At 58.9% G+C, this 57,671-nt stretch carries 46 protein-coding genes and 3 tRNA genes; 12 read left to right on the forward strand and 37 right to left on the reverse strand.

Annotation, left to right across the window (positions count from 1 at the left end):
- Nucleotides 1-243, forward strand: a 243-nt coding sequence (locus JQF37_RS04555) for a transposase domain-containing protein (RefSeq protein ID WP_204149545.1), incomplete at its 5' end; no start/stop codon positions are given.
- 171 nt (nucleotides 244-414) lie between these two features.
- Here the strand turns inward: JQF37_RS04555 and JQF37_RS04560 are convergent.
- Together JQF37_RS04560 and JQF37_RS04565 are read right to left on the reverse strand one after the other, a co-directional pair.
- Entirely contained in the window at nucleotides 415-1,836 is a 1,422-nt protein-coding gene (locus JQF37_RS04560) for an Ig-like domain-containing protein (protein WP_130203930.1), read from the reverse strand.
- 256 nt (nucleotides 1,837-2,092) lie between these two features.
- Nucleotides 2,093-3,676 carry a peptide chain release factor 3 gene (locus JQF37_RS04565; RefSeq protein WP_103404011.1) on the reverse strand — a complete coding sequence of 528 codons (1,584 nt, stop codon included), beginning with the start codon at nucleotides 3,674-3,676 and terminating at the stop codon, nucleotides 2,093-2,095.
- A 472-nt stretch (nucleotides 3,677-4,148) separates the two neighbouring features.
- On the opposite strand from JQF37_RS04565, the gene JQF37_RS04570 reads away from it, so the two are divergent.
- Genes JQF37_RS04570 through JQF37_RS04585 form a run of 4 tightly spaced genes read left to right on the forward strand, consistent with a single transcriptional unit; the run spans nucleotide 4,149 to nucleotide 7,600 of the window.
- Nucleotides 4,149-4,865: an ABC transporter permease gene (locus JQF37_RS04570; RefSeq protein ID WP_130203928.1), complete on the forward strand. Its 717-nt coding sequence runs from the start codon at nucleotides 4,149-4,151 to the stop codon at nucleotides 4,863-4,865.
- Between the two features lie 20 nt (nucleotides 4,866-4,885).
- Nucleotides 4,886-5,779, forward strand: coding sequence for a glycine betaine ABC transporter substrate-binding protein (locus JQF37_RS04575; protein ID WP_130203927.1), 894 nt, complete (start codon nucleotides 4,886-4,888; stop codon nucleotides 5,777-5,779).
- A gap of 13 nt (nucleotides 5,780-5,792) precedes the next feature.
- Nucleotides 5,793-6,446, forward strand: a complete 654-nt coding sequence (locus JQF37_RS04580; RefSeq protein WP_130203926.1) for an ABC transporter permease — start codon at nucleotides 5,793-5,795, stop codon at nucleotides 6,444-6,446.
- Nucleotides 6,443-7,600, forward strand: coding sequence for an ABC transporter ATP-binding protein (locus JQF37_RS04585; protein ID WP_130203925.1), 1,158 nt, complete (start codon nucleotides 6,443-6,445; stop codon nucleotides 7,598-7,600). Before JQF37_RS04580 ends, JQF37_RS04585 begins: the two co-directional genes overlap by 4 nt.
- An 88-nt stretch (nucleotides 7,601-7,688) precedes the next feature.
- Here JQF37_RS04585 and JQF37_RS04590 read toward each other — a convergent pair whose 3' ends face one another.
- Nucleotides 7,689-8,252 carry a hypothetical protein gene (locus JQF37_RS04590; RefSeq protein WP_130203924.1) on the reverse strand — a complete coding sequence of 188 codons (564 nt, stop codon included), beginning with the start codon at nucleotides 8,250-8,252 and terminating at the stop codon, nucleotides 7,689-7,691.
- Between JQF37_RS04590 and JQF37_RS04595 the strand changes: the two genes are divergently transcribed.
- Nucleotides 8,251-9,414 (forward strand): type III PLP-dependent enzyme, encoded by a 1,164-nt coding sequence (locus JQF37_RS04595; RefSeq protein WP_103404015.1) that lies wholly within the window; start codon nucleotides 8,251-8,253, stop codon nucleotides 9,412-9,414. The genes JQF37_RS04590 and JQF37_RS04595 overlap by 2 nt on opposite strands.
- A 176-nt stretch (nucleotides 9,415-9,590) precedes the next feature.
- On the opposite strand, the gene JQF37_RS04600 is transcribed toward JQF37_RS04595, so the two are convergent.
- Nucleotides 9,591-10,295 (reverse strand): tetratricopeptide repeat protein, encoded by a 705-nt coding sequence (locus JQF37_RS04600; RefSeq protein ID WP_130204037.1) that lies wholly within the window; start codon nucleotides 10,293-10,295, stop codon nucleotides 9,591-9,593.
- A 57-nt stretch (nucleotides 10,296-10,352) separates the two neighbouring features.
- Nucleotides 10,353-11,033, reverse strand: coding sequence for a Fe2+-dependent dioxygenase (locus JQF37_RS04605; protein ID WP_047537568.1), 681 nt, complete (start codon nucleotides 11,031-11,033; stop codon nucleotides 10,353-10,355).
- A gap of 207 nt (nucleotides 11,034-11,240) precedes the next feature.
- Here JQF37_RS04605 and JQF37_RS04610 point away from each other — a divergent pair, with 207 nt between their 5' ends.
- Nucleotides 11,241-13,559 (forward strand): TonB-dependent siderophore receptor, encoded by a 2,319-nt coding sequence (locus JQF37_RS04610; RefSeq protein WP_130203923.1) that lies wholly within the window; start codon nucleotides 11,241-11,243, stop codon nucleotides 13,557-13,559.
- 259 nt (nucleotides 13,560-13,818) lie between these two features.
- Entirely contained in the window at nucleotides 13,819-16,347 is a 2,529-nt protein-coding gene (locus tag JQF37_RS04615) for a sulfite reductase flavoprotein subunit alpha (RefSeq protein ID WP_130203922.1), read from the forward strand.
- A gap of 135 nt (nucleotides 16,348-16,482) precedes the next feature.
- On the opposite strand, the gene JQF37_RS04620 is transcribed toward JQF37_RS04615, so the two are convergent.
- The 4 genes from JQF37_RS04620 to ptsP all read right to left on the reverse strand — a co-directional run bounded on the left by JQF37_RS04620 (nucleotide 16,483) and on the right by ptsP (nucleotide 23,768).
- Complete coding sequence (locus JQF37_RS04620) at nucleotides 16,483-18,024, reverse strand: alkaline phosphatase D family protein (protein WP_130203921.1); 1,542 nt, start codon at nucleotides 18,022-18,024, stop codon at nucleotides 16,483-16,485.
- A gap of 190 nt (nucleotides 18,025-18,214) precedes the next feature.
- Complete coding sequence (locus tag JQF37_RS04625; RefSeq protein ID WP_130203920.1) at nucleotides 18,215-19,954, reverse strand: PTS fructose-like transporter subunit IIB; 1,740 nt, start codon at nucleotides 19,952-19,954, stop codon at nucleotides 18,215-18,217.
- 11 nt (nucleotides 19,955-19,965) lie between these two features.
- Nucleotides 19,966-20,907 (reverse strand): 1-phosphofructokinase, encoded by a 942-nt coding sequence (pfkB, locus tag JQF37_RS04630; protein WP_130203919.1) that lies wholly within the window; start codon nucleotides 20,905-20,907, stop codon nucleotides 19,966-19,968.
- Nucleotides 20,907-23,768, reverse strand: coding sequence for a phosphoenolpyruvate--protein phosphotransferase (gene ptsP, locus JQF37_RS04635; protein WP_130203918.1), 2,862 nt, complete (start codon nucleotides 23,766-23,768; stop codon nucleotides 20,907-20,909). Before ptsP ends, pfkB begins: the two co-directional genes overlap by 1 nt.
- A 292-nt stretch (nucleotides 23,769-24,060) precedes the next feature.
- Here ptsP and cra point away from each other — a divergent pair, with 292 nt between their 5' ends.
- Nucleotides 24,061-25,056, forward strand: coding sequence for a catabolite repressor/activator (gene cra, locus JQF37_RS04640; RefSeq protein ID WP_130203917.1), 996 nt, complete (start codon nucleotides 24,061-24,063; stop codon nucleotides 25,054-25,056).
- A gap of 3 nt (nucleotides 25,057-25,059) precedes the next feature.
- Nucleotides 25,060-25,836, forward strand: a complete 777-nt coding sequence (locus JQF37_RS04645; RefSeq protein ID WP_130203916.1) for a TatD family hydrolase — start codon at nucleotides 25,060-25,062, stop codon at nucleotides 25,834-25,836.
- On the opposite strand, the gene JQF37_RS04650 is transcribed toward JQF37_RS04645, so the two are convergent.
- From JQF37_RS04650 to JQF37_RS04670, 5 genes are all read right to left on the reverse strand, one after another.
- Nucleotides 25,837-26,226: a hypothetical protein gene (locus tag JQF37_RS04650; protein WP_130203915.1), complete on the reverse strand. Its 390-nt coding sequence runs from the start codon at nucleotides 26,224-26,226 to the stop codon at nucleotides 25,837-25,839. It lies immediately after the preceding gene.
- Nucleotides 26,227-26,470: 244 nt separating this feature from the next.
- Nucleotides 26,471-28,501, reverse strand: coding sequence for a methyl-accepting chemotaxis protein (locus JQF37_RS04655; RefSeq protein ID WP_130203914.1), 2,031 nt, complete (start codon nucleotides 28,499-28,501; stop codon nucleotides 26,471-26,473).
- Between the two features lie 183 nt (nucleotides 28,502-28,684).
- Nucleotides 28,685-29,521 (reverse strand): regulatory signaling modulator protein AmpE, encoded by an 837-nt coding sequence (gene ampE / locus JQF37_RS04660; RefSeq protein WP_130203913.1) that lies wholly within the window; start codon nucleotides 29,519-29,521, stop codon nucleotides 28,685-28,687.
- Between the two features lie 2 nt (nucleotides 29,522-29,523).
- Nucleotides 29,524-30,093, reverse strand: a complete 570-nt coding sequence (ampD, locus tag JQF37_RS04665; RefSeq protein WP_090467112.1) for a 1,6-anhydro-N-acetylmuramyl-L-alanine amidase AmpD — start codon at nucleotides 30,091-30,093, stop codon at nucleotides 29,524-29,526.
- Between the two features lie 64 nt (nucleotides 30,094-30,157).
- Complete coding sequence (locus tag JQF37_RS04670; RefSeq protein ID WP_130203912.1) at nucleotides 30,158-32,335, reverse strand: DUF1631 domain-containing protein; 2,178 nt, start codon at nucleotides 32,333-32,335, stop codon at nucleotides 30,158-30,160.
- A gap of 247 nt (nucleotides 32,336-32,582) precedes the next feature.
- On the opposite strand from JQF37_RS04670, the gene nadC reads away from it, so the two are divergent.
- Complete coding sequence (gene nadC / locus JQF37_RS04675; RefSeq protein ID WP_130203911.1) at nucleotides 32,583-33,431, forward strand: carboxylating nicotinate-nucleotide diphosphorylase; 849 nt, start codon at nucleotides 32,583-32,585, stop codon at nucleotides 33,429-33,431.
- Nucleotides 33,432-33,493: 62 nt separating this feature from the next.
- On the opposite strand, the gene JQF37_RS04680 is transcribed toward nadC, so the two are convergent.
- From JQF37_RS04680 to rlmE, 17 genes are all read right to left on the reverse strand, one after another.
- Nucleotides 33,494-33,799 (reverse strand): DUF6388 family protein, encoded by a 306-nt coding sequence (locus JQF37_RS04680; RefSeq protein ID WP_130203910.1) that lies wholly within the window; start codon nucleotides 33,797-33,799, stop codon nucleotides 33,494-33,496.
- A gap of 314 nt (nucleotides 33,800-34,113) precedes the next feature.
- Nucleotides 34,114-34,189, reverse strand: a tRNA-Thr gene (locus tag JQF37_RS04685).
- Between the two features lie 139 nt (nucleotides 34,190-34,328).
- Nucleotides 34,329-36,434, reverse strand: a complete 2,106-nt coding sequence (gene pnp / locus JQF37_RS04690; protein WP_130203909.1) for a polyribonucleotide nucleotidyltransferase — start codon at nucleotides 36,432-36,434, stop codon at nucleotides 34,329-34,331.
- A 212-nt stretch (nucleotides 36,435-36,646) separates the two neighbouring features.
- The gene (rpsO, locus tag JQF37_RS04695; protein WP_046820615.1) at nucleotides 36,647-36,916 is read right to left on the reverse strand and encodes a 30S ribosomal protein S15; all 270 of its coding nucleotides are present in this window, start codon (nucleotides 36,914-36,916) and stop codon (nucleotides 36,647-36,649) included.
- 117 nt (nucleotides 36,917-37,033) lie between these two features.
- A complete protein-coding gene (gene truB, locus JQF37_RS04700; protein WP_047537524.1) occupies nucleotides 37,034-37,951 on the reverse strand; it encodes a tRNA pseudouridine(55) synthase TruB in 918 nt (305 codons plus the stop codon).
- A 3-nt stretch (nucleotides 37,952-37,954) separates the two neighbouring features.
- Nucleotides 37,955-38,356, reverse strand: coding sequence for a 30S ribosome-binding factor RbfA (gene rbfA / locus JQF37_RS04705; protein WP_007973108.1), 402 nt, complete (start codon nucleotides 38,354-38,356; stop codon nucleotides 37,955-37,957).
- A gap of 159 nt (nucleotides 38,357-38,515) precedes the next feature.
- Nucleotides 38,516-41,041, reverse strand: coding sequence for a translation initiation factor IF-2 (infB, locus tag JQF37_RS04710; RefSeq protein ID WP_130203908.1), 2,526 nt, complete (start codon nucleotides 41,039-41,041; stop codon nucleotides 38,516-38,518).
- A gap of 27 nt (nucleotides 41,042-41,068) precedes the next feature.
- Complete coding sequence (nusA, locus tag JQF37_RS04715; protein ID WP_047537517.1) at nucleotides 41,069-42,550, reverse strand: transcription termination factor NusA; 1,482 nt, start codon at nucleotides 42,548-42,550, stop codon at nucleotides 41,069-41,071.
- A gap of 47 nt (nucleotides 42,551-42,597) precedes the next feature.
- Nucleotides 42,598-43,056, reverse strand: a complete 459-nt coding sequence (gene rimP / locus JQF37_RS04720; RefSeq protein ID WP_149972091.1) for a ribosome maturation factor RimP — start codon at nucleotides 43,054-43,056, stop codon at nucleotides 42,598-42,600.
- A 139-nt stretch (nucleotides 43,057-43,195) separates the two neighbouring features.
- Nucleotides 43,196-43,272, reverse strand: a tRNA-Met gene (locus JQF37_RS04725).
- A gap of 97 nt (nucleotides 43,273-43,369) precedes the next feature.
- Nucleotides 43,370-43,455, reverse strand: a tRNA-Leu gene (locus JQF37_RS04730).
- Between the two features lie 22 nt (nucleotides 43,456-43,477).
- The gene (gene secG, locus JQF37_RS04735) at nucleotides 43,478-43,861 is read right to left on the reverse strand and encodes a preprotein translocase subunit SecG (protein ID WP_017336473.1); all 384 of its coding nucleotides are present in this window, start codon (nucleotides 43,859-43,861) and stop codon (nucleotides 43,478-43,480) included.
- Nucleotides 43,862-43,865: 4 nt separating this feature from the next.
- A complete protein-coding gene (gene tpiA, locus JQF37_RS04740) occupies nucleotides 43,866-44,621 on the reverse strand; it encodes a triose-phosphate isomerase (protein WP_130203907.1) in 756 nt (251 codons plus the stop codon).
- A 66-nt stretch (nucleotides 44,622-44,687) separates the two neighbouring features.
- Nucleotides 44,688-46,025, reverse strand: coding sequence for a phosphoglucosamine mutase (glmM, locus tag JQF37_RS04745; protein WP_130203906.1), 1,338 nt, complete (start codon nucleotides 46,023-46,025; stop codon nucleotides 44,688-44,690).
- 16 nt (nucleotides 46,026-46,041) lie between these two features.
- Nucleotides 46,042-46,893, reverse strand: a complete 852-nt coding sequence (folP, locus tag JQF37_RS04750) for a dihydropteroate synthase (RefSeq protein ID WP_130203905.1) — start codon at nucleotides 46,891-46,893, stop codon at nucleotides 46,042-46,044.
- A gap of 8 nt (nucleotides 46,894-46,901) precedes the next feature.
- Entirely contained in the window at nucleotides 46,902-48,812 is a 1,911-nt protein-coding gene (gene ftsH, locus JQF37_RS04755; RefSeq protein WP_090315927.1) for an ATP-dependent zinc metalloprotease FtsH, read from the reverse strand.
- A gap of 201 nt (nucleotides 48,813-49,013) precedes the next feature.
- Nucleotides 49,014-49,643 carry a 23S rRNA (uridine(2552)-2'-O)-methyltransferase RlmE gene (rlmE, locus tag JQF37_RS04760; protein WP_033058124.1) on the reverse strand — a complete coding sequence of 210 codons (630 nt, stop codon included), beginning with the start codon at nucleotides 49,641-49,643 and terminating at the stop codon, nucleotides 49,014-49,016.
- A gap of 101 nt (nucleotides 49,644-49,744) precedes the next feature.
- Here rlmE and JQF37_RS04765 point away from each other — a divergent pair, with 101 nt between their 5' ends.
- Complete coding sequence (locus tag JQF37_RS04765; protein ID WP_007942889.1) at nucleotides 49,745-50,053, forward strand: YhbY family RNA-binding protein; 309 nt, start codon at nucleotides 49,745-49,747, stop codon at nucleotides 50,051-50,053.
- Nucleotides 50,054-50,062: 9 nt separating this feature from the next.
- On the opposite strand, the gene JQF37_RS04770 is transcribed toward JQF37_RS04765, so the two are convergent.
- The 6 genes from JQF37_RS04770 to dnaJ form a co-directional block, all read right to left on the reverse strand.
- Nucleotides 50,063-50,467 (reverse strand): MFS transporter, encoded by a 405-nt coding sequence (locus tag JQF37_RS04770; protein WP_130203904.1) that lies wholly within the window; start codon nucleotides 50,465-50,467, stop codon nucleotides 50,063-50,065.
- Nucleotides 50,468-50,501: 34 nt separating this feature from the next.
- Nucleotides 50,502-50,978, reverse strand: coding sequence for a transcription elongation factor GreA (gene greA / locus JQF37_RS04775; protein WP_130204036.1), 477 nt, complete (start codon nucleotides 50,976-50,978; stop codon nucleotides 50,502-50,504).
- A 2-nt stretch (nucleotides 50,979-50,980) separates the two neighbouring features.
- A complete protein-coding gene (gene carB / locus JQF37_RS04780) occupies nucleotides 50,981-54,202 on the reverse strand; it encodes a carbamoyl-phosphate synthase large subunit (protein ID WP_130203903.1) in 3,222 nt (1,073 codons plus the stop codon).
- A 118-nt stretch (nucleotides 54,203-54,320) separates the two neighbouring features.
- Complete coding sequence (carA, locus tag JQF37_RS04785) at nucleotides 54,321-55,457, reverse strand: glutamine-hydrolyzing carbamoyl-phosphate synthase small subunit (protein ID WP_103404035.1); 1,137 nt, start codon at nucleotides 55,455-55,457, stop codon at nucleotides 54,321-54,323.
- Between the two features lie 259 nt (nucleotides 55,458-55,716).
- Nucleotides 55,717-56,523: a 4-hydroxy-tetrahydrodipicolinate reductase gene (gene dapB / locus JQF37_RS04790; RefSeq protein ID WP_204149546.1), complete on the reverse strand. Its 807-nt coding sequence runs from the start codon at nucleotides 56,521-56,523 to the stop codon at nucleotides 55,717-55,719.
- Nucleotides 56,524-56,532: 9 nt separating this feature from the next.
- On the reverse strand, nucleotides 56,533-57,657 hold the full coding sequence (gene dnaJ, locus JQF37_RS04795; RefSeq protein WP_090315903.1) for a molecular chaperone DnaJ: 1,125 nt from the start codon (nucleotides 57,655-57,657) through the stop codon (nucleotides 56,533-56,535).
- Nucleotides 57,658-57,671: the final 14 nt, after the last annotated feature.

Genomic DNA, 57,671 nt, shown 5'->3' on the forward strand with positions numbered 1-57,671 from the left:
AATGCGGCAGAGCGTGCGATCAGGCCCTTCGTTGTCGGGCGCAAGAACTGGCTGTTCAGCGACACGCCCAAAGGCGCGACAGCCAGCGCTCAACTTTACAGTTTGGTCGAGACGGCTAAAGCCAACGGCCAAGAGCCCTATGCGTGGCTGCGCCATGCACTTGAGCGCCTGCCACAAGCCTCGAGGGTAGAAGACTTTGAGGCCTTGCTGCCTTGGAACTGCTCGCTCGCATCGCCTTGCTAAGCGCGCCGCCTATTTTTGAATAGGTGGGGTTCATGGAGCGCTTACGCTGCACTCAACCAGGCACGTAACGGGTGAACGTCTGTTTTTTTGTGAAATCAACTTCCCACGTCATCTAACGAATCACGCTGGCTTCTTTCACGCAATTCACCACTCAGACGCAAAGGTTTAAATTTACACATCAATTCTAATATTGACGACCTTCGCCCAATCGGAAGTACCACTTACTAAAGACTGATTAGCTGTAAGAGAAAACTCTCCCTTCGGAAAAGCTACTGTAGGAGAAATACTCCAATTACCGTCCAAGCCAACAATTGCAGTGCCAAAGACAGTATCCCCGACATTTTCCTGATAGAGCTTGACAGTCGCACCGGCATAACCCGATCCGTGAATCATCGGTTTGTCTGTGCTCACTATTGCGCCATCCTCAGGACTGGTAATCACGGGCACTCTTAAAGCTATCACGGTAATCCTTACGTTGTCAGACCAGTACTCCGCATTGGAGATAATTTGACTCACTACCAACTGAAAAGTCCCTACATATAAATCAACGACAGGTATGATTTGCCAATTACCGTTCGCGTCAACGACTGCAGTGCCGAAAAGCACGGTTCCTATGTTTGCCTGATACAGATTGATGGTAGCGCCAGGAATACCTCGGCCAGCGACCAGTGGCCTTCTACTTGTAACAGTCCCTACTGCTGGTGCTGTAATTTCCGGCTTAGTGGCTGCCACGGTAATCCTTACGTTGTCAGACCAGTACTCCGTATTGTTGATAGTTTGATTCACTACCAACTGAAAAGACCCTTCAAAAAAATCAATGACAGGTGTGGTTTGCCAATCACCGTTCGCGTCAACGACTGCAGTGCCGAAAATCCGGTCCCCAAAGTTTGCCTGATATAGATTGATTGTAGCGTCAGGAATACCTCGGCCAGCGACCAGTGGCCTTCTACTTGTAACAGCCCCTTCTGCTGGTTCTGTAATTACCGGTTTAGGGTCTGCCACGATAATTTTTACATTTTCAGACCAGTACTCCGTATCGGAGATAGTTTGATTCACTACCAATTCAAAAGGCCCGTCAGAAAAATCAATGACAGGTGTGGTTTGCCAATCACCGTTCGCGTCAACGACTGCAGTGCCGAAAAGCACGGTTCCTTTTTTTGCCTGATACAGTTTGATTGTAGCGCCAGAAACACCTCGGCCAGCGACCCTTGGCCTTTTACTTGTAAAAGCCCCTTCTGCTGGTTCTGTAATTACCGGCTTAGGGTCTGCCATTAACAAATTTTTCAAACTTGCCCACTGACCCCAGATCGAAGAAAGTAAATAGTGGACGTGAACGTCAAATCTTGTGCCGGGCTTAATTGCATCCTTTCCTACGTTATGAGTAAAATATTGCTCTGCGCTTATTTCACGAAAATATAACTCCTTATCACCCTCCATGATTTTCAACTGCCATCTAGAGGGATTAAACAAATCGATGCCAGCCTGGACCGTAAACCCTGGTAAAACAGTTCCAGGCCTGGGATGATAAATCTCGGGCTTTATCCAATTTGGTTTTTGCTCTTCAGCGTTTTTTATATCAGTTTCGTCTGCCATGATTCAGCCATCCTGTTCCAGTTTTGGGACTTCATACCGACAACCTGAACAGTTTTAATACTGAACCACCCAAATGAAAACCTGTTAAAAATGACAGTTCCGACAAATGGTATCGCCAATAATCGTGTTATTTGACTTCGTACACGGCAGCCCAACTGCAAAAGGTTCGATATCAGAGCGTCCATAAGGCGTGCTACAGAACAACAAAAAACCCCGCAGCTCTCGCAACGGGGTTTCGGGTGTTTCAACTCAGCGCTTAGTGATGTTCGCGCGTCGCGCGGAATTTCACGTCCGGCCAGCGCTCTTCCATCAGTGCCAGGTTGACCCTTGTAGGTGCGAGGTAGGTCAGGTGACCGCCGCCGTCCAGTGCCAGGTTTTCCACGGCCTTGTTGGAGAATTCCTCGAGCTTCTTCTTGTCACTGCACTCGACCCAACGCGCCGAGTAGACGGTGATCGGCTCGTAGGAACACTCGACCTTGTATTCCTCCTTCAAGCGACTGGCGACCACGTCGAACTGCAGCACACCGACGGCGCCGAGGATGATGTCGTTGCTGCGTTCCGGGAAGAACACCTGGGTCGCGCCTTCTTCGGCCAGTTGTTGCAGGCCCTGGCGCAGCTGCTTGGATTTCAGCGGGTCCTTGAGGCGTACGCGGCGGAACAGTTCCGGGGCGAAGTGCGGGATACCGGTGAAGCCCAGGGTTTCGCCTTCGCTGAAGGTGTCGCCGATCTGGATGGTGCCGTGGTTGTGCAAACCGATGATGTCGCCGGCGTAGGCTTCTTCCAGTTGCTCACGTTCGGAGGAGAAGAAGGTCAGCGCGTCGCCGATCCGCACGTCTTTGCCGGTACGCACGTGGCGCATCTTCATGCCTTTTTCGTACTTGCCGGAGCAGATACGCATGAAGGCGATGCGGTCACGGTGTTTCGGGTCCATGTTCGCCTGGATCTTGAAGATGAAGCCCGAGAACTTCTCTTCGATCGGCTCCACGGTGCGCTCGTTGGCCACACGTGCCAGCGGACGCGGCGCCCAGTCGACCACGGCGTCGAGTACATGGTCGACACCGAAGTTGCCCAGCGCCGTACCGAAGAACACCGGGGTCAGCTGACCGTCGAGGAATTCCTGCTGGTTGAACTCGTGGCAGGCGCCCTGCACCAACTCCAGCTGCTCGATAAAGCGCTCGTACTCGTCACCCAGGTGGGCGCGGGCTTCGTCGGAATCGAGTTTCTCGATGATCTTGGTTTCGGTGCGCTCGTGACCGTGACCGGCGGTGTAGACGATGATGTAGTCATCGGCGAGGTGATACACGCCTTTGAAATCTCGGTAGCAACCGATCGGCCAGGTGATGGGCGCAGCCTTGATCTTCAGGACCGCTTCGATTTCGTCGAGCAGTTCGATCGGGTCGCGGATGTCACGGTCGAGTTTGTTGATGAAGCTGACGATCGGCGTGTCACGCAGACGGCAGACGTCCATCAGGGCGATGGTGCGTGGCTCTACACCCTTACCGCCGTCGAGGACCATCAACGCCGAGTCCACCGCGGTCAGTGTGCGGTAGGTATCTTCGGAGAAGTCTTCGTGGCCCGGGGTGTCGAGCAGGTTGATCATGTGCTCGCGATACGGGAACTGCATGACCGACGTGGTAATCGAGATACCCCGCTGCTTTTCCATTTCCATCCAGTCGGAGGTGGCATGGCGGTCGGATTTTCGAGATTTCACCGTGCCGGCTACCGCAATCGCCTTGCCCATCAGCAAGAGCTTCTCGGTGATGGTGGTTTTACCGGCATCGGGGTGGGAAATAATGGCGAAAGTGCGGCGTTTCGCGACTTCGGCGGCCTGTTTGGTCATGGGAAATCGCCTGGCAGGTGATTCAAAAAAGGGCGGCGAGTATAGCGCAAACCGTCCATCACAGACCACCGCTCGGCCCGTCGACTGCGGTGATCAACAGATCCCCGCAGGACACTAAAGGTGGCCAGAAGCTCCCAATTATGGAACCTTTTAAAAGGTGGAGGCGTCCACTCCCCTGTTACGGCTTTCGTCAGGGGCTGAAAAATCAGCAAGTTAGCCTGACGAGGCTGCGCTTATGGCTCATCAGCCGTGCGCCTACCCCCTGTAGGAGCGAGCCTGCTCGCGATGGACGTCAACGATAACGCCGGGTACCTGAATGTACGCGCTGTCTGGACGTTTTTCGCGAGCAGGCTCGCTCCTGCAGTGGAACGCGCCCGGCATGAGCTGCTTCTCGCGAACGTTGATTTCCCGGCTGCCAGGAATGGCATGCCACACGGGACTGCGCTCGCCGACTGAAAAAAGGAGTCCGCCTGTGGCTATTCGCTATGGCAAAGGGCTGATAGGAGGCGCGCTGGTCATCGCCCTCCTGGCCCTGCTGATCCACTGGATCGGCATCGACACGATCGAACACTACCGCGACGATTTGTTGTTTTACCTGCAAGCTCATCTGATTCTCGTCCTCGCTTCCATGCTGGCCGCCCTTGTCGTGGGCATCCCCGCCGGCATCTTCCTCAGCCGCCCGACCATGGTTGGCCGCGCCGAACGCTTCATGCAGGTCTTCAACATCGGCAACACTGTCCCGCCCCTCGCCGTGCTGGCCATCGCCCTCGGCATCCTCGGCATAGGCAGCGGGCCGGCGATCTTCGCCCTGTTCCTTGCCTCGCTGCTACCGATCGTGCGCAACACCTATGAAGGCCTGAAAAACGTCCAGGGCTCACTCAAGGAAGCCGCCGTCGGCATCGGCATGACCCCGCGCCAGGTGCTGTGGAAAGTCGAATTGCCCAACGCCGTGCCGATCATCATCGGTGGCGTACGCGTGGCACTGGCCATCAATGTCGGCACGGCGCCGCTGGCATTCCTGATCGGCGCCAACAGTCTCGGCAGCCTGATTTTCCCCGGCATCGCCCTGAACAATCAGCCGCAACTGCTGCTGGGCGCGGCCTGCACCGCCCTGCTGGCCCTGCTGCTCGACGGTCTGGTGACACTGGCCAGCCGAACCTGGCTCGAACGCGGCTTGCGCCCGTCTTAAGCCTCGGCAAAGGAACTCTCATGAAGACATCAAGCTTTTTATTAGGCTGCATCCTGCTGTGCGCAGGATTTGCCCAAGCGGCGGATAAACCGCTGATCCGCATCGGCGCCCGCGTGTTCACCGAACAGACGCTGCTGGCGGAAATCACCTCCCAATACCTGCGCGCCAAGGGTTACGACGTGCAAGTCACCGGTGGCCTGGGCAGTAATCTGGCCCGCAACGCCCACGAAAGCGGTCAACTGGACATGCTCTGGGAATACACCGGCGTGTCGCTGGTGGCCTACAACCATGTGACCGAAAAACTCGACAGCGAACAGTCCTACGCCCGAGTGAAAGAACTCGACGAAAAAAAAGGCCTGGTCTGGCTAACACCGTCGAAATTCAGCAACACCTACGCCCTGGCACTGCCGAAGAACGTCGCCGATGAGTACCCGCAGATCAACACCATCAGCGATCTCAACAGGGTGCTGCGAGACGAGGCCAGGACCAACCACCTGGTGGCTTTGGACACCGAGTTCGCCAACCGTTCCGATGGCCTCGATGGCATGGTCAAGCTGTACGGCATGAACCTGACCCGTCAAAACATCCGCCAGATGGACGCGGGCCTGGTCTACACCGCGCTGCGCAACGGTCAGGTATTTGCCGGCCTGGTCTACACCACCGACGGTCGCTTGAACGCCTTCAAACTCAAGTTGCTCGAAGACGACAAGCACTACTTCCCCGACTACACCGCCGCCCCGGTGGTGCGTCAGGCCTATCTCGATGCGCACCCGCAACTGGCTGAGCAGCTCAAGCCTCTGGCCGAACTGTTCGACGACAACACCATGCGCCAGCTCAACGCGCGGGTTGATGTCGACCACGAAAGCCCCTCCGCCGTGGCCGCCGATTTCCTGCGCCAGCATCCACTGAACTGAACGAGGAAAAGCCATGGAATTCTTGAACGCCTTTTCCCATCTCGATTGGCCGCTGGTGCTGCACCTGACCTGGCAGCACATCACCCTGGTCGGCATCGCCGTCACCCTGGCGATACTGGTGGGTGTACCGCTGGGCATCCTGATGACCCGCTTCCCCACCCTTGCCGGGCCTTTGCAAGCCAGCGCCACGGTACTGCTGACCGTGCCATCGATTGCCCTGTTCGGCCTGTTGCTGCCCTTCTATTCCAAATTCGGCCAGGGCCTGGGCCCGATGCCGGCGATCACCGCGGTGTTTCTCTACTCCCTGCTGCCGATCATGCGTAACACCTACCTGGCCCTGACCGGCGTCGAACCGGGCATTCGCGAAGCCGCGCGCGGTATCGGCATGACCTTCGGCCAGCGCCTGCGCATGGTCGAACTGCCCATCGCCGTACCGGTGATCCTCGCCGGCGTACGCACCGCCGTGGTCATGAACATCGGTGTCATGACCATCGCCGCGACCATCGGCGCCGGCGGCCTCGGTGTACTCATCCTCGCTTCCATCAGCCGCAGTGACATGTCGATGCTGATTGTCGGTGCCGTACTGGTCAGCCTGCTGGCCATCTTCGCCGACCTGCTTCTGCAATGGCTGCAACGCTCGCTGACCCCAAAAGGATTACTCAAATGATCGAACTTCAAAACCTCAGCAAGACCTTCCAAAGCAACGGCAAAGATGTGAAAGCCGTGGATTCGGTGAGCCTGACCGTCAATGAAGGCGAAATCTGCGTGTTCCTCGGGCCATCGGGTTGCGGCAAGAGCACCACGTTGAAAATGATCAACCGCCTGATCAAACCGACCTCGGGCAAGATCCTGATCAACGGCGAAGACACGACGGCCCTCGACGAAGTGACCCTGCGCCGCAACATCGGCTATGTGATCCAGCAGATCGGTCTGTTCCCGAACATGACCATAGAGGAAAACATCACCGTGGTCCCGCGCCTGCTGGGTTGGGACAAACAGAAATGTCACGACCGCGCCCGTGAGCTGATGAGCATGATCAAGCTCGAGCCCAAGCAGTATCTGCATCGATACCCTCGGGAATTGTCCGGTGGCCAGCAGCAACGCATCGGTGTGATTCGCGCCCTGGCAGCCGATGCTCCGCTGCTGCTGATGGACGAACCGTTCGGCGCGGTCGATCCGATCAACCGGGAAATGATCCAGAACGAGTTCTTCGAGATGCAACGGGCGCTGAACAAGACGGTGATCATGGTCAGCCATGACATCGACGAAGCGATCAAGCTGGGCGACAAGATCGCGATTTTCCGGGCCGGCAAGCTGTTGCAGATCGACCATCCGGACACCCTGCTCGCCCATCCGGTGGATGACTTTGTCAGCAACTTCGTTGGCCAGGACAGTACCCTCAAGCGCTTGCTGCTGGTCAAGGCTGAAGATGCGGCCGATAACGCGCCGTCCGTCAGCCCGGATACCCCGGTGGCCGACGCGCTGGAATTGATGGACGAACATGACCGCCGCTATGTAGTCGTGACGGATGGTGAGAACAAGGCGCTGGGCTATGTGCGACGCCGCGACCTGCACCGCCAGGCCGGCACCTGCGGGCAATACTTGCGCGAGTTCAATGCCACGGCCGCCTACGACGAGCATTTGCGCATCCTGTTGTCGCGCATGTACGAGTTCAACCGTTCGTGGCTGCCGGTGATGGATGCGGAGCGGGTGTTCCTGGGTGAGGTGACACAGGAGTCGATCGCGGCTTATCTGAGTTCCGGGCGTTCGCGCGGGATGAAGACCAGTATCGTCTCGCCGGCTGAGGCAGTGGTTGCCTGATAATCGAGTAAAAAACACAAATCTCTGTGGGAGCTAGCCTGCTAGCGATTGGGGAATACCAGTCAACACTGTTTCGATGATGAAATTGTCATCGCCAGCAGGCTGGCTCCCACAGGTTCTGTGCGATTTTTGAGTGATTCACAGGCCGGAAAAAAATATCAACAGTAGAGCCTGCAAAAGCCATCCACAAACACTCACTTAAATAATCAAATTCCCTCTCAGTCCAGATTCTCGCAGTCAACTTCGCCGAAGTTGACGCCATCGTACTTTCCAGTGAACTTGTACACAAAAGCGTCGAACGCGCAGGTATTTTTAACACTTCATAAATCGTTCGGAACATCCGCCTGTCATCTGTGTCAGTTAAAAAGGACTGTGTCGTTACCGTGCGACAGACGAGTGCAAAATTGCGACATTTTTTGTTGATCTCAAGCCCCTCACGCCCTAAAGTTCGCGCCGAACGTCCATGCTGGAAACGATCCATCCGGCTCAAGTACTGACGACGAGACAGCAAGGCCAAGGGAAGCAACGCTCCCCATGGCCTTTTTGCTTTCGGCGACATGCCTTGGGAAGTAGGCGAACCAAAGTGGGGATACGGAGGACGTTCATTTGCACCCATTGATAATTTCAGTTTGCCAGTAGGAGTTCCCAGCATGTCGATCCAGGTCGAAGACTATTTCGCGCGCGAAACCTTTCAAAAAATGAAGGCGTTCGCCGACAAGCAAGAAACCCCGTTCGTGGTGATCGACACCGCAATGATCAGCAAGGCTTATGACGACCTGCGCGCCGGTTTCGAATTCGCCAAGGTCTATTACGCGGTCAAGGCCAACCCGGCCGTGGAAATCATCGACCTGCTCAAGGAAAAAGGCTCGAGCTTCGACATCGCCTCGATCTATGAGCTGGACAAAGTGCTGAGCCGTGGCGTCAGCGCCGACCAGATCAGCTACGGCAACACCATCAAGAAATCCAAGGACATCCGCTACTTCTATGAGAAGGGCGTGCGTCTCTACGCCACCGACTCCGAAGCCGACCTGCGCAACATCGCCAAGGCTGCGCCGGGTTCGAAAGTCTATGTGCGCATCCTGACCGAAGGCTCGACCACCGCCGACTGGCCGTTGTCGCGCAAATTCGGCTGCCAGACCGACATGGCCATGGACCTGTTGATTCTCGCCCGCGACCTCGGCCTGGTGCCTTATGGCATTTCCTTCCACGTCGGCTCGCAACAGCGCGATATCAGCGTCTGGGACGCGGCAATCGCCAAGGTCAAAGTGATCTTCGAGCGCCTGAAGGAAGAAGACGGCATTGAACTGAAGCTGATCAACATGGGCGGCGGCTTCCCGGCCAACTACATCACCCGCACCAACAGCCTGGAAACCTACGCTGAAGAAATCATCCGCTTCCTCAAGGAAGACTTCGGTGACGACCTGCCGGAAATCATCCTGGAACCCGGCCGTTCGCTGATCGCCAACGCCGGCATCCTGGTCAGCGAAGTGGTATTGGTTGCCCGTAAATCCCGTACCGCCGTAGAGCGTTGGGTGTACACGGATGTGGGCAAGTTCTCCGGCCTGATCGAAACCATGGACGAAGCCATCAAGTTCCCGATCTGGACCGAAAAGAAAGGCGAGATGGAAGAAGTTGTCATCGCTGGCCCGACCTGCGACAGCGCCGACATCATGTACGAAAACTACAAGTACGGCCTGCCGCTGAACCTGGCCATCGGTGATCGCCTGTACTGGCTGTCGACCGGTGCCTACACCACCAGCTACAGCGCCGTTGAGTTCAATGGCTTCCCGCCGCTGAAATCGTATTACGTATAAGAGCAGCTGCAAGTTTCAAGCAACAAGCTTCAAGCAAAAAGCCCATGACGTGTCATGGGCTTTTTGATTTCCATGCAAAACCCTGTGTGCGAGCTTGCTCGCGATGGCGATAGGTCGGTCAACATTGATGTTGAATGCCATGACGTCATCGCGAGCAGGCTCGCTCCCACAAAGGCTCAAGATACTGGCGTTAATTCAACGACACGATGATGGAATTCGTGCGCCAGTGTCTGAATCCTCGGATCGGTCGCGCCCATCAGCGCCTCACTCGCCACCCGCAAGAAATTCAGATTCCCCCCGGCCAGCGCTTTGCGCAGCCAGACCAATGCGTCGTCGATATTTCCCTCTTCGGTCAACACCGCCGCAAAGCTGAACTGCCCACGAAAATCCCCGCCCTCGGCCGAACGCCGATACCAGTCACGGGCCGCTGCCGGATCCGCCGGGCATAGCCGCCCTTCCTCCAGATACCGACCCAGCAAGTTCATCGATTTCGCATGACCCAACTCGGCTGCGTGACGATAGAGACTCAGCGCTTGCAACTGATCCTCGATCACTCCACGCCCGGTCGCCAGCAGATTGGCGTAGTTGTACATCGCCCAATCCAGCCCGGCTTCTGCTGCAATTCGATAGTGCCGCGCGGCAGCCACAGCGTCGGCAGCACAACCCCAGCCATGTTCATGGCAGCGACCGAGCATATTGCGCGCCATCGAATGCCCGCGTCGGGCGGCGATGTCGAACCAGCGCACCGCGAGCGCCTGGTCCTGCGCAATGCCTTGCCCGTCCAGCAGTATCTGCCCGAGCAACGCCTGAGCATCGAGGATGCCTTCGCCGGCAGCCATCAGAATCGCCTGGGCCGCACGCGCCGGGCTTTCGTCGAGCATGGCTTTTAGCCGATCACCGTCGAGGACTTCTTCGCGGCGCAATCGAAATTCCGCCACTTACACCTCCACCCAGCGGCGCAACAGGTTGTGATAGGTGCCGGTCAGGCGGATCAGCGAAGGGTGGTCGGGAAGGTCCTGGGTCAGTTGGCGAATCGCGCCATCCATTTCAAACAGCAAGGCACGCTGGCTGTCTTCGCGCACCAGGCTTTGGGTCCAGAAAAAAGAAGCGTAGCGGGCTCCGCGAGTGACCGCATTGACCTTGTGCAGGCTGGTGCCGGGGTACAGCACCATGTCACCGGCCGGTAACTTCACGCGCTGGGTGCCGTAGGTGTCCTGGATTTCCAGTTCGCCGCCGTCGTAATCCGCAGGCTCGCTGAAAAACACCGTTGCCGACAGATCGGTTCGCACCCGCTCAATGCTGCCCTTGGGTTGACGCACGGCGTTGTCGATATGGAAGTCGAAACTGCCACCGGCTGTGTAACAGTTCAGCAATGGAGGAAAGACTTTGTGCGGTAACGCGGCAGACATGAACTGCGGATTTTTCCACAGCCGCTCCAGCATCGCCGCGCCGATCTCCTTGGCCAACGGATGGCCTTCCGGCAATTGCAGATTGTGCTTGGCCTTGGCTGACTGGTAACCGGCGGTGATTTTGCCGTCCGCCCAATCGGCCTGCTCCAGAGCCTCGCGAATGCGCTGCACTTCTTCTTTTTCGAACAAGCCGGGGATGTGCAGCAACATGGGCAAGGCACCAGAAAGCAAAGGGGCGCCAATGGTATTGATTCTTATTGCCTGTGTAAAACCCGCCAGACGAATGAAACGGTAAAAACCGTAAGGGTAAATTGTAAAGAATGTAAATTCAGTGCGAATAGTAATGTTTCGCAATTGATACGAATACGTATTTACCCTATATTCCGCCGCCTCAAATCCTTGGGGAGGGGAATAAAAATGTCACGCCAGCAACCACAGCAACCTGTCAGTTCACCGCGTTTACTCGCTTCTGCAATTGGCATGGCGATCACCGCCGGCTCCGCGGGCCACATGGTATTCGCGGCTGAAAAGACCGACGAGAAAGCACCGGGCAACACCATCTCCCTCGGTGCAACCTCTATCACTGGCGAAGCGCAGGACCAGACCTCCTACAACGTCGAAAAAGCCTCCTCGCCCAAGTACACCGCGCCGCTGGTGGACACACCGCGCTCGATCACAGTGATCCCGCAGCAAGTGCTCAAGGACACCGGCGCCATGAACATGCAGGACGCGCTGCGTACCGTTCCCGGCATCACCTTCGGTGCCGGTGAAGGCGGCAACCCACAGGGCGACCGTCCATTCATTCGTGGTTTCGATGCCCAGGGCGATACTTACCTGGACGGCGTGCGCGATACCGGTTCGCAGAGCCGGGAGATCTTCGCCGTTGAATCGATCGAAGTCAGCAAAGGACCGAACTCGGCCATCGGCGGCCGTGGTGCAGCGGGCGGCAGCATCAACCTGGTGAGCAAAAAAGCGCACCTGGGCGACTCGTTCGACGGTGGCTTTACCTGGGGCTCTGACCAGACCCAGCGTTACACCATGGACGGCAACTATCAGTTCTCCGACACCGCCGCTGGCCGTCTGAACCTGATGAGCCATGAAAGCAACGTCGCCGGCCGCGATAGCGTCGATTACGATCGCTGGGGCGTCGCTCCATCGCTGGCCTTTGGCCTGGGCACCGATACCCGGGTCAATCTCGACTACTACCATCTGGAAAGTAACGACACGCCGGACTCGGGTATCCCCTACTCCATTCCGACTGCCGGCTCCGCTGCCCGCACCAAGTCCAACCCGGACAAACCAAACGACGGCGGCGACAGCAGCAATTTCTACGGCCTGGACAACCGCGATTTCCGCAAGGGTCGCACCGACACCGCGACCATCGCCATCGAGCACGACCTGAACGACTCGCTGACCGTCAAGAACACCCTGCGCCACGGCACCAGCATGCAGGACTACATCCTGACCCAGCCGGACGACAGCAAGGGCAACGTCAACAACGGCAGCGTCTGGCGTCGTGCCAACACCCGTGTGAGCAACACCGAGACGACCACGAACCAGACCGATCTGTTCGGCGATTTCCATCTCGCCGGGTTCAAGAACAGTTTCGCCACCGGTATCGAATTCACCCACGAGGAGAACCGGAAATCCTCGTACAACGTCAACACCGATACCACCCCGGCAACAGCCGCCGCGACCACCAACTGCAGTCCTGCGTTGATTGGTCCTCGCAGCGGATACAACTGTACTTCGCTGGCAAACCCGAACCCGAGCGATCCGTGGAGCGGTGCCATCTCGCGTAACTACGCCGGCACCGACACCAAGGCCGACACCTATGCGTTGTACGCGTTCGATACGCTCGAGCTGTCCGAGCAATGGCTGGTGAACATGGGCCTGCGTTACGACCATTTCGACACGAGCTACAAAACCTACACCAACGCCGGCACCACCACCTCCAAGGGCGACGACGTCAGTGAGTTCGTGACCGGTCAATTCGGTGTGGTCTACAAGCCGGCGGAGAACGGCAGCATCTATGCGTCGTACGCGACGTCCGCCACCCCACCGGGCACGACCCTCGGCGACGGCCAGGAAGGCAACCCGCTGGGCGGCACGCCTGATCGCAACGGCAACCTGCTGAGCAGCGACATGGAGCCGGAAACCACCAAGAACTACGAAATCGGCACCAAGTGGGATCTGATGAACGATCGTCTGTCGCTGACCGCCGATATCTTCCGCACCGAGAAGGAAAACGCCCGGGTACAGACCAACACCACGTCCTATGAAAACGTCGGCAAGACCCGCGTTCAAGGTGTTGAACTGTCGGCTACCGGCAAAATCACCGACAAATGGCAGGTCTTCGCCGGTTACGCCTACATGGACAGCGAACAGATCGATGGCGGTCCGCTGGGCAAGGCCAACGATGGCAACGAACTGCCTAACACGCCGAAAAACAGCGCCAGCCTCTGGACGACCTATCAGGTCACGCCGAAGCTGACCATCGGCGGCGGCGCGTTCTACGTCGATGACGTGTTCGGCAGCGTGGCCAACACCACCATGGTCGATTCCTACGTTCGTTACGATGCAATGGCCGCCTACAAGCTGACCAAAAACATCGACCTGCAACTGAACGTGCAGAACCTGACCGACGAAACCTACTACGACAAGGCCTTCTCGACTCACTTCGCCAACCAGGCGGCGGGCCGTACTGCCTTGCTGAGCACCAACTTCCACTTCTGATGGAAAAGTGAACACGCAACCTCTGTAGGAGCGAGCTCGCTCGTGACGGACGTGAGAACGACGCGGGGTGTCAGGATTTACGCGTTATCGTTGACGACCATCGCGAGCAGGCTCGCTCCTACAGAAGGGAGAAGGTCGAAACAGGGCCTGGCCCCGTTCATCCAGATGAACGGGGCTTTTGCGTGTAAAAAGAATGCTTCTCGACAACCCACGGCATAATGCGCGCCGTGATGACTTTTGAACGAACAAGGCGAGCGACGTGTTGAAGAAAACCCTGTTCCAGTTGCACTGGTTTTTTGGCATCAGCGCCGGACTCGTCCTGGCCCTGATGGGCATCACCGGGGCGACGGTATCGTTTCAGGATGAAATCCTGTATGCGCTGAACCCCTCTGTGTTGCAGGTCCAGAAGCAGGTGGCCGGGGTGCTGCCGCCCGCCGAACTGGTGGAGAAAATCGAAACGGCCACGGGCAACAAGGTGGCGGGGCTTTCGGTCGACATCGACAGCGGCATTGCCGCAAAAGTGTTCTTCACCCCGCCACCGGGCGAACGGCGCGGACCGATGCGTTACTTCGATCCTTACACCGCCGAGCTGCTGGGCGACGCCACTGGCCAGGACTTCTTCGGCCTGATGCTGCAATTGCACCGCTTCCTCGCCATGGGCGATACCGGTCGGCAAATCACCGGGGCCTGTACGTTGATCCTGGTGTTCTTCTGCCTCTCCGGCCTGTACTTGCGCTGGCCCCGCCAGTGGAAAAGCTGGCGTGCCTGGCTGACCCTCGACTGGAAGAAAAAAGGTCGCAGCTTCAACTGGGACCTGCACTCGGTCGCCGGCACCTGGTGCCTGGTGTTTTACCTCCTGGCCGCCTTGACCGGGTTGTCCTGGTCCTACGAGTGGTACAACAAGGGCCTGACCCGTTTGCTCTCCGATTCACCGCAGAACGAGCGCGTTCGCGGTGGTCGGGGCCCGGCCCCCAGCGGCCCGGCACCCACAGTCGATTACTCGGCCATGTGGCTGAGCATCTATAGCGCCGCCGGTCCCGACCTGAGCTTCTACAACACGCGCATGCCGCCCGTGGCCGGTCAACCGGCGACCGTGTTCTACCTGTTGAAAAACTCACCCCATGACCGCGCGCTGAACCAGATCACCCTCGATCCGGTCACCGGCGAGATCAAACGGCACGAGCGCTACAGCGACAAGAGCTTCAAGGCGCAATTGCTGACCAGCCTCTATGCGCTGCACGTCGGCAGCTACTTCGGCATCGTCGGGCGGATCATCCTGACGATCACCGCGCTGAGCATGCCGCTGTTTTTCGTCACGGGCTGGCTGTTGTACCTCGATCGTCGCCGCAAAAAACGCCAGGTCAAGGACGCCCGCAAGGACCTCGCCCAACCCGCCAGCGACGCGCCGGCGTGGCTGATCAGCTTTGCCAGCCAGAGTGGCTTTGCCGAGCAACTGGCCTGGCAGACGGCCGGCCAATTACAAGCGGCCGGCCTGCCAGTGAAAGTGCAGCCGCTGGCGACTGTCAGCGAGGAGGACCTGCAGAGTTCGAACAACGCGCTGTTCGTGGTCAGCACCTTCGGCGACGGCCAGGCACCGGACAGCGCCCGTGGTTTTGAACGCAAGGTGCTGGGGCGGGCGTCGAGCCTGGAGAGCTTGAACTACGCGGTGCTCGGTCTCGGCGACCGGCAGTATCAGCACTTCTGCGGCTTCGCCCGGCGCTTGCACACCTGGCTGGGCGAACACGGCGGCAAGACTTTGTTCGCCCCGGTAGAAGTCGACAGCGGCGACCCTTACGCCTTGCGTCACTGGCAGCAACAACTGGGGCTGTTGACCGGACAAGCACCGGTCGACACCTGGAAAGCGCCGAGCTATGACAACTGGCCGCTGGTTCGTCGCGAGTTGCTCAACCCGGACAGCAGCGGCTCGCCCGTGTACTTGCTGGGCCTCAAGCCGCCCACCACCAGCAGTTGGCTGGCAGGTGACCTGGTGGAAGTGTTGCCGCGCAATGGCTCCTGGGCGATCGAGCATTTCCTCGACGGCCTGGGGATTGACGGTCGCGCCACGATTGAATTCGATGGCCGGTCGCAGCCGCTGGAGCAAGCCCTCGCCAGCCGCCAACTGCCGGCGAATCGGGCGCATCTGGTCGGTTTGCATGCCCAGGCGCTGGTGGATGCGCTGGTGCCTTTGGCCCTGCGCGAATATTCCATTGCCTCGATTGCCGCCGATGGCGTACTGGAGCTGATCGTTCGCCAGGAACTGCACCCCGATGGCAGCCTCGGCGTCGGCTCCGGCTGGCTGACCGAACACGCGCCGGTGGGCAGCACCATCAGCCTGCGTGTGCGACGCAACAGTGGTTTCCATCTGCCGTCAGACCCCGTGCCCATGATCCTGCTGGGCAACGGCACCGGGCTGGCCGCGCTGCGCAGCCTGCTCAAGGCGCGGATTGCCGACGGCCAACAACGTCACTGGCTGCTGTTCGGCGAGCGCAATCGGGAACACGACTATCTGTGTCGCGACGAGTTGGAAGAGTGGTTGATTTCGGGTGATCTGCAGCGCCTGGACCTGGCGTTCTCGCGGGACCAGGCAGAGAAAATCTATGTACAGGATCGCCTGCGCGAATCAGCCGCCGAGCTGAAGAAGTGGCTGGCGGACGGTGCGGTGATTTATATCTGCGGCAGCTTGCAGGGCATGGCTTCGGGAGTCGATCAAGTGCTCAACGATGTGCTCGGCGCTGCCGAAGTGGAACGCCTGATCGAACAGGGCCGCTACCGCCGCGACGTTTACTGACGCGGCACAAATCCCCTGTAGGAGCGAGCCTGCTCGCGATGGTGGTCAACGATAACGCGGGGAAATCTGATAGCCCGCGGTGTCTTTGAGTTCATCGCGAGCGGGCTCGCTCCTACAGGGGTTGGTGTCACTTGGTTAAACCGGCTGCAACTTCTGCTCGAACACAGACACTCCATCAAGATCGCGCAACACCACACTCAGCTCCCCTGTCTGCCCATCGATGTTCACCTCGCCAAAAAACTGAAACCCGGCAAAGGGCGAGGTGTTCTGTGCAGGGGGTGCCTTCTCGAACACCACTTCGGGACCGAAGGTCTTATCCAGTGGATTAGGCCCGAAACTCCCGGCATTCAATGGCCCGGCCACAAACTCCCAGAACGGCTCGAAGTCCTGGAATGCGGCTCGGTCGGGATGGTAATGATGCGCGGCGCAGTAATGCACATCGGCAGTCAGCCAGACGAAGTTGCGCACCTGCTGCGCCCGCAGGAATCCGAGTAACTCGGCAATTTCAAGCTCGCGCCCCTGAGCGGGCCCGGGATCTCCATTGGCTACCGCTTCCCAACGTGTCACACCGGGGCTGACCTCGCCGTCCGGTACACCGAGGCCAATCGGCATGTCGGCGGCGATGACTTTCCATTGCGCACTGGAAGCTTTCATCGATGCCTTCAGCCAATCCAGCTGCTCGCGGCCGAGGAACGGTTTGGCACTGCCCAGATTGTCGTCATTGGCACTGCGGTAACTGCGCATGTCGAGCACGAACACATCGAGCAATGGCCCGTAGCTGAGCTTGCGATAAATCCGTCCACCGTTGTCGGCACTCTGCAGGCGCATCGGTGCATATTCGAGCCAGGCCTGACGTGCGCGTCCGACCAGGCTGTGGATATCTTTACTGGCATAGCGTTGATCCAATTGCTTGCCCGGCGACCAGTTGTTCACCACTTCGTGGTCGTCCCACTGCCAGATCTGCGGCACCTCGGCGTTGAAGCGGCGGATGTTTTCGTCCATCAGGTTGTAGCGGTAATTGCCACGGAATTCGTCGAGGGTTTCGGCGACCTTGCTCTTGGCTTCACTGGTGATGTTGCGCCACACGCGACCGCTTTCGGTGGTGAGCTGCGCGGGCACCGGACTATCGGCGTAGATGGTGTCACCGCTGTGAATAAAGAAGTCCGGCAGGCGCAGACGCATGGCTTCGTAAATGCGCATGCCGCCGATGTCCGGGTTGATACCAAAGCCCTGGCCGACGGTATCACCGCTCCAGACGAAGCGAATGTCGCGGCGGGTCTGGGGCTCGCTGCGCAGATGACCGAACCACGGCTCGCTGGCGACACCGCTCTGGGCATCCTCAAACTGTACGCGGTAGAAAATCGCCTGCCCGGCGGGCAGCCCGGCGAGTTCGACCCTGGCGGTAAAGTCGGTGCGGGCGTCGACCAGCGCGGAGACGAATCGTCGCGGGTTGGCGAACAGGCTACGGGTGTCCCATTCCACCACCATCCGCGCCGGGCGGTCGCAGCGGCTCCAGATGATCGCCCGGTCGCCCAGCAAGTCGCCCGATTGCACGCCATCGGTGAGTTGTGGACGATCCTTGACCGACGCGATCACGGCCGGCGCCAGGCCAGGCATCAACAAACCGGCGCCGACCACTTGCATGACACGGCGGCGACCGGGATTGAAATCGCTCATGGTGTTCTCCCTGGAAAAAGGAAAACTTAAGCACGCCTGCATGACTCGGGCATGACACAAAACCCACCAAAGCCACAGTCACCTGTAGGAGCGAGCCTGCTCGCGATGAACTCAAGGCACCGCGGGCTATCAGATTCCCCGCGTTATCGTTGACCACCATCGCGAGCAGGATCGCTCCTACAGGGGGGGATCAGGCGCTGACGGGCTCGATCGCCATCTCCGTCACCTCAGGCCGCTTGACCACCGCATACACCACCGCCGTCAACAAACTCCCCGCCACGATCGCCAGCAAATACAGCAATGCATGGTTGATCGCATTCGGAATGGCCAGCACGAACAATCCACCGTGGGGCGCCATCAGCTTGCAGCCGAAATACATCGACAGCGCACCGGTCAGCGCACCGCCGGCGATGCTCGCCGGAATCACCCGCAACGGGTCCTTGGCAGCGAAAGGAATCGCCCCTTCGGAGATGAAGCACAACCCCAGCACCAGCGCCGCCTTACCCGCTTCGCGCTCGGTCTGGGCAAACTTGCGCCGGGCAATGAACGTGGCGATGCCGAGGCCAATCGGCGGCACCATGCCGGCCGCCATGGTCGCGGCCATCGGTGCATAACTCTGCGAGGCCAGCAGCCCGACCGAGAACGCATAAGCGGCCTTGTTGATCGGCCCGCCGAGATCGACGCACATCATCCCGCCCAGCAGCACGCCAAGCAGGATCGCATTGGTGGTGCCCATGCTGTCGAGGAAATGCGTGAGCCCTTCAAGCATCCCGGCCACGGGTTTGCCGACCACGTAGATCATCACCAGGCCCGTGAACAGACTGGCCAGCAACGGGATGATCAGGATCGGCTTGAGCGCCTCAAGGCTTTGCGGCAAACGCGCATAACGATTGATCGCCTGGGCGGCGTAGCCGGCGAGGAAACCGGCAATGATCCCGCCGATAAAACCGGCGCCGAGGGAGCTCGCCAGCAGCCCGCCGATCATCCCTGGCGCCAGACCCGGACGGTCGGCGATGGAGTAAGCGATATAGCCCGCCAGCAACGGCACCATCAGCTTGAACGCGGTCTCGCCGCCGATCTGCATCAATGCCGCCGCCAACGTGCCGGGTTCCTTGAACGCGGTGATGCCGAACACGAACGACAAGGCAATCATCAGACCGCCCGCCACCACCATCGGCAACATGAACGACACGCCGGTCAGCAGGTGTTTGTAGATGCCGGTCTTCTCTGCCTTGACCGGACCGCTGGCGCCGCTGGCTGCGCTTTCCTGCGTGCCTTCGGCCAGCGCTTTGTTCAGCGTGGCTTCGGCCTGCTTGAGGGCAATGCCGGTGCCGCAGCGATAAATTTTCTTGCCGGCGAAACGCTCGGTGGCGACTTCGATATCGCAAGCCAGCAGTACCACGTCGGCTTCGGCGATGGCTTGCGCACTCAGCGGATTGCGCGCCCCAACGGAGCCCTGGGTTTCCACTTGCAGGTCGTAACCCAGGCGCTTGGCCGCTTGCTGCAAGGCTTCGGCGGCCATGAAGGTGTGGGCGACGCCGGTTGGACAGGCGGTGATCGCGACCAGGCGCGGTGCGTTTTTGCTCACCGCAACCGGTTCTGCGACGGTTTCAGGGGCGACGTACAACCGGGCCTCTTCGGCACCACGGCGCAACACCGCCTCGACGTCCTGCAGGGCTTGCGCCGGGGTGCTCTGGAACACCCGCTTGCCGACGAATCGCGACATGTCCACCGGGGCGCTGGTCACCAGCAGTACCCACTCGGCGGCCTCGATCGTCGCCGCCGACAATTGCCGTTCAGGATGCGCTGCGTCGTTCACTTCGACACTGGTGCTCCAGCCCTGACGCTGGGCCGCTGCATCCAGCAGACGAGCGCACAGCACACTGGTGACCATGCCGTTCGGGCAGGCAGTAACAATGGCTAATTTCATGACCAACCCTCTTATTGTTCTGTCAGGGGACGCACGCGCACACCCTGTTCGAGCTGCGCCAGTTGCGCCGCGTCGCTGATACCGAAACCGATCTGGGTGACGGCCATCGCGGCAATTGCCGTGGCGCTGCGCAAGGTCTGCTCAGGCAGGTCGGCGCTGACCAGGCCGTGGAGCATCCCCGCCAGCAACGAGTCGCCCGCGCCCACCGTACTGGCGACGCTGACTTTAGGTGGTGTGGCGTGCAGCGCCGAACCGACGCTGAACCAGTTCACGCCATCGGCGCCGTGGGAAATCACCACATGCTCGATACCCTGCGCGTGCAAACGATTCGCCGCTTCGGCCTGCGCGGTGACAGAAACCACCTCGCAACCCAGCACTTCAGCCAGCTCTTCGGTGTTCGGCTTGATCAGCCATGGACCGGCCTTGAGCCCGGCCCGCAAGGCATCCCCGCTGGTGTCGAGCGCGACCTTCAGACCGAGTTTTTTCAAGCGCAGGATCAACGCCTGCAACCATTGCGGGCTAACGCCCTGAGGCAGGCTGCCGGCGACGACGACGGCGTCATGCCCCGGAGCGATCCGGTCAAGACGATCGAGCAAGGCCTGCTGCGCAGTCGCGCTGACCTGCGGCCCCGGGCCATTGATGTCGGTGATGCGACCATCGCTTTCCGCCAGTTTGAGATTGCTGCGGCTCTCCCCCGGCACGCGGATAAACGCGTCGACAAAGCCGCGTCTGGCGAACAGGGTTTCGAACGCTTGCAGATTGTCTTCACCGAGAAATCCGCTGACCGTCAGTTGGTGCCCGAGGTCCGCCAATACCTGCGCCACGTTCAACCCTTTGCCGGCGGCATGGGTGTGCATCACGTCACTGCGATTGACCTGACCCGGTTCCAGGCGCGGCAACTGGACGGTGAGGTCCAGCGCCGGGTTGAGGGTCAAGGTTAAAATCCTGGCCATTACAGGGCCTCCACTAATGCGCGCACTTCGTTGGCGCTGCCCACGGCGAGCGCCGCTTGGGCAAGGGTTTGGGTCTGGCTGAGGCTGAGTTCACGGATCCGCGCCTTGACCTCGGGAATGCTGCGCCCCGACACGCTCAACTCGTCCACACCGAGCCCGACCAGCACCGGCACCGCCAATGGATCGGCCGCCAGTTCACCGCAGACACCGACCCACTTGCCATGGGCATGGGCGGCGCGCACGGTGATGTCGATCAGTTGCAACACCGCCGGATGCAGGCCATCGGCCTGGGCCGACAAGGTCGGATGACCACGGTCGATGGCCAGGGTGTATTGCGTCAGGTCGTTGGTGCCGACACTGAAGAAGTCCACCTCTTTGGCCAACACCGGCGCCAGCAACGCCGCCGACGGCACTTCGATCATGATCCCCAGTTGCAGGTCCGCGACCGGGATTTCCAGACGCAGGCGTTCGGTCATGTCCCGGGCCTGGCGCCACTCATCGACGCTGCCGACCATCGGGAACATGATCCGCAGCGGACGGTTGTCGGCTGCTCGCAGCAAGGCGCGCAGCTGCGCTTCCATGATGTGTGGCCGTTGCAGGGTCAGGCGAATGCCACGAACACCGAGGAACGGGTTTTCTTCCTTGGCGATCGGCCAATAGGGCAGCGGTTTGTCGCCGCCGACATCCAGGGTGCGCACCACCAGGGGTCGACCCGCCAGGCCATCGAGGACACGCCGGTATTCGACTTCCTGGGTCGCCTCGTCCGGGGCTTGCGGGTGCGCCATGAAAATCAGTTCGGTGCGCAACAGGCCAATGCCTTCGGCACCCTGCTCGACCGCACCGGTCACGCCAGCGCTTTCACCGATGTTGGCGAACACTTCGACCGCATGGCCGTCGCGGGTCAAGGCCGGTTCATGGCGCTGTTCAGCCGCCACCTTCAATCGTTGTTCACGGGTGTCACGTTCTTCAGTGGCCCGTTGCAGCGTTGCGGCGTCGGCATCCACGTGCAGGCGACCGCGTTGGCCATCGATCAGCAACGGCGTGCCCGGCGCCAGCAGCAACACGGCCGGACCGGCACCGACCAACGCCGGAATACCGAGCGCCCGGGCCACGATCGCACTGTGGGCAGTAGCGCCGCCGCGGGCGGTGAGGATGCCGGCCACGCGAGTCGGGTCCAGACGCGCAACGTCGGATGGACCGACTTCGTCCATCACCAGAATGTAGGGTTGCTCGGGTTCGCCCGGGGTTTCGATCCCGCAGAGCGTCGCCAACACCCGTCGACCGATATCACGCAAATCGGCAGCACGTTCGGCAAGCAAGGCGTCCTGCAGCGCTTCCTGTTGCCGGGCCGCCGCTTCGATCACCGACATCCAGGCCGCTTCTGCGCTTTCGCCCTGCTTGAGACGGGTGTCGACTTCATCGGTCAATTCCGGGTCGTCGAGCATTTCCTGGTGGGTGACGAAAATTTCGCGAATGGCCTTGGCCTTGCTGCGTTCGATCAAACCACCGATGTCGCGCCGCACATCCGCCAGCGCCTGCTTGAGACGCTCGCGTTCGACGGCGGCGGAATCACCGCGCAGCGGGTACTCGATGGCTTGCAGCACTTGAATATGCGCCGGGCCGATGGCGATTCCCGGCGCGGCGGCGATGGCCTGAATCACGCTGCCGGACGCCGGGGCGAGCAGTACCTGGGCGGTCTCGACAAACTCTTCGCGCGGCTGGCTGACGGGCGGCAACGGCTCGATTTCTTCACCGAGGCCTTCTGCGATGGCAGCCAACAAGGCAGGCAGCGCATCGGCAGCGATGCTCGGCTCGGCGATGATTTCCAGCACTTGACCGCGACGAGCACCGAGGCTGAGCAGCTTGCTCAGGCTCTTGACCGACACCGCGCTGTCCTGACCATCGACGATGCGGATGCGAATTTCACCTTCAAAACTCTTTGCCAGTTGCGCGAGGATTTTCGCCGGCCGCGCATGCAAACCGTGGGCGTTGGCCAGCGCGATCCGCGTACTCGGCCAGTCCGCCGGCAGTTCGCCGCCGAGCACTTCAAGCACCGCGCGGCAACTGGTAGCACGGCCCAATTCATGGCCGCGACCTTCAATCAATAACGCGCACAGTCGTTCGAGCAACGCTTGATGGGCCTCACCCAGGCTGGCCAGGCAGAACAACCCGTTCAGCGGCTGACCGAGGTAACGCAGCGGCTTGTCCGGGGTCACGAACGCCAGACCGGGGCGCTTGACTGTTTGCTCACTGTGCAGCCACCACAGGCCATCGCCCAGAGGCAGTGCTTCGACCTGTTGCAACACGGCGGAGAAACCGTTGCTGACACAATCGGCCTGACGCAACAAACGCGCACCGCGCCAGACCAGCTCTTCAAAATCTTCGGCCGCCACACTCAGGCCGATCATTTGCGCATCCAGCGCCAATTCCTGCGGCGCACCTTGCAGCAGTTTCAGCAGGGCCTCGGCGGAGCTGGCGCGGCGCAGGGCCTGGCCCAGATCGGTCTCGCCGAGAGCGCGGGTCAGTAATTGCAGCAGGCGCAGGTGTTCATCGGATTTGGCGGCGATGCCAATGGCCAGGTAGACGATCTGCCCGTCGCCCCAGTCAACGCCCTCGGGAAACTGCATCAGGCGCACACCCGTGGTGAATACCTGATCGCGGGTTTCCGGGGTGCCGTGGGGGATGGCGATACCTTGACCGAGAAAGGTCGAGCCCTGGGCTTCGCGCGCCTGCAGGCCAGCGAGATAACCCTCGGCAACCAGACCATCGGTAACCAGATGCCGGGCCAGCAACTGCAAGGCTGCGGACTTATCCACAGCCGACTGGCCCATGGATATCTGCTCTATGGTGAGCTCGAGCATGCTTTCTCCTTTTGGCACCTGTTGGCACCAGGTATTGTTTTGAGTGTTTCAGCTTAGGCGCTTGTCCTGCGACAGTCTTCAGCGGTTTCGTGGCAGAACCGGCCGAAGGCGCCCATAACGTAGAAAATACGCCTGCTGAAACGTTTAATCTAGATTGATTGGCACGTTACTCGATAATGGCCCATCCTTGAAGTCCAACTTGTCGGCTGCGTGAAGGCGGGATCGCCTGCGTGAATCGGTTAGGATTGGCAAAATTGTCGAGGCAAGCTCGAAAAAACAAGGAAATCCCGGGTTGAAACTCAGTGATATTGCCCAGTTGGCCGGTGTGTCCGTTACCACCGCCAGCTACGTCATCAATGGCAAGGCCGAACAGCAACGCATCAGTAGCGCCACCGTCGAACGTGTACGCGCAGTCGTCGAGCAACATGGCTTCACGCCCAATCCCCAGGCCGCCGGGCTGCGCAGTCGGCACACCCGCACCCTGGGGTTCATTTTGCCGGATCTGGAAAACCCCAGTTACGCGCGAATCGCCAAACTGCTGGAACAAGGCGCACGCGCTCGCGGCTATCAGCTGCTGATCGCCAGTTCCGATGACGCGCCGGACAGCGAACGCCAATTGCTAAAACTGTTCCGCGCCCGCCGCTGCGATGCCCTGATCGTTGCCAGTTGCCTGCCACCCGGCGATGACAGCTATCGCCAATTGCAAGCCAAGGGTATTCCTATCATCGCGATCGACCGTGTCATGGAACCTGAACACTTCTGCTCGGTGATCAGCGACGACCGCGAAGCCAGCCTGCAATTGACCCGCAGCCTGCTGGACCCGTTACCCAAGCAAATCGCCTTGATCGGTGCCCGCCCGGAACTGAGCATCAGCCAGGAACGTACCGCCGGGTTCAAAGAGGCCTTGAACGGTTTCGACGGCGAGGTGCTGATCGAACAGGGCGAATCCTTCAGCCGCGAATGCGGCAAACAACTGATGGAAGAATTACTCCAGCGTGTAGGGCATTTACCCGAAGCTCTGGTGACCACGTCCTATGTGCTGTTGCAGGGCGTGTTCGATGCCTTGCACGACTTCCCGCTGAAAAACCGCCCGTTGCGCCTCGGCACTTTCGGCGACACTCAGTTGCTGGATTTCCTGCCTCTGCCGGTCAATGCCATGGCCCAGCAACATCAGCTGATTGCCGACAAGGCCCTCGCACTGGCCCTGGCCGCCATCGAGCAGTCCGATTACCAACCCGGCGTGCAGGCCATCCCGCGCACCTTCAAGCAGCGTATCCGCCAGGACTGAACCGTGGAGCTGATCGACAGCCACACCCATCTGGACTTTCCCGACTTCGACAAGGATCGTCAGGCGCTGCTGGCCGAAAGCCGCGCCCTCGGGGTACGGCGGATGGTGGTGCTGGGGGTTTATCAGGGCAATTGGCAGCGCGTCTGGGATCTGGTGCAAAGCGATCCCGACCTGCATGCCGCGTTCGGTCTGCATCCTGTGTATCTGGACGATCATCGGCCCGAAGATGTATGCGAACTCGGTGAGTGGCTGACCCGTCTGGCCGGTCACCGACAGTTGTGCGCAGTGGGCGAGATTGGCCTGGATTACTTCATCGAAACCCTCGATCGCGAACGCCAGCAAGTGTTGTTCGACGCACAGCTGCAACTGGCCGCGGACTTCAATCTGCCGGCGCTGATCCATGTACGACGCAGTCATGCGGCGGTCATTGCCACGCTCAAACGCTTTCGCCTGCCACGCGCGGGCATCATCCACGCCTTCGCTGGCAGCAAGGAAGAGGCGCGCGAATACATCAAGCTCGGTTTCAAACTGGGACTGGGCGGTGCCGCGACCTGGCCCCAGGCGCTGCGCATGCACCGGGTCCTCGCCGAGCTGCCGCTCGAATCAGTGGTCCTGGAAACCGACTCACCGGACATGGCACCCGCCATGTTTCCCGGTCAACGCAACAGCCCGGCCCACTTGCCCGCCATTTGCGCGGCACTGGCCGGCATCATGGCGATCAGCCCTGAGCGATTGGCGGCGGTCAGCACGGCCAATGCCTGTGAATTGTTCAATTGGTAATCAGTCGGCGTGAGCCTTGGCGGCCTCAAGAATCAATGTCATGTGCTGACGCTGACGGGCAAAGCGCATGGCGATGAAGTAGACGAAGATCGCCAGCAGCGAGAAATTGAGCTGCTCCAGAACGCTGATCATGCCAAGCCACTCCAGCACCAGCGCCACCAGTAAAGCGGTGCAAATCATCACCAGCAGGCTTGCTTTCAACATGGCCAGGGAATCAAGCGACTTGAAGCGCTTGATTTGTTTCGGGTCGTTCAGTTGCAAGGTTTTTCGGCAATGAGTGCATCTGAACGCTTCGTTGATTGCAATGGCATTGATCTGCCAGGACTCAAGCAGCAATGTGCGCTGGCAATGGGCGCAGCGTCCCTGGATTCCAAGGGTTGCAACAGACATGGAAAGGCCTCCTCCGTGTGGGCACTGAAATGAATCTCCGTTCATTGAAGTTGAAATACAGGAACAGGGAGAAAAACTGCAAGGTTCTTACGAAATTTGAGAAAGGTATTACAAAACTTTCAGCCACACACAGCCCCTGTGAAACGGAGCCTGTTCGCGAACGCGAGATGCCCGTCGACAGCAACGTCGGCCATCACGCGATCATCGCAAACAAGCGTTTATACAGGTGGCGGACTGCGGCTATCTAGACCCGGAATGCGCTGATCAGCTGTTTGAGTTCCACCACCTGAGCCGACAACACGCGACTGGCATCCTCGGTCTGGTGCGCACCTTCAGCAGTCCGTTCACCGGCACGATTGATTTCGACAATGTTCTGGTCGATGTCGTGGGCAACCGCCGTTTGCTGTTCCACGGCTGCGGCGATCTGCTGGTTCTGGTCGACGATCATACCGACGGCACCGAGGATGTTTTCCAGCGCCTGCTGGACCTTTTCCGACTGCCCTACCGTGCCATTGGCCATCTCATGGCTCACACCCATCGCCTTCACGGCAGCGCCGACCCCATTGTGGAGCCTGGTGATCATCTGTTCGATTTCTTCGGTCGATTGCTGGGTTCGCTTGGCCAGTGTCCGGACCTCGTCCGCCACCACCGCGAACCCACGCCCCTGCTCGCCGGCCCGCGCCGCTTCGATGGCGGCATTGAGCGCCAACAGGTTGGTCTGCTCGGCGATGCTCTTGATCACCTCCAGCACGCGGCTGATGGACTGGCTGTCACTGGCCAGTTGATTGATCACCCGCACCGACTGATCTATTTCGCTGGCCAGTGCCGCGATGCTGCCTTGCTGGGACTCGACCAGCCCACGCCCGCTGATGGTTTCGTCGTTGACACTGTGGGCGCTGCTGACCGCCGCGGCGGCGCTACGCGCGACCTCGAGGGCCGTGGCCGACATCTGGTTCATTGCCGTGGCGACTTGCTCGATCTGGCTCCGTTGCCCGGCCACGGCATGGTTGCTTTGCGCCGAGACGTTTTCAACTTGCCCGGCCTGGCGCTCCACCTCACTGACGGTTTGCCCCACGCGCTCAATCAGGTCATGGATTTTTTTCACGGTGCCGTTGAATACCTCGCCCAACTCGCCCAGTTCATCGCGACTGTGGGCGCTGAACGTCACCGTCATGTCGCCGGCCGCGACTTTATCCATCACCCCGCCAAGGCGTTTGAGCGTGGTACGGGTCGAGGCGTAGAAGCCGCCGTAAAGGTAGAAGATCAGCACAAACACCACCGACAGCGCCACTGCCTGCAAGACCATGTGCGTGCGGTTCTGATCCAGGCGCTGCTGCAATTGGGCGCCAAGAAATTTCAGCGTGGCTTCGTTGAGTTGATACGTCTGGTCCATCAGGCCGGTGACCTGATCGTAGAAACCCTGCCAGGGCGCATCCAGGGTGTCGGCCATTACCACTTGTTCTTCGAACAGTTCGCTGGCCTTTTTCAACGTCGCCCGACTGCCATCGGCCAAGGCTGCCAGGGTTTCCCGCGCCGCTTTGCTGGAGCCCAATGCGTCCTGCAATTTCAGCCCATACTCGCCTTGCAGCTTCTCGATCTGCGCCAACAGCTCATCGAAACGGGTACTCGACGCCGAATTGAGAAAGCCCTGGCCCAGCGAAAAGGAGCCCATCGCCCGGCCTTCACCCAGAAGCTGAGTCACAGGCGGGGTGACATTGGTGATGAGTTCGCTCAGTTGGCGCATGTCGCTCTGGGAATCGCGGCTCAGTCCGGCCTGACTGGCGACGATCTGGCTGAAAATCTGCGCGCTGGCGAGCAACTTGCCAATCATTCCGCTTTTGCTTTGCAGGGACGTTTCGCTGTGTTGCGCCTTGAAGGCGGCGATCATTTCATCGCGCTTGGTATCGAATACCGCGATTTGCTCGGGGTCCGTGCTCATCGCGGTCAGCCCTTGCAAACGGGTCAGAAGACTTTGCTCCAGGGCGCTGATCTGCGACTCGACATTGCCCGCCTTGCCTGACTGGCCCAGGGTGACATTGATCTGCACCAGGTTGTTGAGGGTTTCCAGATCGCGCCGCAACGCCAGGCTGCTGCCCAGCAGGTCGAGGCTTTGCAGTTCGGTACGGGTACCCTGGAATTCGCGATAGGAGTCACGCACCAGGTAGAAGTTGGTCACCAGCATCGGCACCAGGAACAGGACGCTGATCAGACTGAACTTCATGCCAAAGCTCAGACGGTTCATCAGTGCGACAGCGGGATAGAGCAAGCGCTTCACTGGAAGTCTCCCCATGATTTCTTATTTTTATTGGCAGGCGCAGACCGACAGCAGATAGCCACTACCCGGCGCTATTTCTGTATAGCTTAAATCGAAGAGAGGTTTTGTAACTTAAGGTTAACGGCAAAAGTTTGTCCGGGGCTCTGGCTGCGCCCGGACAATCTTTTGGCCGCTAAAAAGAAATCAGGCCAGAACGGTCCACAAGGCAAACCCGGCGTACCAGAGCACTGCAGCCCGCAACAGCAGTTCCCAGATCCGGTCAAGATTATTGATGCCTTCAGGCCCGACCACCGGTGCCGGGATTTCACCCGCCACCAGCCCGGCCTTCTCGATCAATTGCGCGGCGCTGATGTTCCAGTTCAACAACTCGTGCAACATCACCCGGCCGACGGCGACAAAGTTGCCGACCAAGGCAAAACTTGCCGCCAGCAAGCGCACCGGCAACCAATCGAAGGCATGACGCAGTTGCGCCGCGCGTTCGACCACGGCCGGGTTTTTCCCATGCTCCTCAACCAGCGCGAGCAATCGATAACTCAGAGCCGCGACCGGCCCCAACAGGAAGTACCAGAAAATCACCGCGAAAAAGCTCTGGTAGGCCTCCCACAGCAGATGTCCTTCAACCCGTTCCAGCAGTTGTTCGCCACTGTCGGCGCAGATATCCACGTCGCGCTTGGCGACATGGGCCGCCGCTTGCAGGTCTTGCCGACGCCAGGCATCGCGAAACGGCCCCAGACCGGCGAGCAGATCGCCACGACCCAGACTGTAAATCACCACCAGCAGGTGCACCGGTAACACCAGCAAGCCGTAGGCCACCGGCTGCAGCACCACCAACAGCAACCCCAGCAACGCCACCGGCAAAAATACCGAAATGGCCAGGATCAGCCACGGCCGATTGACCAGACGCGCGTTGACCTCAAGCCTGGCCAGTTCGCGCAACCAAAAACCGTCGCGTTGTACCCGGTGGCGCAGGGCCGAGAACTTCTCGATCCAGACCGCCAACAGCAGCACCAGAAAACTCATTGTTACTCCTCTTTTTCCATGGCGGCTTTTGCCAGGGCCGCACGATAGCGTGCCCAATCGAACGCCGGTCCCGGATCAGTCTTGCGCCCGGGCGCGATGTCACTATGCCCGCAGATGCGCTGCGTGGTAATGGCCGTGAAGGCGCTTTGCAGTTGCCGGGTAAGGGCCGTCAACGCGTCATATTGGGCGTCGGTGAACGGCAGATCATCCGTGCCTTCGAGTTCAATGCCCACGGAAAAATCGTTACAGGTCTCCCGCCCCTCAAAACTCGAAACGCCGGCGTGCCAGGCGCGCTCAAGGCAAGAGACAAACTGGGTGACAGTGCCGTCACGCTCGATCAGAAAATGCGCCGACACCCGCAGATCGGCAATCCCTTCAAAGTAGGGGTGCTCCGTGACATCCAGTCGGTTCTGGAAAAATTCCTGCACCTTCCCCGTGGCGAATTGCGCCGGCGGCAGGCTGATGTTGTGAATCACCAGCAGGGAAATTTCGCCCGTGGGGCGCGCATTGAAGTTGGGCGAGGGGCAAAGACGCACGTCCTGACACCAACCGCTTGCGGGGTCCAACTGCATACAGGCTCCTTCAACGACGACCGTGTGAGTGCCCAGTATGCCGCGATAGCCCGTCCGAACGCGATCACTTGCCGCGATTGAGACGCCGCAGATGGCCGATGACCGACTCCAGCGCCCGATCAAACAATAAGGTGTCATCGAGGACCCGTGCCGCCCCCTGGCGAAATTCCCGCGCCAGGGACGAACGACTGCGCTCCAGCACCTTCATGCCGGTGCGGTTGACGAAGATGTATTGACCGGTGGCTTCAATGATCGCCACCAGTTTGCAGCGCAGGGAGCTTTCCGGATCGGTCTGGAACTCGACCCAGCAGCCAGAGTGCAGCTGATTGACGTGGCGCATTCCGGCATCGTCTGCCGGCAGCGGCAGCCCCTTATCCACAGGGCCTTCATCGGCGCTGGGCAATACGATTCTTTCCAGCACTTCGATCATGACCGCCGCATCCGCGAGCGAGCGCTCGGGCCGCTCAAACAATTGCACATGCAGGCTTTCCAGTTCGCTGAAAAACTCACTGGTGGCGAAAGGGTCGTACGCCGAACCACTCAAACCCTCGCGCAAGGATTTGAGCAAACCCGGCACCCGCGCCAACAATCGTGTACCGGCGTCGGGCTCTTCATGACGCTGGACGCTCCAGATCAAATGCTCCATGACTTGCACATCGGCGTGCCACTGTGTGGATTGATCGCCATGCTTGAGGCAGGTCAACAGCAACACTTTGCTCCAGGCATCCCGGGCAAACAGCACCACGCTTTGCGGCAACACTTTGCCCAGCAGCGCATGGTTCAACGCCTGTTCGACACGCTGACGGGCCAGCAGGGTTCTGGCGCGCCCCTCTTCAACATCGCGGGTACGCTGCTCCAGCAATTCACTGCGACGACGCTCATCACTGGTGAAAGCCAGGAAGTCGGCCAGCACTTCGGAAAATATCGCCGGGTCGTCGACAAAATCGTTCAACAGGCGCTGCACCACCTGCTCCGTGCGCACGTAAAGGCTGTCACGTTCGAGGTCATCGCACTCGCTCCAGCCCCGGGCGGCACTGGCGATTTCATTAAGCAGGCGTCGCGCCGGATGGTTGCTGCGGCTGAACAAACGCTTGTCGAGCACCGCCACTTTCACCATCGGTATTTGCAGCCGCCCCATCAGGGCCTTGAGCGCATCCGGCAAATGACGGTCGTCGAGGATGCTTTCGAACAACATGGCGATCAGGTTGATCACATCGTCATCGGCCGCACCGACGACGTGCAACCTGCCACTTCTGGCGTTGGCCCCTGTCAGCAACTGTTGCAACCGGGTGCGCAGATCCAGGTCATTGCACGCGTTCGGCGCGGTTGAAGATTGCTGAAGATGCGAGAGCAGACGCAGCAGGTCCTGGCTGGAAATCGGCTCTCCCGGGGTACTGGCATCCAGGGTGGGGACGACGCTGCCGCGCACACGGAGCAACAATTGCTGTAGCGCCGGGAACACCGGCGGCACACCGTCCTCGTTTTGCCCCTCGGCGCCATCATGGGATGTGCTGGAGGGCGGCTGATCCGCCATCCGGCGCCCTGGCGCAGGCTTGAGATCAGGCAAAACGCCGGTGGCGATCAACAGTTGATTGGCTTCAGCGTAAAGCTGGTCGGCACCACTGAGGACGTAGCGATCGAACAGCTTGAGAATGATCAACTTGACCTTGAACGTTACCCCCAGGTTACGCGCGGCCTGCAGGAAAAACTCGCAGAGCAACGTCGGCCCCAGGGGGTTGTATCGTTCGATCAGTGCCCCACCCAGCAAGGTGCTGAGGCGGGCGGTGAGTTGGTCGAGGGCGAAACCATCGCGATTCAGCACTTTGTTGACCATCGACTCCACCGCAACATTGCGCTCGAGTTCGTCATCCTCCAGTGCAACGCTGACGTCGACCGGTAATACGCGAGTCAGGATGGTAGGCGTGGTTTCGTACTGGGCCAGCCTGATAAACCCGTCGAAGAACTGTTCAAAAAACACCCGCTCGATACTGTTGCGCTTGAGACGCAAGTCGCGCATCGCCTGAAAGAAGATGTTGTGTTCGACGTCGCTCCGAGCACGGTCGGCCAGTTCGAAAAGCGTGTCGTCAGCGTTATCGAACAGCTCTTGCAAACTCTGTCGGAGTAGTTGCGTAGCCTTGTCGCGAACCTGAAGCAGAATCACAGGCAGGCGGGCGAGTGGCAGGTGGATCGCCTGATCGGTAGTCGCCTTGCGCAAAGGCACTACATTCCCGTCTTTGTGCATCCAGCCTCCAGAAAATCCGAATCGTCAAAGTCATGACGTCAAATACAAGGCGAATTATCTTGTAAAAGATAGCGCTTGCGCCAGAGGACTCTTCGGCTTCGTTGTAAATAGCCCCCTCCCTTGCCTGCAGGCAGGCCCATGGGATTCGACCAAATGCAGGTGTGCGAGCATTGGCGATCGCTCGGATGCCTTGGGTTGCTTCGCACCATGGCCCTATAATCGGGACACTTTGTTTGTGGAGTCCGTTATGCCGAATCTACGCCTCGCCGATTTGACCACCGAAATCGAAGCCAACGTGCGCCGCGCGCTGCTCGAAGACATTGGCAGCGGCGACATCACCGCACAGCTGATCCCGTCCGAACGCCTGGCCAAAGCCACCATCATCACCCGCGACGCTGCCGTGATCAGCGGTACCGCCTGGGTCGATGCCGTGTTTCGGCAACTGGACCCACGAGTGGCAGTGCACTGGCAGGTCGCCGATGGCGAAAGGGTCAAACCCAACCAGGTGCTGTTCCACCTCGAAGGTCCCGCGCGCTCGTTGCTGACTGGTGAACGCAGTGCCTTGAACTTCCTGCAACTGCTGTCCGGCGTGGCCACCCGCGCGCAATACCTGGCGGATTTCGTGGCCCAGACCCAGGTCAAGCTGCTCGACACTCGCAAAACCCTGCCGGGCCTGCGTCTGGCGCAAAAGTACGCCGTGACCTGTGGCGGTTGTCACAATCATCGCATCGGCTTGTATGACGCATTCCTGATCAAGGAAAACCATATCGCCGCTTGCGGAGGCATTCCTGAGGCCATCGCCGCCGCGCACAAAATCGCACCGGGCAAACCGGTTGAGATCGAAGTGGAAAACCTGGATGAACTGAAAGAGGCCTTGGCGGCCGGTGCCGACATCATCATGCTCGATGAACTGAGTCTGGATGACATGCGCGAAGCCGTGCGCTTGAACGCTGGCAAGGCAAAACTGGAGGCCAGCGGCGGCATCAACGAAAGCACGTTGCTGCCCATCGCCGAAACCGGCGTGGATTACATTTCGATTGGCGCAATGACCAAGGATGTGAAGGCTGTCGATCTGTCGATGCGTCTGAGCCTCTGATCACACGCAATGAAAAACTGCAGGAGCGAGCTTGCTCGCTCCTGCACGCGGTGGGCGCTTTTTCAGACCACCAGATTATTCATCTCGCAGTACTCATCCCACTCGACGCCCAACACTTCAGCCGCCTCCTTGTGAAGAACCAGGCGCGCGGCCTCGTACTCTTCGGGGCTTGATGTGTACTTGAGCGTCAGTTCCCACGGCTGCAGGCCCTGGGCTTCAGCCTCATCCTCGAAGGCCCATTGGATCTGGTCTTTCTGATCGTCGGCTGGCAAGTCCTTGATCTCTTCGGCTAGCTGGGGCGAATCCAGCAAATACTTGTTGAGCGCCTCTTCGTGCCGGGCTTCCTGGCTCATTTCTTTAACGGTCATGGTGTTCTCGCTGATCTGGGGAATGGAAGATGGATCTGGATCATCAAGGATCTCTCTGACGCAAATAACCGTGTTCAACCTGGTTTGTCTGGCCTTCAGAACCATTCGGGATCATCTGAAAACTGCTGGGCTAAGCTCATGCAGGTTCCGAATATAGGATGTTTATCAGACGATTTACACGACTCTTTACATCAATCCACAAATAAACCGCACTCATCTTCAGTCGCGCCCAGGGACAGGCCGGCAGTAATGCAAGGGATGGCCCCAAACGTACGATCGAGGATTTTGAGCAGAAAGGCGAAACAACAGAGGGATGGTGCCCGAGACAGGAATCGAACCTGCGACCTTCGCGTTACGAGTGCGCTGCTCTACCGACTGAGCTACACGGGCGGTGCGCTAAACCTAGCATCGCGAAGGCATACCGGCAACTTTAGCCAGCGCCTTGATTGTCTACAGGCAAAAAAAGACCCCGTCGTTTTCACGGCGGGGTCTTTTTTACAACGTTGAAGCGGTCAGGCGGGCGAGCGGATTAAACGCCCGAAGCCTTGGCTGCTGCTACGTCCTTGATGGACAGCTTGATGCGGCCGCGGTTGTCCACGTCCAGTACCAGTACTTCCACTTCCTGACCTTCCTTGAGGATGTCGGTCACTTTCTCTACGCGAGCGTCGCTCAGCATGGAGATGTGAACCAGACCGTCCTTGCCAGGCAGGATGTTGACGAATGCGCCGAAGTCGACGATGCGCTCAACCTTACCGACGTAGATCTTGCCGATCTCGGCTTCCGCGGTGATACCCAGAACGCGCTGACGTGCCGCTTCAGCGGCGTCCTTGGTTTCGCCGAAGATCTTGATCGAACCGTCGTCTTCGATATCGATCGAAGCCTTGGTCTCTTCACAGATCGCACGGATGGTCGCGCCACCTTTACCGATGACATCACGGATTTTGTCGGTGTCGATCTTCATCGCGATCATGGTCGGTGCATTGGCCGACAGCTCGGTACGCGACTGGCCGATGATCTGGTTCATCTGACCGAGGATGTTCAGGCGCGCTTCCAGGGCTTGGCCCAGAGCGATTTCCATGATTTCTTCGGTGATGCCCTTGATCTTGATGTCCATCTGCAACGCGGTCACGCCTTTGGCGGTACCGGCTACCTTGAAGTCCATGTCGCCCAGGTGGTCTTCGTCGCCCAGGATGTCGGTCAGGACGGCAAATTTCTCGCCTTCTTTAACCAGACCCATGGCGATACCGGCAACCGGCGCCTTCATTGGAACACCAGCGTCCATCAGAGCCAGGGAAGCACCGCAGACCGAAGCCATGGAGCTCGAACCGTTGGACTCGGTGATTTCCGACACAACGCGGATGGTGTACGGGAACACGTCGGCGGCAGGCAGCATGGCCTGAACCGAACGACGGGCCAGACGGCCGTGACCGATTTCGCGACGACCGGCACCACCCATGCGACCACACTCGCCCACCGAGAACGGAGGGAAGTTGTAGTGCAGCATGAACGGGTCTTTTTTCTCGCCTTCCAGGGTGTCCAGCAGTTGTGCATCACGGGCAGTACCCAGAGTTGCAACGACCAGAGCCTGGGTTTCGCCACGGGTGAACAGCGCCGAACCGTGGGTCTTCGGCAGAACGCCAACTTCGATGTTCAGCGGACGTACGGTGCGGGTGTCGCGGCCGTCGATACGTGGCTTGCCGTTTACGATGTTTTCGCGAACGGTGCGGTATTCGATTTCACCGAAAGCGGCTTTGACGTCAGCAGCGGAAGGCTGGCCTTCTTCGCCGGACAGCTTGGCAACGACCTGATCCTTCAGCTCGCCCAGGCGAGCATAACGGTCGGCCTTGACGGTGATGGTGTAAGCCTGGGAGATCGCTTCGCCGAACTCGGCGCGAATGGCACCCAGCAGCTCGGTGGCTTCGGCTTGCGGAGCCCAGCTCCAGGTTGGCTTGGCAGCTTCGGCGGCCAGCTCTTTGACGGCCTGGATAACGACCTGGAATTCGTCGTGGGCGAACAGTACGGCGCCCAGCATCTGGTCTTCGGTCAGTTCCTTGGCTTCGGATTCAACCATCAGAACGGCTTCAGAAGTACCGGCAACGACCATGTCCAGGCTCGAAGCAGCCAGCTGCTCGTAAGTCGGGTTCAGCAGGTAGCCGGTGCTTTCGTGGAACGCAACGCGGGCAGCGCCGATCGGACCATCGAACGGAATGCCGGAGATCGCCAGGGCAGCCGAGGTACCGATCATCGCAGCGATGTCCGGATCGGTCTTCTTGCTGGTGGAAACGACGGTGCAGACTACCTGCACTTCGTTCATGAAGCCTTCCGGGAACAGCGGACGGATCGGACGGTCGATCAGTCGGGAAGTCAGGGTTTCTTTCTCGGAAGGACGGCCTTCACGCTTGAAGAAACCACCAGGGATCTTACCGGCAGCGTAAGTTTTTTCCTGGTAGTGAACAGACAGAGGGAAGAAGCCCTTGCCTGGATCGGCTTGCTTGGCACCGACTACGGTCACCAATACGCTGACGTCGTCGTCAACGGTGACCAATACTGCGCCGGAGGCCTGACGGGCGATACGGCCAGTCTCGAGGGTAACGGTCGACTGACCGAACTGGAATTTTTTGATGACCGGGTTCACGGTGTCCTACCTTCTTTTGTGGCTCTTGGGGAAACTGGTTTCTTGCGAAATTCTTGGGCAACGTCGGGAATCGGCCCGATCGGGATGTCCAGGGTGCAGCGACTCAGGCAAAGCAGATATCCAGATAAAACTTGAGGCTGGAAGCCTGCCATGTGCCAGCGGGAAACCCGCGGATGCACGACAGACAACCAACCTCTAGCGCAATCGCTGAATTAGCGACGCAGACCCAGGCGACCGATCAGAGCGCTGTAACGGCTCACGTCTTTGCCTTTCAGGTAGTCCAGCAGCTTACGACGCTGGTTTACCATGCGGATCAGACCACGACGGGAGTGGTGATCTTTACCGTTGGCCTTGAAGTGACCTTGCAGTTTGTTGATGTTGGCGGTCAGCAGTGCAACTTGCACTTCTGGCGAACCAGTGTCACCAACAGCTTGCTGGTAGTCAGCTACGATTTGGGCTTTTTCTTGAACGTCGAGAGCCATGAGGCAATCCTTTTATCAGGAAACTGTTTCAGAAAAACAGTTTCAACAGGCCAGGGACAAATCCCTGTATCTAAAAATGAGTAGTGACCGTGCCTGTTGACAGCCACCCTCGTCCGGTCATTCTGACCGAATCAGTCGACGCGGCGCGATGCGCCCGTCTTCGCTCACTTCACCGATACCGATGAAGCGACCATTGTGATCCTGTACCCGTACCATACCGAATTTCGGTGCATCCGGAGCGCGTACCGGCTGGCCGTTAAGCCAGTAGAACGAGCTGTGCTCCGAGAACTGCAAAAGCGGCCAATCCAGAAGACCGCTGTCCGATGGCATCAGGAAGCGGTCGACCGCTTCGTTGCCGCCTTCGGCATGTACCGCTTCCAACTCTTCCAGGGTGACCGTCTGGGCCAGCGTGAAAGGCCCGGCCTGGGTACGTCGCAGTTCTGCCACGTAAGCGCCACAACCGAGTTGCTCACCAATATCCTCCACCAGGGTGCGAATATAGGTGCCTTTGCTGCAATCCACTGCCAGCCGCGCAGTATCACCTTCGAAGGCCAGCAATTCCAAGCGCGTAATAGTAACAGAACGCGGTTCACGCTCCACTACTTCGCCTGCACGGGCCAGCTTGTACAGCGGCTGACCATCACGCTTGAGCGCCGAGTACATCGGCGGTATCTGACTGATTTGCCCACGAAAATTCGGCAACACAGCTTCGATATCGGAGCGACCAACGGTCACAGGACGCTCCTGCAAAACTTCGCCCTCGGCATCCGCCGTGGTCGTGGTTTTGCCCAGTTGCGCCAGGGTTTCGTAACCCTTGTCGGAATCAAGCAGGTATTGCGAGAACTTGGTGGCCTCACCGAAGCACAACGGCAACACGCCGGTGGCCAGCGGGTCGAGACTGCCGGTGTGTCCGGCCTTCTCGGCATTGAGCAACCAGCGGACCTTCTGCAAGGCCGCATTGGAGGTGAACCCCAGCGGCTTGTCCAGCAGGATGATACCGCTGACGTTACGACGGATACGTTTGACCTGAGCCACCGATTACTCCTTGGTGTCTTCGGCTTCTGCCGCAACCGGATGCTGATTGTCTTCAGCCACTGCGCGCTCGATCAAGGCCGACAGATGCGCACCACGCACAACGCTTTCGTCGTAATGGAAGTGCAACTGTGGAACGCTGCGCAGCTTCATCTCGCGAGCCAACTGCATGCGCAGGAAACCGGCGGCGGAGTTGAGCACCTTGATGCTCTGTGCAATCTCTTCGGCGCTGTCCTGCCCCATCACGGTGATGAAAATCTTGGCGTGACCGACGTCACGGCTGACTTCCACTGCGGTAATGGTGACCAGGCCGACGCGCGGGTCTTTGACTTCACGACGGATCAGTTGTGCCAGCTCGCGCTGCATCTGATCGCCGATACGTTGGGTACGGCTATATTCTTTTGCCATGTCTTGTTACCTGTTACTGCCCCACGGCGAAACCCGTGAGGTCTGAAAGCGGCAAACGCCCGGCCTGACAGAAGCCAGACCGGGCGTTGCGTTTAGAGTCCGGGTGATGCGCCGTGCATTTGCATGCGGCTGCCCATCACGGCTCTTGAAGTGCGCGAGTTAGAGGCTGCGAGCAACCTGAACCTTCTCGAAGACTTCGATCTTGTCACCGACTTTGACGTCGTTGTAGCTCTTCACGCCGATACCGCATTCCATGCCGGCACGCACTTCGGAAGCGTCATCCTTGAAGCGGCGCAGGGATTCCAGCTCGCCTTCGAAGATAACGATGTCTTCGCGCAGTACACGGATTGGACGGTTACGGTGAACAGTACCCTCGATCACCATGCAACCGGCGATCGCGCCAAACTTCGGCGAACGGAACACGTCACGCACTTCGGCCACACCGAGGATGTTCTCGCGAACATCGCTGCCAAGCATACCGGTAAGGGCTTTCTTGACGTCTTCGATGATGTCGTAGATCACGTTGTAGTAACGCATATCCAGACCTTCCTGCTCGACGATCTTGCGAGCGCCGGCATCGGCACGCACGTTGAAGCCGAACAGTACAGCATTGGAGGCCAGTGCCAGGTTGGCGTCGGACTCGGTGATACCACCGACACCGCCACCGACAACGCGCACTTGCACTTCGTCGTTACCCAGGCCGTTCAAGGCACCGTTCAACGCTTCCAGCGAACCACGGACGTCGGATTTGAGGACGATGTTGAGCGTCTTCTTCTCTTCCTGCCCCATGCTTTCGAAGATGTTTTCCAGCTTGCCTGCGTGAGCACGAGCCAGTTTGACTTCGCGGAACTTGCCTTGACGGAACAGAGCCACTTCACGGGCTTTCTTCTCGTCGGCAACCACGCTCATCTCGTCGCCAGCATCCGGGGTGCCGTCCAGGCCGAGGATCTCGACAGGGATGGCTGGACCGGCTTCCTTGATGGCCTTGCCGTTCTCGTCGAGCATGGCGCGAACGCGGCCGTAGTTGGAACCGACCAGCACCATGTCGCCTTGACGCAAGGTACCGTCCTGAACCAGAACGGTCGCCACCGGGCCACGGCCCTTGTCGAGACGCGATTCAACCACCACACCACGGCCAGGAGCCGAAGGCGTAGCCGTCAATTCCAGAACTTCGGCTTGCAGCAGAACGGCTTCGAGCAATTCGTCGACACCGGTACCCATCTTCGCCGAGACCGGTACGAATGGCGTGTCACCGCCCCACTCTTCCGACGTCACGCCGTGTACCGACAATTCGCTGCGGATGCGATCGAGATCAGCGCCCGGCTTGTCGATCTTGTTCACGGCAACGACCAGAGGAACGCCAGCAGCCTGGGCGTGCTGAACAGCTTCGATGGTTTGCGGCATTACGCCGTCGTCCGCTGCAACCACCAGGATCACGATGTCGGTCGCCTTGGCACCACGGGCACGCATTGCGGTAAACGCGGCGTGACCTGGGGTGTCGAGGAACGTCACCATGCCACGGTCGGTTTCAACGTGGTAGGCACCGATGTGCTGGGTGATGCCACCGGCTTCGCCAGCAGCAACCTTGGCACGACGGATGTAGTCGAGCAGGGAAGTCTTACCGTGGTCAACGTGGCCCATGACGGTCACGACAGGTGCACGGGAAACGGCTTCACCTTCAAACTTCAGGGACTCGGCCAGGGAATCTTCCAGGGCGGTGTCGCTGACCAGGGTCACTTTGTGGCCCAGCTCCTCGGCAACCAGTTGAGCAGTTTCCTGATCGAGAACCTGGTTGATGGTCGCCGGAGTACCCAGCTTGAACATGAACTTGATGATTTCAGCAGCCTTGACCGACATCTGCTGGGCCAGATCGCCCACAGTGATGGTCTCGCCGATCTTCACTTCGCGCACGACAGGGCCGGTTGGGCTCTGGAAACCGTGGGCGTTGCGCTTCTTCAGCTTGGCCTTGCCGCGACCACCACGACGGAAGCCATCGCTTTCTTCGTCGGTAGTACGAGGGGCAACGCGTGGAGCAGGCGCTTTTTCCTTGACCGAAGCACGATGCGGAGCGTTTTTGCGCTCACCATCGCCACCACCGCGACGATTGTTATCGTCGGCACGTGGCTTGTCCGGACGGCGCTGTTCGTCACGCTTGCGAGTGTCCGCCGCAGGAGCGGCTGGAGCAACTGCCACGACCGGCGCGCTTTCGCGCACAGGTTCGGCCACTGCTGCAGGCGCTGCTACAGGTTCGGCTGGAGCGGTCGGCGCAGCAGGCTGGCGACGAGCTTCTTCTTCGGCGCGACGCTTGGCTTCTTCTTCAGCCTTCTGACGTGCAGCATTTTCTACTGCGCGACGCTCTTCCAGTTCACGCTTGCGCTCGGCTTCGATTTCTTCCGGGCTGCGCTGTACGAAGACTTTCTTCTTGCGTACTTCTACGCTGATGCTTTTGCTGCCAGCAACACGCAGGGTGCTGGTGGTTTTACGCTGCAGCGTAATCTTGCGTGGTTCTTCCACTTTCGCCTTGTGGCTGCTTTTCAAGTGAGTCAGCAACGATTGCTTCTCACTGTCAGTCACACTTTCTTCGGCGGCGGTGTGCGGCAGACCTGCCTCACGCATCTGCTGCAACAGGCGCTCTACCGGTGTTTTGACCTCATCGGCCAGTTGTTTCACCGTGACTTGCGTCATGCACTTCTCTCCTCAGGCCGCGCCTAATTACTCGAACCAGTGGGCTCGGGCGGCCATGATCAACTTGCCGGCACGATCATCGTCAATGCCGTCGATGTCGAGCAGGTCGTCAATAGACTGCTCGGCCAGGTCTTCGCGGGTAATTACGCCGCGCACCGCCAGTTCCATCGCCAAATCCTTGTCCATACCCTCAAGCGAGAGCAGGTCTTCGGCCGGATGGGCGTCTGCCAGCTTTTCCTCAGTAGCGATGGCTTTGGTCAACAAACGATCCTTGGCACGAGCGCGAAGCTCGTTGACGATGTCTTCGTCAAAGCCGTCGATGTTGAGCATTTCTTCCAACGGTACGTAGGCAATCTCTTCCAGGCTGGTGAAGCCTTCATCGACCAGCACCTGGGCCAGTTCTTCGTCGACTTCCAGCTCGTCGATGAAGTTGCGCAGGATGTCGCCGGTTTCTGCTTGCTGCTTAGCCTGGATGTCCGATTCGGTCATCACGTTCAGGGTCCAGCCAGTCAATTGGCTGGCCAGACGCACGTTCTGACCACCGCGACCGATGGCCTGAGCCAGATTGTCTGCGCCAACGGCGATGTCCATTGCATGGGCATCTTCGTCGACGATAATTGCCGCAACCTCGGCCGGGGACATGGCGTTGATCACGAACTGAGCCGGGTTGTCGTCCCACAGAACGATATCAACACGCTCACCGCCCAACTCGCCCGACACTGCCTGGACGCGCGAGCCGCGCATACCGATGCAAGCGCCCTGCGGGTCGATGCGTTTGTCCTTCGAGCGAACGGCGATCTTGGCGCGCGAACCCGGGTCACGGGAAGCCGCCATCACTTCGATCAAGCCTTCAGCGATTTCCGGCACTTCGATGCGGAACAACTCGATCAGCATTTCCGGCGCGGTACGCGACAGGATCAACTGCGGGCCGCGGTTCTCGGTGCGGATTTCCTTGAGCAGCGCACGCAGACGCACGCCAACACGGAAGGTTTCGCGAGAAATGATGTCTTCACGAGCCAGCAACGCTTCAGCGTTGTTACCCAGATCGACGATCACGTTGTCGCGGGTCACTTTCTTCACGGTACCGGAGATGATTTCACCCAGGCGCTCGCGGTAAGCGTCAACAACCTGGGCACGCTCGGCCTCGCGGACTTTCTGCACGATGACTTGCTTGGCAGTCTGTGCAGCGATACGGCCGAATTCGATCGATTCGATTTTTTCTTCGACGACGTCACCCACCTTGGCACCCGGGTGCGTTTCAGCAACCTTGCTCGGCCAGGTTTCGATGGCCGGATCGTCAAGGTCTGCTTCTTCGACAACCGTCCAGCGACGGAAAGTCTCGTAAGCACCGGTGTGGCGATTGATTTCCACACGCAGATCAACTTCGTCCTCGAAACGCTTTTTGGTAGCAGTGGCCAGGGCCAGCTCCAGCGCTTCAAAAATTACGTTTGCCGGTACGCCCTTTTCATTGGATACCGACTCAACAACCAGCAGTACTTCTTTGCTCATCGTACGCCTCGCCTTTCGCAAGCCATTGGATCCGCGGGATCCGCGTCTCAGTCAAAACTGGGAATAATGTTGGCCTTGTCGATCATATCGATCGGCAACAGGAACTCATGGTCTTCTACCTGCACCACGACATCCTGCTCTTCTACACCGCGCAGAAGGCCCTGAAAGTTGCGTCGACCTTCAAAAGGCGAGCGCAGCTTGATCTTCACTTGTTCACCGGCAAATTTTGCAAACTGCTCAAGAGTGAACAGAGGGCGTTCCATGCCAGGCGAGGAAACCTCAAGGGTGTATTCAACGGAAATCGGATCTTCAACATCCAGGACACCGCTGATCTGACGGCTGACGATGGCACAATCGTCCACCAGCACACCGCCTTCTTTATCGATATAAACGCGCAACAGTGAGTGGCGACCTTGAGCCGAAAACTCAATACCCCAGCATTCATAGCCAAGGGCCACGACCACCGGGGCCAACAAGGCCTGCAACTGTTCTAGCTTGCTCGACACCTGAACCCCCTCGTGCATGTAAATGCATGCTATGCAAAATAAAAAAATGGGCGAAACGCCCATCCCTGAAACGCCGTCGAACAGCGGCGTTATAAAGTGTCCAGCTAACAAAAAGCCCCTTAAAAGGGGCTCCTTAAACTGGTTGCGGGGGCCGGATTTGAACCGACGACCTTCGGGTTATGAGCCCGACGAGCTACCAGACTGCTCCACCCCGCGACAAAGCTGGGGCGGAAGTATACGACCGATCCCTGACAGGGTCAATGTAACCTTCCACCTGCAAGAAAGCCCGCAACAGCGGGCTCTCCTGACTAATTGGTACCGAGAAGGGGACTCGAACCCCTACACCCTATGGGCACAACCACCTCAAGGTTGCGTGTCTACCAATTCCACCACCTCGGCAATACTACGTTTGAAACCCTTCTTACTTCTGCTCTTGAGCTGGAGGCACGTCAGTCGCTGGAGTAGCCGACTTTTGCTCTTGAAGCACCGGTACATCATCAGAAGCCGGTTGTTGCTTTGGAACTTCCAACACTGCCGGGTTTGGCAAACCTACTTGAGTCAGCTGGTGAGCTTTCTCTTTAGCAAAGTAACCTAACCCTAAGCTAGTTATGAAGAAACCTGCGGCAAGTATAGCAGTAAACTTACTAAGAAAGGTAGAGGAACCTTGGCTTCCGAACACAGTATTTGAAGCACCTGCTCCGAAAGACGCGCCAGCATCCGCACCTTTACCCTGCTGCAGCAATACCAGAGCAACTACGCCCAATGCACCCAGCAGATGAAAAACGACTACGACTGTTTCCAGCATTTTTTCAGTTTCCCGCGGCGCGACAAATCGCACCGAACTCATCTGCATTCAGGGAAGCTCCACCAATGAGCCCCCCATCGATATCCGGCATGCCGAACAGTTCGACCGCATTGGCCGCCTTCACGCTGCCGCCGTATAGAAGCCGCACACCTTGCGCGACTTCAGAATTCTCTACCGCCAACTGCGCACGGATGGCTGCATGCACATCCTGAGCTTGTTGCGGCGAAGCAGTCAGCCCGGTGCCAATGGCCCAGACCGGCTCGTAAGCGATCACTGCGCTTGTAAAAGCACCGACGCCCAACTCCTCAATGATACTGCCAAGCTGACGCGAGACAACCTCGAGAGTCTTCCCGGCTTCGCGCTGCTCAAGGGTCTCCCCTATACACAACACCGGGATCAAGCCACACGCCTGTGCCGCCGCAAACTTGCGAATCAGCATTCCGTCCTGCTCGCCGAGTACCTGGCGGCGTTCGGAGTGCCCGACAAGCACCAGGGAACAACCTGCATCCACCAACTGACTCGGCGCAATCTCACCTGTCAACGCACCCTGCATCGATTCCACCGCAGAGTTCTGCGCGCCAATCGAAATCGGCTTTCCTTCCAAGCCATCAATCACTTGATTGATATGCAGAAAAGGTGGGAATACCGCAACATCAACACCGCTCGGCAAGGCCAGATCACGAAGGCCTTTGATCAGCTCAGCGACGCTGGCGCGGGTACCGTGCATCTTCCAGTTACCAGCTACCATAGGGCGACGCATGCTGTACCTCGTCGGTCAAAGTGGGCGCAGATGTTACCCAACACAATCATGGCTGGCAAGCCGAATTCAGACAGAAACTTCAGTAACCAGTTTTGCCAGCTCTTCGGCGTAGCCGCGAACCTGAGTTTCGTCTTCGCCTTCGACCATGACGCGCACCAGTGGCTCTGTCCCGGACTTGCGCAGGAGCACGCGTCCACGACCCGCCATGGCCTTGGTCACTCGCTCACTGGCTTCCTTGACCGACGAATGCTCGAGGGGACTCGCTCCCCCGCCGAAACGTACATTGATCAATACCTGCGGACACTTACGCAACGCCTGACGAGACTGAGCCAGACTTTCCGAGCGCGTCTTGAGCGCCATCAGAACCTGCAATGCAGCAACGATCGCATCACCCGTAGTGGTGTAATTGAAGCAAACGATATGCCCCGAGTTCTCGCCACCTACCAGCCAGTTGCGCTCCAGCAGGTCAGCAATCACATAACGGTCACCAACATTGGCACGAACAAAAGGAATCGCCAGGTCCGCCAGAGCCAGCTCCAGCCCCAGGTTACTCATCAGGGTACCGACCACACCGCCTTGCAGCTTGTCGCGCTCATGCAAATCGCGAGCAATGATGTACAACAGCTCATCCCCATCGACGATGGCACCCGTGTGATCGACCATCAGAACACGGTCACCATCACCATCGAACGCGATCCCAAGATCAGCATGCTCGGCAAGAACGGCAGCCTGCAGTTGCCCCATATGGGTCGAACCACAATTGTCATTGATGTTTAAACCATTGGGCTGCGCGGAAAGAACAACGACATCGGCGCCCAGCTCACGGAACACGCTAGGCGCTACCTTGTAAGTCGCACCATGGGCACAGTCGATGACGATTTTCATCCCGGCGAAGCTGGTGCCAGTCGGCACGCTGCTCTTGCAGAACTCGATATAACGACCCGACGCATCGTTGATTCGCGTGACCTTGCCGATCTTGCTCGACTCAACCACGGTCATCGGCGTGTCCAGCAGCTCCTCGATCATCAGCTCGACTTCATCCGGCAGCTTGGTACCCTTTCCGGAGAAGAACTTGATGCCGTTGTCATCGTGAGGATTATGCGAAGCACTGATCACAATCCCGGCCTCAGCATGAAAGGTGCGCGTCAGGTAAGCGATGGCCGGCGTTGGCATCGGCCCCAACAGCATTACATCGGCGCCGGCCGAGGTAAGCCCGGCCTCAAGCGCCGACTCAAACATATAACCGGAAATGCGGGTGTCCTTGCCGACAAGCACCTTGCAGGCGCCCATCTTGCGAAACGCCATGCCCGCGGCCCAGCCGAGTTTGAGCATGAAATCAGGAGTAATCGGGTATTCACCGACTCGACCACGAATGCCGTCAGTACCAAAGTATTTCCTAGTCATAAGCTCTCCATAACTCTTATTCGGCTGATTCCACTGCGGCGATCATCCTCACCACATCGATAGTTTCTGCTACATCATGGACGCGCAATATACGCGCACCCTTATGCGAAGCCAGCGCCGCAAGGGCAAGACTGCCGAACAAGCGCTCACCCACGGGGCGATTCAATGCTTGCCCGATCATGCTCTTTCGTGAAACCCCGACCAACAGGGGGCGCCCCAAGGCATGCAAGGCTTCCATATGCTTGAACAAGCTCAGATTGTGTTGCAAGTTTTTTGCGAAGCCGAAGCCAGGATCGAGAATGATCCGATCGGCGCCAATCCCAGCAGCCGCGCACCGAACCATGCGCTCAGCAAGAAACTCGCCCACTTCCTTCGTAACGTCCCGGTATTGCGGATTGTCCTGCATGTCGCCCGGCTCGCCGAGCATATGCATCAGACAGACTGGCAACCCGGTTGCCGCCGCCGCATCCAGCGCGCCTTCCCGGCGCAGCGCCCGAACGTCATTGATCAACCCGGCCCCCAGTCGCGCGGTCTCGCGCATGACGGCTGGCGTGGAGGTATCCACCGAGATGATCACATCCAGTTCACGGCTGATCCGCTCGACGACCGGCGCTACACGCTCCAGCTCTTCCAGCGGTGAAACCACCCTGGCACCTGGTCGCGTGGACTCACCGCCCACATCGATCAGGGTCGCGCCAGCCGCCACCATGGCTTCGGCATGGCGCAACGCTGCGTCGAGCTGGCTGTATTGACCACCGTCGGAGAAAGAATCGGGAGTGACATTGAGAATGCCCATGACATGAGTCTGGGCCAAATCAAGAACCCGGTTGCCGCAAGGCAACCGGGTCGAGGACTGAACAGAAGTCATTTCAAACCTTAAACGTCAGCAGCCGGACCGCCAATCGGTGTTTCCGGACGCTCATCCTGCACCACCGGAGGGGTTCCGGAAGTACCCGTGCCACCCGACCAATCGCGAGGTTCGCGAGGCGTACGACCCGCCATGATGTCATCGATCTGATCAGCATCGATCGTCTCGTACTTCATCAGAGCATCAGCCATGGCATCGAGCTTGTCACGGTTGTCCGTCAGGATCTGCTTAGCCGTGCCGTAGCATTGATCAATAATGCTGCGTACTTCGGAGTCGATCAGCTTGGCCGTTTCGCCGGAGAAACTTGCATTCTGACCACCGCCGCCACGACCAAGGAAAACCTCACCTTCTTCTTCGGCGTACATCAATGGTCCAAGTTTCTCCGAAAGCCCCCACTTGGTCACCATGTTCCGCGCAATCTGACTGGCGCGCATGATGTCGTTGGAAGCACCGGTGGTCACACCATCGAAGCCCAGCGTCATTTCTTCAGCAATACGACCGCCGTACAGCGAGCAGATCTGGCTGATCAGCGCTCGCTTGGACAGGCTGTAGCGATCTTCTTCCGGCAGGAACATGGTCACACCCAGCGCACGACCACGCGGGATGATCGATACCTTGTACACCGGATCATGCTCAGGCACGACGCGACCAACAATGGCGTGACCCGCCTCATGGTAAGCCGTGTTCTGCTTTTCTTTCTCGGACATGACCATGGATTTGCGCTCGGCACCCATCATGATCTTGTCTTTGGCCAGTTCGAATTCCTTCATCTCGACAATGCGCTTGCCGGCACGCGCGGCGAACAACGATGCCTCGTTGACCAGGTTGGCCAGGTCAGCACCGGAGAAACCTGGGGTACCACGAGCGATAACAGCCGGAGCAACGTCGTCACCCATTGGCACTTTGCGCATGTGGACCTTGAGAATCTGTTCGCGACCACGGATATCCGGCAGACCCACTACAACCTGACGGTCAAAACGGCCCGGACGCAGCAGTGCGGGGTCCAGTACGTCTGGACGGTTGGTGGCCGCAATCACGATGATGCCATCGTTCATTTCGAAGCCGTCCATCTCTACCAGCAACTGGTTGAGAGTCTGCTCGCGCTCGTCGTGACCGCCGCCCATGCCGGCACCACGGTGACGACCGACGGCGTCGATTTCATCGATGAAGATAATGCATGGCGCATGTTTCTTGGCCTGTTCGAACATATCGCGAACGCGGCTGGCACCCACGCCGACGAACATTTCGACGAAGTCAGAACCGGAGATGGTGAAGAACGGCACCTTGGCTTCGCCAGCAATCGCCTTGGCCAGCAAGGTTTTACCGGTACCCGGAGGACCAACCATCAGCACGCCGCGGGGAATGCGACCGCCCAGACGCTGGAACTTGCCCGGATCACGAAGGAACTCGACCAGTTCACCCACTTCTTCCTTGGCTTCGTCGCAACCGGCAACGTCAGCCAACGTGGTTTTCACCTGATCTTCGGAGAGCAGGCGCGCCTTGCTCTTGCCAAAGCTCATCGGCCCGCCCTTGCCTCCGGCGCCGCCCTGCATCTGGCGCATGAAGAACATGAACACGGCAATGATCACCAGGATCGGGAAGCTGGCGACCAGGAGTTGAGTCCAGATGCTTTGCTGTTCAGGCTGCTTGCCTTCGACCACGACGTGATTATCCACCAGATCGCCGATCAAGCCATTATCCTGGATCGCCGGACGAATGGTCTTGAAGCTGTCGCCATCGTTGCGCTTGCCGGTAATCACGTAGCCATCAACCGCTACGCGCTCGACCTTGCCATCCTTGACCTGCTGGATGAAGTCGGAATAGTTGAGGGTCTGCGGCTCGTTAGGGCTGGAGAAGTTGTTCATCACCGTCACCAGGACAGCCGCGATGATCAACCACAGGATCAGATTCTTTGCCATATCGTTCAATTAACTACCCTCTGAAGCAAGCGCCGCTGATGGCGCGCGCTTCGCATGATATTCACCGGCCTAACTTACTACATTACCTACAACTTGGCAGGCGCCGTCTGTAACCCTTTGTGAAACTCTTCCTACACAATATTCGTTATTTCTCACAGGGCGAAATACGAAAATCCTATTGCCCTGCAAAAAAACCTCGCTTTATTCACTCCGACCGCGGTAGCCCCAAGCCAGCATGTACTGCTCACGGGAACTGCCACGGGACGAGTCCGGCTTGATCATCTGGACCTTGTCGAATTTCTGACGAGCGTCCTTTACGTAAGCATCAAACCCTTCCCCCTGAAAAACCTTGATCACGAAATTACCACCCGGCTTGAGTATCCGGGCAGCCAGATCAAGAGCCAGCTCGCAAAGAAACATGGCTTTGGGCATATCTACGGCAGGCGTACCACTCATATTGGGGGCCATATCGGAAATCACAAGGTCCACCTGCGAATTACCCACGGCTTCAAGGATACGAGCGAGCACTTCGTCCTGAGTAAAGTCACCCTGGATGAAAGTCACGTCCGGAATGCTGTCCATTTCCAGGATGTCCGAGGCGATCAGACGCCCCTGCCCCCCAATCAGCCGGCTAGTGACCTGCGACCAGCCACCGGGCGCCGCACCCAGGTCGACAACGCTCATGCCCGGACGGATCAGCTTGTATTTCTCCTGGACCTCCAGAAGCTTGTAACTCGCACGCGAGCGGTAGCCATCCTTCTGCGCCTGCTTCACATAGGGGTCATTGACATGTCTTTTCAGCCAACCAAGGCTTGTCTTGGAACGCGCCATTGGGCACCTCGATGATAAGGGTCGTGATTAATTGGGCGGATCCACGAACCCTCGGGTAAAATGGCCGCCATTTTACAGAATCCAGACGAAAGGGTCAGATTATGCCGCTCACTCAAGAGCAGAAGAAACAGTACAAATCCATTGGCCACCATCTGAAACCGGTTTTGATTGTGGCTGACAACGGTTTGACTGAAGGTGTGTTAGCCGAACTTGAACGCGCTTTGGCGGATCACGAGCTGATCAAAATCAAGCTCAACATCCTCGATCGCGAATCGCGCCTGGCATCCATTGCAGAACTGTGCAAGGTCGGCAAGGCGGATCTGGTTCAGGTCATCGGCAAGATGGCACTGATTTACCGCAAGAACTTCAGCGTCAACAAGCAGCTGTCGAACGTCCATCGCTTCAAGTGACGGCAAGGGTCAAGGGTGTGCTTCGCGCACCCTGCCACTCCACCCAGGCACCGGCTGCATGACCAGCACCAGTCCGGAAAAGCCCAAAACAAGATAGCTGAACACCTGCCAACGCTCCGCATCGGGCCACCCGACACGCACCGCGAAGTACATCGCGCAGGCACACAACCCCACCAGCAACAGCTGGCCACGAATATCGCGCCATAGACTGGCACGACCCTCGGCCTGAATCAGCACCAAAGCCTGGAAAACCAGACACACTGTGGTAAACCCCACCAACAGTGCATTCAGGGTGCCTGCAATTTCGTCGATCAACAGCGGTGCCAGGCCAATCAGCCGCAGCACCGGCAGCAGACCGATGTGCAACAACCACAGGCCGCCAACCCACAACATCTGAGTCAGCTGCCAAAGCATTGCGCCCGCACGAAGCAGGCGCCTGCTTTTACTATCAGATGTGGCGAACTTCGACAATCTCGTACTCGATAACGCCGCTCGGCGTTTTGACCGCGACCACGTCACCCTCTTCCTTGGCGATCAAGGCGCGGGCGATGGGCGAACCGACGGAGATCTTGCCGAGCTTGATGTCTGCCTCGTCCTCACCAACGATCTGGTAGGTCACGCTTTCATCCGTCTCGACGTTAGCGATCTCCACGGTCGTGCCGAAAATCACCTTGCCGGTGTGGGTAATGGTCGTGACATCAATCACCACGGCGTTTTGCATGCGGCCTTCGATGTCACGGATCCGCGCCTCAACCATACCCTGCTGCTCGCGAGCAGCGTGGTATTCGGCGTTTTCCTTCAAGTCACCCAACTCACGGGCCGTACCGATGTCCTGGCTGAGCTTCGGACGAACGACCTTGGTCAGGTGAGCATGTTCTTCTTCCAGGGCGCGAGCGCCCTGAACGGTCATGGGGTACTTCGTTATGCTCATGCCTTCAATCCTGCGTGTAGATCCTGCAAGCGACGTACGGTCTTCTCGGGACCGAACTTCAGCGCTTCGCAGATCGCTTCGCCAGCAGCAATGGTCGTGGTGCAGTAAATCTTGTGCTGCAGGGCGTTGCGACGAATGGAGTAGGAGTCAGCGATCGATTGACGACCTTCAGTGGTGTTGATGATCAAGGTGACTTCGTCATTCTTGATCATGTCGACCACGTGCGGACGACCCTCGGTCACCTTGTTCACGCGGCGCACTTTCAGGCCTGCGGCTTCGATCAGCTTGGCAGTACCGGCGGTAGCGACCACTTCGAAGCCCAAGTTGATCAGATCACGGGCCACGCCTGCAACCAGTGGCTTGTCGTCGTCGCGCACACTGATAAACGCAGTACCGCCGGTCGGCAGCACTTCACTGGCACCCATCTGGGCTTTGGCAAACGCTTCGCCGAAGGTATCGCCCACGCCCATCACTTCACCGGTGGACTTCATCTCAGGGCCGAGAATCGGGTCAACGCCAGGGAACTTGGCGAATGGGAACACCGCCTCTTTCACGCTGTAGAAGTTAGGAATGATTTCCTTGGTGAAACCGATTTCCTTCAGGGTTTTACCGGCCATGACGCGGGCCGCGATCATGGCCAGGGAAACACCGATGCACTTGGATACGAAAGGAACGGTACGCGAAGCACGCGGGTTGACTTCAATCACGTAGATGTCGTCGCCCTGCAGCGCCAACTGTACGTTCATCAGGCCGACCACACCCAGCTCCAGGGCCATTTTCTTGACCTGTTCGCGCATCTCGTCCTGGATATGCGCAGGCAGCGAGTACGGCGGCAGCGAACATGCGGAGTCACCGGAGTGAACGCCAGCCTGCTCGATGTGCTGCATGATTGCGCCGATCACCACGTCTTTGCCGTCACAGACAGCATCAACGTCCATTTCGATGGCGCAGTTGAGGAAGTGATCCAGCAGCACCGGGCTGTCGTTGGACACTTGAACCGCTTCACGCAGGTAGCGCTTGAGCTCTTCTTCTTCGTAAACGATTTCCATCGCACGACCGCCCAGTACGTAGGACGGGCGCACCACCAGCGGGTAGCCGATCTTGGCAGCTGCACGGATCGCTTCGTCTTCGCTGCGCACGGTAGCGTTTGGCGGCTGACGCAGGTTCAGGCGCTGAACCATTTGCTGGAAGCGCTCACGGTCTTCGGCACGGTCGATGGCATCAGGGCTGGTGCCGATGATCGGCACGCCTGCGGCTTCGAGGGCACGTGCCAGCTTCAGCGGGGTCTGGCCGCCGTACTGGACGATCACGCCTTTCGGCTTCTCGACGCGGACGATTTCCAGCACGTCTTCCAGGGTCACTGGTTCGAAGTACAGGCGATCGGAAGTGTCGTAGTCGGTAGAAACGGTTTCCGGGTTGCAGTTGACCATGATGGTCTCGTACCCGTCATCGCGCAGAGCCAGCGCCGCGTGTACGCAGCAGTAGTCGAACTCGATGCCCTGGCCGATACGGTTCGGACCACCACCCAGGATCATGATCTTGTCGCGACCCGATGGCGCGGCTTCGCACTCTTCTTCGTACGTCGAGTACAGATAAGCAGTGTCGGTAGCGAACTCGGCGGCGCAGGTGTCGACGCGCTTGTAGACCGGGAACACTTCAAGCTTGTGGCGATGGGCACGCAGGCTCTTCTCGGTCACACCCAGCAGCTTGGCCAGACGCTGATCGGAGAAGCCTTTGCGCTTGAGGCGGAACATCAGGTCGCGGTCGATGCTGGTCAGGCCCAGGGTCTTGACCTTCTCTTCTTCCTTGATCAGGTCTTCCATCTGCACCAGGAACCAAGGGTCGATCATGGTCATGCCGAAGATGTCTTCAACACTCATGCCGGCGCGCATGGCGTCCGCCACGTACCAGATACGCTCGGCGCCCGGCACGGTCAGCTCGCGCTTGAGCACGCTCATGCTTTCCGGGTTGGCCAGGTCGACTTTCTCGTCCAGACCGCAAACACCGACTTCCAGGCCGCGCAGTGCTTTCTGCAGGGATTCCTGGAAGGTACGGCCGATGGCCATCACTTCACCGACCGACTTCATTTGAGTGGTCAGGCGCGCGTCAGCCTTGGAGAACTTCTCGAAGGCGAAGCGTGGCAGCTTGGTGACGACGTAGTCGATGGACGGTTCGAAGGACGCCGGGGTCTTGCCGCCAGTGATGTCGTTCGACAGCTCGTCGAGGGTGTAGCCCACAGCCAGTTTGGCCGCGACCTTGGCGATCGGGAAACCAGTGGCTTTCGACGCCAGCGCCGAGGAACGCGATACACGCGGGTTCATCTCGATCACGACCATGCGGCCAGTGTTCGGGCAGATGCCGAACTGAACGTTCGAACCACCTGTTTCAACGCCGATCTCGCGCAGTACCGCCAGGGAGGCGTTACGCAGGATCTGGTATTCCTTGTCGGTCAGGGTCTGTGCAGGCGCCACGGTGATCGAGTCACCGGTGTGCACGCCCATCGGGTCGAAGTTTTCGATGGAGCAGACGATGATGCAGTTGTCCTTCTTATCGCGGACAACCTCCATTTCGTATTCTTTCCAGCCGATCAGGGATTCGTCGATCAGCAGCTCTTTGGTCGGCGACAGGTCCAGACCACGGGCGCAGATTTCTTCGAATTCTTCACGGTTGTAAGCGATACCGCCGCCGGTGCCGCCCATGGTGAAGGACGGACGAATGATGCACGGGAAGCCAAGCTTCTCGAGGACCGCGTTGGCCTCTTCCATGCTGTGAGCGATACCGGAGCGTGGGCACGCCAGGCCGATAGATTTCATGGCCTTGTCGAAACGCGAGCGGTCTTCAGCCTTGTCGATGGTGTCGGCGTTGGCACCGATCATCTCAACGCCGAACTTCTCCAGAACGCCTTCGCGCTCCAGGTCCAGGGCGCAGTTCAGGGCGGTCTGGCCGCCCATGGTTGGCAGCAGCGCGTCCGGACGCTCTTTCTCGATGATCTTGGCAACGGTCTGCCACTTGATCGGTTCGATGTAGGTAGCGTCGGCCATGGCCGGGTCAGTCATGATGGTGGCCGGGTTGGAGTTCACCAGGATGACGCGGTAACCCTCTTCGCGCAGGGCCTTGCAGGCCTGGGCGCCGGAGTAGTCGAATTCGCAGGCCTGGCCGATCACGATCGGGCCAGCGCCGAGAATCAGGATGCTTTTAATGTCTGTACGTTTTGGCATGGGTTTGTCACTCAAATCCGCAGGTCAGTCGGCAAGCCGTCTTGTTCAATCTCTGAAGACTTGAGGGGGCCGCCGGTATCGGGACCACCCTCAAGCTTTGCAACATCAGGGCGAGCGATCAGCGTCGCTTGGCCATCTCGTTGATGAAGCGATCAAACAAAGGCGCTACGTCGTTCGGGCCAGGGCTGGCTTCAGGGTGACCCTGGAAGCTGAAGGCGCTCTTGTCGGTACGCTCGATCCCTTGCAGGGTGCCGTCGAACAGCGATTTGTGGGTCGCACGAACGTTGGCCGGCAGGGTGGCTTCGTCTACGGCAAAACCGTGGTTCTGGCTGGTAATCATCACCACGCCGGTGTCCAGATCCTGGACCGGGTGGTTGGCACCGTGGTGACCATGACCCATTTTCAGGGTCTTGGCGCCGGAGGCCAGGGCCAGCAACTGGTGACCAAGGCAGATGCCGAACACCGGAATCTCGGTTTCCAGCACATCCTTGATCGCCTGGATCGCATAGTCGCAAGGCTCCGGATCGCCAGGGCCGTTGGACAGGAATACGCCGTCCGGCTTCAGAGCGAGCACGTCAGCCGCTGGCGTTTGGGCCGGCACCACAGTGACTCGGCAGCCGCGCTCGACCAACATGCGCAGGATGTTCAACTTGACGCCGTAGTCGTAGGCGACCACGTGATACGGCAGCTCGGAGGCTTCGATGGTGGCATGGCTGTCGGTTTTCAGGTCCCAGACAGTCGAACGCCACTCGTAATTCTCTGTGGTGCTGACGACTTTCGCCAGGTCCATGCCTTTCAGGCCTGGGAAGCCCCGGGCGGCGGCGATGGCGGCCTCTTCGGAAATGTTGTCACCGGCCATGATGCAGCCGTTCTGTGCGCCTTTTTCACGCAGGATGCGGGTCAGGCGACGAGTGTCGATACCGGCGATTGCCACAACGTTGTTGGCTTTCAGGTAGTCGGACAGAGGCATGGTGCTACGCCAGTTGCTCGCAACCAGTGGCAGGTCACGGATGACCAGGCCAGCGGACCAAACGCGGTTGGACTCGGCGTCTTCCGGCGTGGTGCCGGTGTTGCCGATGTGCGGGTAAGTCAGGGTAACGATCTGTTGGGCGTAGGAAGGATCGGTAAGGATTTCCTGATAGCCGGTCATTGCGGTGTTGAACACCACCTCACCAACGGTTTGACCGTCGGCTCCAATGGCTTCGCCGCGAAAAATGCTGCCATCAGCAAGGGCGAGTATGGCTGGCTTAGTCAAGAAGACCTCCCGTAAATAAAGCCTGAAAGGGCGATCGCAGGTTGTAAAAAAGCGGAGTGACGTATGGACACGTCACCCCGCTTCTTCACTGAATTATTCTGCGCGCTTTTAGTGGACACACTAAAGCTATAGCTTACAGAAAAAGGCATTTTTGGTCTACCGCCAATGAGCCCGAAAGGCCAGAGAATGCGACAGGACGTCGCTTGGCGGTGTAAAACCGGACTCAAGCACATGACTCAAGCCCGGTTTAAACAGCATTTTAACGCAGATCGAGCACGTCTTGCATGTCGTAAAGACCAGGCTCACGACCCTCCAGCCACAATGCAGCACGCACCGCACCCTTGGCGAAGGTCATGCGACTGGACGCCTTGTGAGTGATCTCCAGGCGCTCTCCTTCACAGGCAAACAGCACGGTATGATCACCCACCACATCACCACCACGAACAGTGGCAAAACCGATGGTCTCGCGCTCGCGCGCACCGGTGTGGCCCTCGCGACCATAGACGGCAACCTTCTGCAGGTCGCGATCAAGAGCACTGGCAATGACCTCACCCATGCGCAACGCCGTGCCTGAAGGCGCGTCGATCTTGTGCCGGTGGTGAGCCTCGATGATTTCGATATCCGCCTCATCGCCCAATACGCGAGCCGCCATATCCAGCAACTTCAGCGACAGGTTCACACCCACGCTGAAGTTCGCAGCGAACACGATCGGGATGTCTTTACCGGCCTCGGCCAGCAACTGCTTTTGCTCAGCATCCAACCCCGTCGTACCGATCACCATGGCTTTTCCCGCCTTGCGGCAGAACGCCAGGTTTTTCAGCATGACTTCCGGCAGGGTGAAGTCGATCAATACGTCGAACTCATCCGCTACCGCATCCAGGTTACCGGACAACGGCACCCCGATACGCCCCAGCGAAGCCAGCTCACCGGCATCCACGCCAATCAGCGTACTGCCGGGGCGAACGATGGCCGCGGTCAGACCGGTGAGCGGCGCGCGCTGCTGCACCGCCTCGACCAGAATCTTGCCCATGCGCCCGGCAGCGCCCATCACAGCTATACGTCGCATGACGACTCCTTACAGATCGCCGAAGAAGCGCTTCACGCCTTCGAACCAGCCAGTGGTTTTCGGCGAGTGACTGTTGTCATCCGCCAGCGAGCTACGGAACTCCTCGAGCATTTCGCGCTGACGACGGCTCAGGTTAACCGGGGTCTCGACCGCCACGCGGCACATCAAGTCACCGGCACCGCCGCCACGCACAGGCGCAACGCCCTTGCCACGAACACGGAATTGCTTGCCGGTCTGAGTCCCTTCAGGAATTTTCAGCTTGACCCGACCATCAAGGGTCGGAATCTCCAGCTCACCACCCAACGCGGCATCGACGAAGCTGATCGGTACTTCGCAGAACAGATGCTTGCCGTCACGCTGGAAGATCGCGTGTTCGCGCACATTGATCACGACATACAGGTCACCGGTCGGACCGCCCTGCGCACCCGCCTCGCCTTCGCCAGACAGACGAATGCGGTCACCGGTATCAACACCGGCAGGCACTTTTACCGACAGGGTCTTGTACTCTTCGACGCGACCTTCGCCGTGGCAGGAATCACACGGATCGGAAATAATCTTGCCCTGGCCATGGCACCGCGGGCAGGTCTGCTGCACCGAGAAGAAACCTTGCTGCATGCGCACCTGACCGATACCGCCACAGGTCGGGCAGGTCACCGGAGAGGAGCCTTTCTTGGCGCCCGAGCCATCGCACGGCTTGCAGTTAACCAGCGTTGGAACGCGGATATTCACAGTCGTGCCGCGCACCGCTTCTTCCAGGTCCAGCTCCAGCGTGTAACGCAGGTCACTGCCGCGCTGGGCGCCGCCACGGGAACCACCGCGACCGCCACCGAAGAAGTCACTGAAGACATCACCAAAGATATCGGAGAAGTTCTGACCGCCAAAACCGGCACCACCGCCACCCATGCTCGGGTCAACACCCGCATGACCATACTGATCGTAGGCCGCACGCTTGCTGGAATCGGACAGCACTTCGTAGGCCTCGTTGGCCTCTTTGAATTTCTCTTCCGACGCTTTGTCATCGGGATTACGGTCCGGGTGGTGCTTCATCGCCAGGCGGCGGTAGGCCTTTTTCAGGTCTGCCTCGCTTGAGCCTCGTTCAACACCCAATACTTCGTAATAGTCACGCTTTGCCATAAGTCTTTTGCACT

The sequence above is a fragment of the Pseudomonas sp. MIL9 genome, assembly GCF_016887925.1.
Taxonomy (GTDB): Bacteria; Pseudomonadota; Gammaproteobacteria; order Pseudomonadales; family Pseudomonadaceae; genus Aquipseudomonas; species Aquipseudomonas mohnii.

Excerpts from the sequence above, each read along its gene's own strand:
- JQF37_RS04765 (WP_007942889.1), top strand. The coding sequence starts at position 49,745 with ATGCCGCTCACTCAAGAGCAGAAGAAACAGTACAAATCCATTGGCCAC.
- infB (WP_130203908.1), bottom strand. The coding sequence starts at position 41,041 with ATGACGCAAGTCACGGTGAAACAACTGGCCGATGAGGTCAAAACACCG.
- rbfA (WP_007973108.1), bottom strand. The coding sequence starts at position 38,356 with ATGGCAAAAGAATATAGCCGTACCCAACGTATCGGCGATCAGATGCAG.
- rpsO (WP_046820615.1), bottom strand. The coding sequence starts at position 36,916 with ATGGCTCTCGACGTTCAAGAAAAAGCCCAAATCGTAGCTGACTACCAG.
- tpiA (WP_130203907.1), bottom strand. The coding sequence starts at position 44,621 with ATGCGTCGCCCTATGGTAGCTGGTAACTGGAAGATGCACGGTACCCGC.
- ptsP (WP_130203918.1), bottom strand. The coding sequence starts at position 23,768 with ATGCTCGAGCTCACCATAGAGCAGATATCCATGGGCCAGTCGGCTGTG.
- glmM (WP_130203906.1), bottom strand. The coding sequence starts at position 46,025 with ATGACTAGGAAATACTTTGGTACTGACGGCATTCGTGGTCGAGTCGGT.
- pfkB (WP_130203919.1), bottom strand. The coding sequence starts at position 20,907 with ATGGCCAGGATTTTAACCTTGACCCTCAACCCGGCGCTGGACCTCACC.
- dnaJ (WP_090315903.1), bottom strand. The coding sequence starts at position 57,657 with ATGGCAAAGCGTGACTATTACGAAGTATTGGGTGTTGAACGAGGCTCA.
- JQF37_RS04625 (WP_130203920.1), bottom strand. The coding sequence starts at position 19,954 with ATGAAATTAGCCATTGTTACTGCCTGCCCGAACGGCATGGTCACCAGT.
- dapB (WP_204149546.1), bottom strand. The coding sequence starts at position 56,523 with ATGCGACGTATAGCTGTGATGGGCGCTGCCGGGCGCATGGGCAAGATT.
- rlmE (WP_033058124.1), bottom strand. The coding sequence starts at position 49,643 with ATGGCGCGTTCCAAGACAAGCCTTGGTTGGCTGAAAAGACATGTCAAT.
- nusA (WP_047537517.1), bottom strand. The coding sequence starts at position 42,550 with ATGAGCAAAGAAGTACTGCTGGTTGTTGAGTCGGTATCCAATGAAAAG.
- JQF37_RS04580 (WP_130203926.1), top strand. The coding sequence starts at position 5,793 with ATGGAATTCTTGAACGCCTTTTCCCATCTCGATTGGCCGCTGGTGCTG.
- JQF37_RS04585 (WP_130203925.1), top strand. The coding sequence starts at position 6,443 with ATGATCGAACTTCAAAACCTCAGCAAGACCTTCCAAAGCAACGGCAAA.
- JQF37_RS04650 (WP_130203915.1), bottom strand. The coding sequence starts at position 26,226 with ATGTCTGTTGCAACCCTTGGAATCCAGGGACGCTGCGCCCATTGCCAG.
- JQF37_RS04565 (WP_103404011.1), bottom strand. The coding sequence starts at position 3,676 with ATGACCAAACAGGCCGCCGAAGTCGCGAAACGCCGCACTTTCGCCATT.
- ampE (WP_130203913.1), bottom strand. The coding sequence starts at position 29,521 with ATGAGTTTTCTGGTGCTGCTGTTGGCGGTCTGGATCGAGAAGTTCTCG.
- secG (WP_017336473.1), bottom strand. The coding sequence starts at position 43,861 with ATGCTGGAAACAGTCGTAGTCGTTTTTCATCTGCTGGGTGCATTGGGC.
- JQF37_RS04670 (WP_130203912.1), bottom strand. The coding sequence starts at position 32,335 with ATGCACAAAGACGGGAATGTAGTGCCTTTGCGCAAGGCGACTACCGAT.
- JQF37_RS04605 (WP_047537568.1), bottom strand. The coding sequence starts at position 11,033 with ATGTTGCTGCACATCCCCGGCTTGTTCGAAAAAGAAGAAGTGCAGCGC.
- JQF37_RS04575 (WP_130203927.1), top strand. The coding sequence starts at position 4,886 with ATGAAGACATCAAGCTTTTTATTAGGCTGCATCCTGCTGTGCGCAGGA.
- JQF37_RS04610 (WP_130203923.1), top strand. The coding sequence starts at position 11,241 with ATGTCACGCCAGCAACCACAGCAACCTGTCAGTTCACCGCGTTTACTC.
- folP (WP_130203905.1), bottom strand. The coding sequence starts at position 46,893 with ATGACTTCTGTTCAGTCCTCGACCCGGTTGCCTTGCGGCAACCGGGTT.
- ftsH (WP_090315927.1), bottom strand. The coding sequence starts at position 48,812 with ATGGCAAAGAATCTGATCCTGTGGTTGATCATCGCGGCTGTCCTGGTG.
- JQF37_RS04600 (WP_130204037.1), bottom strand. The coding sequence starts at position 10,295 with ATGCTCGACGAAAGCCCGGCGCGTGCGGCCCAGGCGATTCTGATGGCT.
- carB (WP_130203903.1), bottom strand. The coding sequence starts at position 54,202 with ATGCCAAAACGTACAGACATTAAAAGCATCCTGATTCTCGGCGCTGGC.
- nadC (WP_130203911.1), top strand. The coding sequence starts at position 32,583 with ATGCCGAATCTACGCCTCGCCGATTTGACCACCGAAATCGAAGCCAAC.
- JQF37_RS04595 (WP_103404015.1), top strand. The coding sequence starts at position 8,251 with ATGTCGATCCAGGTCGAAGACTATTTCGCGCGCGAAACCTTTCAAAAA.
- JQF37_RS04590 (WP_130203924.1), bottom strand. The coding sequence starts at position 8,252 with ATGCTGGGAACTCCTACTGGCAAACTGAAATTATCAATGGGTGCAAAT.
- JQF37_RS04680 (WP_130203910.1), bottom strand. The coding sequence starts at position 33,799 with ATGACCGTTAAAGAAATGAGCCAGGAAGCCCGGCACGAAGAGGCGCTC.
- JQF37_RS04620 (WP_130203921.1), bottom strand. The coding sequence starts at position 18,024 with ATGAGCGATTTCAATCCCGGTCGCCGCCGTGTCATGCAAGTGGTCGGC.
- JQF37_RS04560 (WP_130203930.1), bottom strand. The coding sequence starts at position 1,836 with ATGGCAGACGAAACTGATATAAAAAACGCTGAAGAGCAAAAACCAAAT.
- JQF37_RS04770 (WP_130203904.1), bottom strand. The coding sequence starts at position 50,467 with ATGCTTTGGCAGCTGACTCAGATGTTGTGGGTTGGCGGCCTGTGGTTG.
- ampD (WP_090467112.1), bottom strand. The coding sequence starts at position 30,093 with ATGCAGTTGGACCCCGCAAGCGGTTGGTGTCAGGACGTGCGTCTTTGC.